Source organism: Williamsia sp. Y712 (genome assembly GCF_059445525.1).
The window spans coordinates 687,930-744,261 of record NZ_JCAIUN010000004.1 but is presented as its reverse complement, the minus strand read 5'-3'; the positions used below and the strand labels follow the sequence as shown (position 1 = coordinate 744,261).

Genomic DNA, 56,332 nt, shown 5'->3' with positions numbered 1-56,332 from the left:
AGTTGACGTCACGATCATCGAACCCGGCGGTTACTGGACCGAGCTCTACAACGCGATGAGCATGTCGACCCCGATGCCGGAGTACGCGGCATTGCGGACCGAGTTGGAGATGCAGAGTGCGGGCAGCAGTATCGACAGTGACCCGCGGCGCGCTGCCGACGCACTCATCGCGGTGGTTGATTCTCCCCGACCGCCGCGGCGCATCATCTTCGGCAGCGCAGTACTCGACGCGGCCGTGGCTGCAGCGCAGGAGAAGGTCGACACGTGGCGGCAGTGGGAAGCAGTGAGTCGCGCGGCGGAGGATGCGATACCGGTACCCCCCGGCTGAACAGTCTCGCCGAAGGCAGCAGACTCACTCGGCCCGACCGCAGGGTCATCGGGCAGTCAGGGGAAGGTGACTACCCTGTCACCGGTGAACACTTTGACCCGCACCGACGGACCCGGGGCGGTTCGGCTTGCTGTGCGAACCTCCGGTCCGCTGACCGGCAAACCGGTGTTGCTGGTCCACGGAATGGGCGGCGATCACCAGACGTGGCGAGCGCTGGCCCGGGAGCTTCGCGCGGATGGCCGCACGGTCATCACGTATGACCAGCGCGGGCACGGCCGCAGCTCGCGATCGACGTCGTATCTGCTCGATGACTTCCGTGATGATCTGAGCTTTGTGCTCGACGGACTCGGCGTCGACGAAATCGACGTGATCGGCCATTCCCTCGGTGGCCAGACCGCGATTCGGCTCGCGGCCCTCGACCCGGCGCGTATCGGCAAGCTGGTGCTCGAGGAGATCCCGCCGATGCCGCGTGATCAGGCCGACGTCGACGAGCACATCGTGCCCTTCAGCGGTATCGCCGACCGGCTGCGTGGGCTGTGGTCGACAGTTCGTTATCCGAGCCCGGTGCTGCGGTTCGATCACCGGATGTCGGACATCGTGGCCCGCCAGTTCGAGGCGGTCGACACCGATTGGTGGGAGTCGTTGTCGCAGCTCAAATTCCCGACGTTGGTGGTCTCAGGTGGTCAGCGCAGTTTCCTGCCGCCGCGGCACCTGGTGAGTCTGGCCGAGGCGTTGCCCGACGGGCGTTTCGGTCAGATCGATGCCGGTCACAGTGTGCACCGCGACCGGACCGCCGAGTTCAATCGGTTGGTGACGGACTTCTTGCGGGGCTAGACGTCCGTAGAACAGCGCCGCCTACGAATAACGCACGATTCGCGACAACTTCTTCGCGTCGGTGAGCATGCTCTCGATGATCGCGCCGGAGACCGCGTCGAACTCCTGCGCCGCCTGATCCAGGCGCTCTGATCCCAGCTCGTCTTCGGCTGCAACAAGATACTCGTCGGAATCGTCTTCGGTGCCGACGTTGATGACCCATTCCAGTTTGGCGAGTTGACGATCCACCTGTTCGATGCCGGCGCGGTAACGGGCGAACGCCCGCAACCGCTGGACCAGTAGGCCGAGCCGTTCGTCGTGGACCTGGGCCCGGCCGACGTGGATTGCGATGATGTCGGGGTCATCGCCGAGGTCGCCGTCAGGAAGGGGCCCGAGTTTGTCGACAGAATCGCGGAGCCGTGCGCAGCTGCGGCTGACCTCGGCGACTTCGGCGTCGAGGTCGACTCGGATCATCTTGTCGTCGAATATGTCGTGGCGCCACGAAGCACTCAGTTCGATCGCGGTTGCGGTCGAGCACGCAAAGTAGGCCAGTTTGCCGATCGGATGTGAGCGCATCTCATCGATCGTCGTCTGGTCGTCATGCGACAGATGCGGCTGGCGCAGTTGCCGCCGCAGCAGGCGCGGATAGTGCTCCTCATCGCTGCGGCCTGCCCAGTCGTCGGCCATACCCGCGTCTCGGTCCAGCAGGTTGGTGAGGTCGATGCGGCCGGGGTCACCGCGCCAGGTGTCAACCGCGATGAACGCGAAACGGATGCAGGTCGCGTTGCCTGGCCGCGGGCCGCCCAGGTGATTGATCCAGTAGGGCGTAGTGGTGCTCTTCGCCAGCCCGGTCAGCCCGGTCAGCCCTTCACCGGGTACCGGCCTGGGCTGCGGCGCGGGGTCGTCGGGCTTGGATGAGGGCGACGTCGAGGATCCGGTGTCGGCGCGGGGGAGCGCCGCCCTCCGGAACTTGTCGGACCAATCGATCGACCTGATCCACTCGGTGCCGACGAAGGCCAGCGCGGTCATGGCAAACAACACCACAAAACCGACGATCGCCGAGACGTACACCATCTGCACCATTATCCCCGATCCGGGAGACCGCGTGCCGGGAGTCGGGACGACATGGCCGACAGAGTCGGGACGATATGGCCGACAGAGTCGGGACGACCGGGGCGATGGGCCCCTCACACCGTTGTCTGGTCGACGCCCGTCTTGTTTCCGCGCGAACCGATGATCGTCGCGGCCAGCGGCAGTAGGAGGACCGTGAGCGCGCCCGCCGTCACCAGGACCGATGCGTTGCCGTCCGACATGTGCCCGGCGGACACCGCAACACCTGTGACCGCGACGATGATCGGCAATCCGGTCGCCGAGTAGAGCGCTATCTGCGCCCGCTCACCGGTGGACAGCGGCGGCTCGTTGCCCGAGTTGCCGCGGTCCCATCGGGTGGAGATGAACACCGGGAATCCGCGGACGATCAGGATCATCAGGATGAAAGCGACAAGGAGTCCGGGCTTGCTTGCCACGGCCGAGACGTCGATCGTCATGCCCGAGGTGATGAAGAAGATGGGGATCAGCAGTCCGAAAGCGATCCCGTCGAGCTTGTGTTCGAAGATCTCGTCGCCGTCGGGAAGGATGCGTCGCAGGATGAAACCGGCGGCGAATGCGCCGAGGATGGTGTCCAGGTCGAATGCGTAGGCCAGTGCCATCAACCCGACCAACAACAACATGGTGATCCGGACGGTGGTCTGCGCGGTGGTGTGCGAACCCGCTGAGATCAGGTTCGTCAGCCAGCGTTGGCGCTGTAGCAACTTCTCGGTCAGGAGCCATACCGTCACTGCGGCAATTGCGAAGACCGCGAGCACGATTGCCGATTTCAATGATCCGCGTGCGCCCAGCAGTACCGCCATCGCGATCACCGGACCGAGTTCACCGAACGCGCCGTGGTTCAGGACCGTCTGGCCCAGTCGTTTGTTCAACATCCCGGTGTCGCGCAGGATCGGCAGCAACGTGCCAAGGGCGGTGGAGCACATGGCAATCGCCACCGCACTCTCGGCGGTGACCAGGGTGGTCATGCCGATGCCGAACGTGATCGCGAAGGCGAATGCCAGGCAGCAGATCCACGTGTAGAGCGCTCGGCGTCCTTCCCGGCCTGCCACCTCGGAGGTCTTGATCTCATAGCCGGCGAGCAGGAACAGCAGTCCGAGACCGAGTTCGCGGAGCAAATCGATCGCTGACCCGTCGGTGGCGAAATCGAGGGCGTGAGGGCCGATCAGGATGCCGCCCACCAGCAGGATGACGACTTCGGGGATCCGTTTTCCGGGTATGAGACCGGCGATCAACGGGGCCAGGACCGCGATCAGCAGAATCCAGAACAGCGACGTGGCCACCGTTGCCGTCACGTCAGTTCCCGTCCCCGGTCGGTGGTCAGTGACTCGGCCGCGGCTCTGATCTCGGCGGGAATGGCAACCGGCACACGATCGTCGCGGTCGACGTAGACGTGCACGAAGCGGCCGGTGGCAGCGGGTGTGAGACTGCCGTCGGCCTGCTCGGCGAAGATGGCCAGCGCGTAGACCACGCTGCGGTTGCCGAGTCGCTCGATCGAGATCCCGACCCGGAGCAGATCCGGAAAGGTGAGCTCGCTCAGGAACTTGCACGATGTCTCGGCGACGATCCCGATGGCGGGCAGCAGCCGAATGTCGGTGCCCGTGGCCGACATCAGCCACGCGTTCACCGCGGTGTCGAAGTAGGAGTAGTACGTGACGTTGTTGACGTGGCCGTAGTGGTCGTTGTCGTCCCAGCGGGTCGGTATCGGCCAGAGCACGGGATAGTCCTCGGGAACGGGGGTTCCGGATGTGGTCACTGTCCAGCCTCTCTCGCGGCGAATGCCTCGTTGCAGACTACGAGGTGCATAGTGGTGGGGTGCATGGTGGTTCGGGCATCGCCGGGTGAGAAAGGGTTGACGTGAAGATCTGGGGCGCGGTCCTCGAGGAGATCGGTCGGCCTCGGCCGTATGCGGAATCGACTCCGATCGTCATCCGTGAGCTCGATCTGGAACCACCGGGCCCTACCGAACTGCTGGTGCAGATCGAGGCGGCAGGTATCTGCCATTCGGACCTGAGTGTGGTGGACGGTAATCGCGTCAGACCCGTTCCGATGCTCCTCGGGCACGAGGCGGCAGGGATCGTTCGTGAGGTCGGGCCTGCCGTCACCGGATTCGCGGTCGGGCAACGAGTCGTCATGTCTTTTTTGCCGCGCTGTGAGGACTGCGAGGGTTGCGCGGCCGGCGGCCGATTACCTTGCAGGCCCGGCAGTGCCGCGAACAATGCCGGTGAACTCCTCGCCGGTGGCCGGCGCGTGACCGATCAGGGTGCGCTGGTGCATCACCATCTCGGGGTCTCCGGGTTTGCCGACCACGCCGTCGTGGACGCAGCGTCGGCTGTTGTTGTGGGAAACGATGTTCCGCCGGATGTCGCGGCTGTCCTGGGCTGCGCGGTCCTGACGGGCGGCGGTGCGGTCCTGAATGCGGCGAACCCCACCATGCGCGACTCGATCATGATCGTCGGGCTCGGTGGGGTCGGGATGGCGGCACTCATCACCGCTGTGGCGCAGCGTGTTTCACGGATTGTCGCAGTGGACATGGTGGACGAGAAACTGGAACACGCACGCCGGCTCGGCGCGCACGAAACCTATACGCCACAGGCGATCGCCGAGCAGGAGATCAAGGCGACGTATGTCATCGAATGTGCGGGGAGCGCAAGGGCTTTCGAGACCGCGTTCGCGGCAACGGCAGCCGGTGGGACCACGGTGACCGTGGGTCTGCCCGCACCCGACGCCATGGCAAACATTTCGCCGCTGACGATCACCGCCGAAGCTCGGACGGTGGTCGGCAGCTATCTGGGCTCGGCCGTGCCTCGTCGGGACATCCCCAGGTACGCGCAGATGTGGCGCGATGGACTACTGCCGGTCGAAGAGCTGATCTCATCACGAATATCCTTGTCGGACATCAACTCGGCGATGGATCAGCTTGCCGACGGCAAGGCCATCCGTCAGGTCATCACCTTCGACTGACGGGGGATCTCACCGGCGCCGGAACAATTCGGCCGGTCGACCGGTATCTGCTGACGACCGCTGCCCGGTGCCCTCGAGTTGTCCGATGAACCGGCGGCGGAAGGTGTCCTTGGGGAAGGCCTCGGAGAAGATCGTCTCGTACAGTCGGCGTAGCTCCAGCAGGGTGAACTGATCGGGCAAGAGGTTGTCCGGGTCGGGTAGCGGCCAATAGCGTTGGCGCAGATCGGCAACCGCCTGGGCGACCATGTCGCCGTGATCGAAGGCCAACGTTTCGTCGGCCACGCCGTCGGTGACCGTGACCAGATCGACGGTCTCGGGCAATCGATCGTGGGCGATGGCAGCGCTGTGCGCCATGGACAGAACCCATCCGCGATCGTCGCGGTCCGGGTCGTCGTACATCCCGAGCTGGTGGAACTCGAGGTCAATGAGGCGGGCTTTGGTTCGCAGAGCCCGTCCGGCAGCATCTCGCAGCGTCTCGCCCGGGTGTAGGAATGTGCCCGGTAGCGACGGTCCACGGTCGGAGTCGACGGTCACCACACAGAGCTGATCATCCCGCACGGTCAGAACCGCCACATCAACCGCCACCGATGGCCGTGTGTAGTCGTCAAGGGTCTTGCCCTCAGAATCTCGCCACACCATGCCTTGCACATTAGCTCATTCGTGCGCTAATCTTTAGCTCAATATTGATCTAACTGAGGGCGAGGATCTGATGACGCTGATCGAACAACACTTGACCGAAGTGCAGAGGGATCGCTGCGCCGGAGTACTCGCCGGGACCGCGGCTGGTGACGCTCTGGGTGCCGGCTACGAATTCACCTATCCCACAGCGGATACGCCGATATTCATGAAGGGCGGTGGGACGTTCAACTGGGCCCCGGGGGAGTGGACGGACGACACGTCCATGGCGCTCTGTGTAGTGGAAGGGCTTTCGCTCGGGCGGGCCGACCTTGACGCCATCGCTGCCGGATTCATGCGATGGTATCGATCGAATCCGCCGGACATCGGCAATCAGACGCGCACAGTCCTGTCGGCTCGCGCCACCAATGCCGCCGAGATGGCCGCCGCGGCCGCGACGTTGTCCGGGCGTACCGGCGGTAACGGGTCGCTGATGCGGACCGCGCCGGTGGCACTGGCATTCCTCGACGACCTCGAGGCCTGTATCGAAGCCGCCGGCGCCATCAGTGACCTCACGCATTGCGATGTACGTGCCCGCGAGGCGTGTCAGATGTGGAGTGCAGGCATCCATCACGCGGTGCTGACCGGTTCGACCGGTGGCGTGCGCAAATTCTTGGACAATGCTCCGGCATCGACCAGCGACTACTGGGCGCCACTGCTCGACATTGCCGAAACCGGCTCGCCCGCAGACTTTCCCAACAACGGATGGGTCGTCCACGCCCTACAGACGGCCTGGTGGGCGATCAACAGGTCCGGCGGTGATCTGCCGCAGACACTCGAATTGTGTGTTCGGGCCGGCCATGACACCGACACGACCGCCGCGATAGCGGGCGGGTTGGTCGGCGCCTGCCGCGGAATCTCCTCGATCCCCGCCGATTGGCTCGAGGGCCTACATGGGTACCCGGGAGCAAGGGCCGCAGATCTGTGCGCACTCACCGACAAGATCCTCGACACGAACTCGCAGGAGGCAACATCATGACAGTCATCGACGTCACCCAGGGTGACATCACCAAGGTTCGCGCAGACGCCATCGTCAACGCCGCGAATTCCTCGCTGCTCGGCGGCGGGGGTGTGGACGGCGCCATCCACCGCGCGGGTGGGTCTGAAATTCTCGACGAATGTAGGTTTCTGCGCGCAACCACCCTTCCGAACGGTCTCGCTGTGGGAGCCGTGGTGGCAACCGGTGCCGGGAAGTTGCCTGCGCGGTGGGTGATTCACACCGTCGGGCCTCGGTATTCCAGACAAGAAGACCGATCTGCGCAGTTGCGGAGTTGCTACCAGCGCAGCCTCTTGCTGGCTCGGTCATTGGGGGCGTCGTCGATCGCGTTCCCGTTGATATCGGGTGGGGCCTACGGGTGGCCCGTCGACGATGCGGTGGCCCAGCAGGTCCGTGCGAGCAAGACGGCCGACGTCGGCGTCGACATCGTCACGCTCGTCGCGTACTCCCGCGAGATCGCCGAGATGACCCGGCGCCTTGTCGGCTGAAGGTAGGGGGTAAAGACCGATCGCCCGCTCGGTCCGGTACGGTCGGATGTGCGTTGCGTCACAGGCGTGGGGTTCGGTGTTCGAGGTGGTCGGAGTCAGACGGCCAGAGAAGGGGAGCCAATGAGGCGGTATGCACTACGCAAGAAGACCGGTGAACTCGATCCCGAGCGGGACTTCGAGCAGATCAACCGGCTCTTGGCCACGGTCGAGTTTCCCTGGGATATCAACCAGGCGTTGAGCTTTGCGCTGTTCCGCACCTATGCCGTGCCGTCGGTCGGTCAGTTGTTGTTCGACACCGGCGAGTTCACCGAGCGGGTCCAGAAGCGCTACGACGACACCACGCTGCTTCTCGATGCGGTTCTTGAACACGGATTCGACAGTGTCGAGGGACGCAACGGGATCCGCCGGGTGAACCAGATGCACGGCAACTACGACATCTCGAACGACGACATGCGATATGTCCTGGCGACATTTGTGGTCACACCGGTGCGGTGGATCGAGCAGTACGGATGGCGTCAGCTCACCCACAACGAGGTGGTCGGCGCAACCAACTACTATCGGCGCCTGGGAACACTGATGGGGATCAAGGACATCCCCGGCAACTACACCGAGTTCGCCCGGTTCCTCGATGAATACGAGGCCACGCACTTCGCCTACAACGCCGGTGCCCGCAAGGTCGCCGATTCGACCTTGGACCTGATGACCACCTTCCCGCCGAATGACAAGGCGCCGAAGTGGTTGATCAACATCTTCGCTCGATCACTGATGGACGATCCGCTACTCGACGCGTTCGGCTACCGGCACCCGCCGCGGCCGGTTCGGGCACTGTCACGGGCGGCACTGAAGGCGCGCGGTGCTCTGGTGCGCTTCTTCCCGGTTCGCAAGCAGCCGATCCAGGCCCGCGATCTGCCCAACATCCGGACGTATCCGGATGGCTACCAGCTCCAGGACCTCGGTACCTTCCCGCGCGGATGTCCGGTGGCACACGGTGATCCGGCCGAGGTGGTCGCGACGTCCGGCCGTTGACCCTGGAAACTGTCGAATACCGGGCGGCGGAGGGCTATTTGCCCTCGGCGCCCCAATATTCGCCAGGTTTCAGGGACGTCAGACGAAGCCGGCGACCCGATGGGGCTGGTATGGCTCCTCGAGGTAGCTGACCTCGGCCTCGTCGAGAGTCAGATCCAGTGCGCTCACCGCGTCGCTGAGGTGTGTGGGCCTGGTGACTCCGACGATCGGTGACGTGGTGCGGTCGGCCACCCAGGACAGCGCGACGGCTGCGGGGGCGACACCGCGGGTGGCGGCGATCTCCAGTACGCGTTCCACGATCACCTTGTCGTCCTCGGAATACAGGGATGCACCGAATTCGTCGGTGGCGGTGCGTGCGGTTTGTTCGTCCCATGGTCGGGTCAGACGACCTCTGGCCAGTGGGCTCCACGGAATCACGCCGATGCCCTCATCAGCGCAGAGGGGCAACATCTCACGCTCTTCCTCGCGGTAGATGAGGTTGTAGTGGTCCTGCATGGAGATGAACCGAGTCCATCCGCCGAGTTCGGCGGTGTGCAGTGCTTTCGCGAATTGCCAGGCGTACATCGAAGACGCGCCGATGTAGCGGACCTTGCCGGACTTCACCAGATCGTGCAGCGCTTCCATGGTCTCTTCGATCGGGGTCTGGTAGTCCCAACGGTGAATCTGGTAGAGGTCGATGTAGTCGGTTCCGAGGCGGCGCAGGCTGTTGTCGACCTCGGCGAGAATTGCCTTGCGTGACAAGCCGGCTCCGTAGGGCCCGGGGCGCATCCGGTTGAAGACCTTGGTCGCGACCACCACGTCTTCCCGTGATGCGAAGTCGGCCAGGGCCCTGCCAAGAATTTCTTCGCTGCTGCCGAGGGAGTACATGTTTGCGGTGTCGAACGTGGTGATCCCGGCCTCGAGGGCTGCCTTGATGATGCCGCGGCTCGCTTCCTCGTCGAGCGTCCAGGCGTGCGTGCCCTGGCCGGAAGCTCCAAAACTCATGCAGCCCAATGTCAGAGCCGAAATCTTGAGGCCGGAATTGCCGAGATTCATATACTCCATCAGGCCATTGTCCTAGATCGTGTCAGGGAACGCTGAGGAGTCCGTGCAGCACCACTCGTGCAAACTCTTCGGCCTGCGCTGCGTCGAAGGGTGCCGAACCGGTGATCAGCCGCAGTGCCATGGGTCCGAACAGAACCTCGCCCACCACGGAGATGTCGTTGACAGGGTGCACTTCTCCCCGCTCGACCGCGCGTTGCCACAGCGTGGCGGTGAGCTCTCGGCGGCCGTCGAGGTAGTACCGCTTGAAGTAGTCCGCACCGGCCTCGTCGTCGACGCAGGCGGCCAGGAGTTGGGTGAATACTTTGCCCCTGGGGGTGGCGTAGAACATGCTGACGTTGCGGACGTGCTCGGTCAGGTCGTCGACGATGTTGCCCGTGTCGGGTATGGGCAGGGCGTCGCGGACGGCGAGGCTGAACGCTTCGGCGGCAACCGCGATCCGGCTCGGCCAGTGCTTGTAGATCGTCGCCTTGCTGACTGTTGAACGTTCGGCGATCGCGTCGATCGTGGCGGCACGGAGCCCGCCCTCGGCCAGTAGTTCCTGGGTCGCCGTGAGCACGTCGTTGTGGCATTTGATGCTACGAGCGCTGGACAGGGCAGGCGACCCTGCAGCGGCGCCCGCTTCAGTACTGCTTGACATCCGTCCTTGCTCCTTAAGTATCCAAAACTGAAGTGAACTCATAGTTCACCACGGCCATGCTGTTTTGTATACCAGAAATGGGGCGTTGTGGTGCAGTTCTCAGTTGTGCCGGGTCCGCTTCGGACGGTCCACGGGCCTACGGCGTCATCTTGGAATCTTTGGCGGCGAGAAGTGCGGATCCGGTGAGTGGAATCAGTGCCAAGGCCAGCACCGCCATCGACAGCGTCCAAGAACCGGTGATGTCGTGCAGCGCGCCGATGGCCAGCGGGCCGATGGCGGCCAGGCAATAACCGACCGATTGGGCCATCCCGGAGACCTGGCTGGTCTGTACGGTGCTCGAGCTCCGTAGAACCATGAACAGCAGCACCAGACTGATGGCGGCACCCGGTCCGCTCGCGATGAGCATGACCCATAGGACGGTGAGCACGTCGGTGGTCACCAGGCCGATGAACCCGATGGCGCAGATACCGCAGAAAGCGAGCGTCAACACCCGCTGGTCGCGGAATCGAACCGCGATGATCGGAGCCACCAATGCCATCAGGAGGGCAGCGGTCTGGGCCAGGGCCAGCATTCCACCGGCGGCGGCTTTCGAGGTCCCCCGGTCCATCAGATACTCGGGCAGCCATGCGGTGAAGGTGTAGAAGATCAGCGACTGGGATGCCATGAAAACCGTGATCGCCCAGGCGATCTTGTTGCGCCACAGAGATGCCGGCAGCGGCGTGGTGCTGATTCGGTGGATGCGGGACAGCTGCGGTATCCACAAAACCAGGCCCAGGGCCGCAAGAAGAGCCCAGCTACCCAGCGCAACCCGCCAGTTCTCGTCGACGGTGGTGTAGATCGGCACTGTCAGGCCGGCTGCCAGCGCCGCACCGCCGGACAGTGTCATCGAGTAGAGGCCGGTCATCAGCCCGGAGCGATGCGAGAAGTCACGTTTGATGAGCGCAGGCAGGACGACGTTGCACATACCGATGGCAATGCCTGCCAGCGCGGAACCGGCGAACAGGGCAAACATGTTGGGGACCATGCGCGCCACGATGGCGCCACCGAGCAGGGCCATGGCCACGAATATCGTGCGTTCGATGCCGAACCGGGCAGCGATACGCGGTGCTATCGGCGCGACCAGGCCGAAGCAGAGCACCGGCAACGTGGTGAGCAGGCCTGCCGCTGCGCTACCGAAGCCCTCGGACACCTTGATGTCGTCGATGAGTGGTCCGACGGCGACCACCGCAGGCCTCAGGTTTGCCGCGACCACCATGATCCCCAGTGCCGTGAAGATCGTCGCTGCTCGTCCCGTCGACCCGGTTTTCGGCGATTGGGTTGACGTGGATGCGGTTGTGGGCGTGGATGTCATGACAGCACTTCGATCGACCGGTCGAGGTAGTGGTCGACGGCGGCGAGGGCGGCGTTCGAATCGCCCTTGCTGATCGCCTCGACCACCTCGGCATGTCCGGTGGGGTGGGGGTGGGCGTCGACGTCGGCGGCGATCAGCGTCGCGTGTGTACGATCCATGACCTCGACCAGCCCGTTATACATCTCTGACAGCAGCGAATTGCCGGCTGCGGCAACCAAAGTGGTGTGGAACGCGATGTCTGCGTCGATGTAGCGTTGTAAGTTGTTGTCCTCGAAGGCCGCCCGCATCTCGATGAGCAGGTCGCGAAGCGTCTGCACCTGATCGTCGGTGCGATTGTGTGCCGCTGATTGGGCGGCCTCACGTTCGAGTGCGCGGCGCACCTGCAACAGCTCGAGGACCTCGCTGCTCGACACGCATCGAGCGATCGCCGCGGCCAACAGGTTTCGGCTACGGACGTACGTTCCGTCGCCGCGCCGGGGCTCGAGGAATCCGGCGTGCTCCAGAGCGCGCACGGCCTCCCGGATGGTGTTGCGTCCGACGCCCAGCTGCTCCACCAATTCGGGTTCTGCCGGGATGCGCGAACCCACCGGCCAGTCGCCGGTTCTGATGAGCTCTTGCATGCGCTCGACCACAACCTCACTGGTGCGGCGGGGACGCTCGATCTGCGTGGACATGGAAAGAACCTAACATCCCATGTTTGGCCACACCATCGGGGCGCGGCAGGGGGTCAGTCGCCTTCGACGTTGCTGTCCAGGGAGAACATCGACAGGGCGGTGAAGATGGTGAGCCGGCGGTCGGGTTCGTTCATGAACGGCCCGGTGACCGCTTCGATCCGGGCGATCCGGCTGCGCAACGTGTTCGGGTGGACGAATAGCTCACGGGCGGATTCGGCGATGTTGCAGTCGGTGGCACGCAGAACCCGCAGGATCCGGCGCTGGTCGAGGCCGTCCGGTGTCTCGTCGGCGACCGAGCCCAGGGTCTCGCCGACAAATTGTCGCCGGGCGTGCTCGGGGAGTTGGTAGAGCACGCCGAGGACGCCGAGATCCCGGTAGGCCGTGACGCGGTTGATCGCGCCGATGCGACGGCCGACGGCCACCGCCCGGACCGCCTGCCGAAACGCTTCGGGGTAACTCCGCGCGTTGTCGACGGGATCGCCGGCTCCGATCGCCAGCGGAACCTGGACCCCGCGATACAGGGCCCGGGAGAGCGCATCGAAATCCGTTGTCGCCTTGATCATCACAACCAGCACGCCTTCGTTGACGATGGTGATCGCGTCGGCGTCGAACCGGGTTGCCACCGGTGCCAGCGTGGCCTTCAGGTCGTGCAGGCCACTCATGTCCACCGCGACGCCGAAGGGCTCGATGGCCAGACAGACCACCGGATGCCGGGGGAACAGGGCGAGGCGGCGGCCTTTGCGAAGTCCGGCTTCGCGCTGGACCAGGTCGTCGCCGAGGATGTTCTTCAGATTCCGGGCGATTTCGACGGCCGCGTCATCGGACTCGGTGTCCCGCAGTTTCACGTGCAACCCGACGACCGGCACGAGACCTTCCAGCATCGCGGTCTCGGCCGCGGTGAGGCCGGTATCCCTGATGATCTCCAGGGCCGGGCCGCTGCCGGGGATGGGGGACAACGGAAATACCGCGACGGGGGTGACGGCCGGGCGGGCGAGCGCAGCGGGCGACTCACTGAGGCGGACCGTGGCGCGCAACCGCGCCCCGATGGCGTCCAGAAAGCCCTCGAGGTTGTCGGCCCGGTGCAAGATCCGCAACAGTTCCGCTCCGGTCACCACGTCGTCGGCGGCAGGCGTGATCGACTGGGCTTGCAGTAGTCGTTGCAGGTGCAATGTCACATCGGCGCCGGTGTCGGGCACTGCGTTCCAGAGCAGACACACCTGCGCCCGGTCGGCCATCGTGACCGCCTGCTTGGGGGGATTGACCTGCCGGGCCGGATTTACCAGGATCGCGGACGGTTTCTTCACCACCAGGGGTCCCAGGACGGCCTGCAGGTCGGGGAGCGGATCACTCGGCCGCGCCGGACTCCATTCGACAACCACCAGAACCCCGGTGAGTGAGACCAACTCGCGTGCAGCCTCGGCGTCGATGACCGACGTCACGACGGCCTCCCACTGCGACGGTGGTGTCGCGATCTGGACACCGGTCGCAACCGCCAATTCGGCGACGGTGGCCATCGGGCTCGACACGACTTTCCTCCTCCGTGGGCCAGAAACCTGGCTGTGAGGCAGAGTAGTCGGGTGCTCTCCATTCCGTCTGTCGACCTTTCCGAGGCTGCCCGCGGCTCCCGGTCGCGGGCCCGGCAGATCGAACTGCTCGACACCGCGTGCTCGCGCAGCGGCCACGCCTACCTGGTCGGTCACCAGATCCCGACTGCACTGCTCTCCGACATGTACTCGATGACCCGTCAGTTCTTTCTGCAGCCCGAACGCCTGAAAGAGGCCGTGGCGCAACCGGCCCCTGACCAGGTGCGTGGCTGGTCGGGTTCGGGATCGGAGGGCATGACCTACTCGATCGGGGAAGAGTCACACGGCGACCTCAAGGAGAAGCTGGACATCGGGGCCGTCGACGCTCCGGTGCTCGGAGAAACGGGGGCGGGGCCGATGGCGTACCCCAACCTGTGGCCGAAAGTCCCGGAAGGATTCCGGCCGGTCTGGGAGCAGTACTACCGACACATGCAGCGGGTCAGCGGTGAACTGATATCCATGGCCGCGGAGGCGTTCGGTCTGTCGCCGGACCACTTCGTCCCACAGTTCGACACCGAACTGAGCATGCTGCGGGCGCTCTACTATCCGGCTCAGGCGCAGGCCCCGCTGCCGCATCAATCGCGGGCCGGGATCCACACCGACTACGGCGCGTTCACGGTCTTGTCGGCCGAATCGACACCGGGTGGACTCGAGGTGCTCGGACCTCACGGTGAGTGGCTCGAGGTCTCGACCACGCCGGCCACGCTCGTGGTCCTCGTCGGCGACCTGCTGGCCGAGTGGACCGACGATCATTGGCCCGCCACACTCAACCGGACCGCCAACCCGCCGAGGTCGGTGGCGCTGGACAGCGCCCGCCTGGAGTTCGCGTTCTATCAACATCCCAACGCCGATGTCGCGGTCTCGCCGCTTCGGGGCGGTGACCAGCAGTTCACCGACGCGCTGATCGCCGGCCGGCATCTCACCGACAAGTACACCCGGCAGACGACGTTCGGTCGACGCACCCGTCGGTGAGGGGCGCCGTGGTTTGTTACCGGCAGGATGACGCGTGAGTCGTTTGCGTAATCGAGTGTTACGCAGATGTTTCCCTTGGCCGCAGGTGACATCGACCTCGTGGATCTGTCAGCATCCCGAGCTCTTGTTGGTCGAACCTGTGGCGAAACAGACTTGAGAGGAGACGACGACAGGGAGCGAAAACATGTCTGTGGTGCCGGTGATCGACATTTCTGCGCTGTACGGCGATGACGACGAGGCGAAGGCGAAGGTGGCCTCCGAACTCGACCACGCCTGCCGCGAGATCGGCTTCTTCCAGATCAAGAACCACGGGATCGCGCAAGAGATCATCGACGGGATGTACCAGACCTCGGACGCGTTCTTCGGCCTGCCGGAGCAGGACAAGCGGCGGGTTGCCCAACCCAGCCCGGATACGGTCCGCGGGTATTCGTCGATCGGTGAGCAGGCGTTCTCCTACAGCGAGGACGTACATCAGCCGCGGGATCTGCACGAGAAGTTCGATGTGGGTCCTGTCGACTTCGACAGCTCCGATCCGTACTTCTCGAAAGAGCATGCCGGACCCCACTTTCTTCCCAACCAGTGGCCGCAGCAGCCCGCTGCCATGGAGCAGGCCTGGACCACCTACTTCCGTGCGATGAACGAACTCTCGCGAAAGCTCATGAGCGCCTTCGCGCTTGGGCTCGGCCTTGACCCGGACTACTTCGTCGACACCATCGACAAGGACATCTCCATGCTCCGTGCCATCAACTACCCGCACATGACCACTGCGCCGCAGCCGGGACAGATGCGGGCAGGCGCGCACACCGACTACGGCAGCCTGACCATCGTGCGGCAGGAGGAGGCGCCCGGCGGGCTGGAGGTCTTCACCAAGGACGGTGACTGGATCCCGGTGCCGGTGGTGCCCGACGCGCTGGTGGTCAACATCGGAGACCTGATGGCGCAGTGGACCAATGATCTGTGGACCTCGACGCGCCACCGGGTCCGGACCCCGCATCCCGACGCCGACGGGAACACCCGCCGGATGTCGTTGGTGTTCTTCCACCAACCCAACTACGACGCCATGATCGAATGCCTGCCCACCTGTGTTGCCGAGGGCGGCGAGCCCCGGTATGCGCCGATCAGTTCGGGTGACCACCTCACCTCGAAGTTCGCCAAAACGATTGTGCTGAGCCCGTCCTGATGTCAGCGGGTGCGGTGGGGTCATTCGAGATCGAGCTCGCCCGGACCGGTGCGGTGGTGACCGTGCCCGCGCATCGCACCGCGCTGGCCGTGGTACGCGAGGCGGTACCCGCCGCCGAGTTCAACTGCCTGCAAGGGGAGTGCGGGGCCTGCGTGGCGACCGTCCTCGACGGCGTTCCCGATCACCGGGACACGGTGCTCTCCGAGCGGGCCAAAACCGCCGGAAATCGAATCATCCTGTGTGTCAGCAGGTCGCAGACACCACGCCTGGTGCTCGACCTCTAGAGAAGTGAGTAACCACATGAGCGTTGGTCTGTCTTTTGCCAGTGTGCTGGCCAAGGATTTCGCCGGCCTGGCGGAGTTCTACAAGGAGCTACTCGGTCTCGATGAGGTGATGGAGTTGCGCTCAGAACACTTCCGGGGCTTGATGATCGGCGACACCATCCTCGGATTCAGCGCCCACACCGCCTACGACATGCTCAATCTGGTTGCACCCGAGGAAGGTCGCGCAGGCGTCAGCAACTTCCTGACCTTCGAGATGGACGACGACGCTCAGGTCGATCGACTCACCACAGCGGCCGTTGCGGCAGGTGCGACCTGCGTCAAGGAACCGGGACGAACCTACTACGGCGCCTGGCAGTCGGTGCTCCTCGATCCCGAGGGCAACGCGTTCCGGCTCAACCATCTCGAACTCGAATCCCACAACTGAACAACCGACCCAGCGGCCTTCTCCGGCCGCGATTCCTCGACAGCGGAGTCGAACCCCCTCCCATCGCATCTCCTCACGCACGCCCCGCGTGCGCTGAAAGGAACCACCAAATGTCCTTATTCGAGTGGCAGGTCAAGACCGGTGACTCCGTTGTCGCACCGCATGAGCGGCTGAGTTGGCCGCGGACCGTGGGTATCGGCCTGCAGCACGTGGTCGCCATGTTCGGTGCCACGTTCCTGGTCCCGGTCCTCACCGGATTCCCGCCGGCCACAACGCTGCTGTTCTCCGGCATCGGCACGATCCTGTTCCTGCTCATCACCCGCAACCGGCTGCCCAGCTACCTGGGGTCGAGCTTCGCGGTGATCGCACCCACCATCGCCGCCTCGACGTCGCACGGCCAGTCCGGTGCCCTCGGTGGCATCGTGGTGGTCGGTGCATTGCTGACGATCATCGGCGTCGTCGTGCATTTCGTCGGGATCGGCTGGATCGAAAAGCTGATGCCGCCGGTGGTCACCGGCTCGATCGTCGCACTCGTGGGCTTCAACCTGGCGCCCGTGGCCAAGAGCAACTTCGAGACCGAGCCCGTCACCGCGTTCATCGTGCTGGCAATGTTGCTGTTGTCGCTGGTGCTCTTCCGTGGACTGCTCGGCCGGTTGGCGATCTTCCTCAGCGTGGTGATCGGCTATTTCATCGCCCTGGTGCGGGGTGAGGTCGACACCGACCCCATCGGCGCCGCCGACTGGGCCGGCCTGCCCGACTTCACCGCCCCGACGTTCCACCTGTCGGTGCTGCCCATGTTCATCCCGGTGGTGCTGGTCCTGGTTGTCGAGAACATCGGTCACGTCAAATCCATCAACACCATGACCGGAATCAACAACGATCACCGGATCGGAAAAGCCCTGGCCGCAGACGGTTTGGCCACAGTGCTCGCCGGCAGCGGCGGCGGCTCGGCCACCACCACCTACGCCGAGAACATCGGTGTGATGGCAGCGACCAAGGTCTACTCGACCGCGGCCTACTGGGTTGCCGGCGCGGCCGCCATCCTGCTCGGCCTCTCGCCCAAGGTGGGTGCGGTCATCGCCTCGATCCCGCCCGGTGTCCTCGGCGGCGTCACCGTTGCCCTCTACGGTCTGGTCGGCATCCTCGGTGTGCACATCTGGGTGACCAACAAGGTCGACTTCTCCAAGCCGATCAACCAGTTCACCGCAGCCATCGCGCTGGTCATCGGCATCGCCGACTTCTCATGGACCATCGGGGATCTAAGCTTCGGCGGCATCGCGCTCGGTGCCATCTCCGCGGTCGTGGTCTATCACGTGATGCGCCTGATCGGCACCTGGCGCGGCACCGTGGATGTCGATTCCGTACCGGAGAGCACCGAGCCGATCGATCCGAATGCTGTTGATTCGAACGATGCGGCCGGCGAGCCAGGCAAGGACCCGGACGAACAACTCGCAGGAAAGCAGGGAATCTGATGGAAACAACCCTCATCCGTGGCGGCACGGTGGTCTCGTCCACCGGCAGGCAACTCATCGACGTGCTGATCGACGGTGAGACCATCGTGGCACTGATCGAGCCGGGCGCTGCGACGTTCGGTACCGACCTCGCCGCCAACGTCGACACCGTTATCGACGCCACCGGCAAGTACGTGATCCCCGGTGGGGTCGATGCCCACACCCACATGCAGATGCCGTTCGGTGGGACCGAGGCCTCTGATACGTTCGAAACCGGTACGCGTGCTGCGGCATTCGGCGGGACGACCACGATTGTCGATTTCGCCATCCAGACGCCGGGGGAGCAACTGCAGGACACCCTGGCCCAGTGGCACCAGAAGGCGGGTGGGCGCAGCGCCATCGACTACGGTTTCCACCAGATCATCGGTGACGTGAACGATCAATCCATCTCTGCGATGGGTGAATTGATCAACGAAGGTGTCACCAGCTTCAAGCTGTTCATGGCCTATCCCGGGGTCTACTACTCCAACGACGGTCAGATCCTGCGGGCCATGCAACGCGCCGCCGACACCGGTGCGCTGATGATGATGCATGCCGAGAACGGCATCGCCATCGACGAATTGGTGTCGCAGCACCTCAAGCGCGGCGAGACGTCGCCGTACTACCACGGGGTCTCGCGGCCGTGGCAGCTCGAAGAGGAGGCCACACACCGGGCGATCATGCTGGCCGATGTCACCGGGGCACCGTTGTACGTGGTGCACGTGTCGGCTCGGCAGGCACTCGAACAGATTGCCACCGCCCGTGGTCGGGGCGCCAACGTGTTCGCCGAGACCTGCCCGCAGTATCTGTACCTCTCGCTCGAAGAACAGCTCGGCGCACCGGGATTCGAGGGTGCGAAGTGGGTGTGTTCGACGCCGCTGCGATCGCGGGCAGAGGGCCATCAGGACGAGCTGTGGAAGTTCATCCGGACCGGCGACGTCGCCGGGGTCGCGACCGACCACTGCCCGTTCTGCATGGTTGACCAGAAAGAGCTGGGCATCGCCGATTTCTCCAAGATCCCCAACGGGATCGGTGGGGTCGAGCACCGGATGGACCTGATGTATCAGGGTGTGGTGGACGGGCGGATCAGCCTCGAGAAGTGGGTCGAGGTCTGCTGCACCACACCGGCCCGGATGTTCGGCATGTACCCACGCAAGGGTGTCATCTCGCCGGGCGCCGATGCCGACGTCGTCATCTACGATCCGGCCGGCCACACCAGCATCGGGCTCGGCAAGACCCACCACATGAACATGGACTACTCGGCGTGGGAGGGATACGAGATCGACGGTGCGGTGCAAACAGTGCTCTCGCGCGGATCCGTGATCGTCGATGCGGGTGAGTATCTCGGAAAGAAGACCGACGGACGGTTTGTGCGACGCGAACTCTCGCAAAACCTCATCTAGAGCCGTCATCGCCAGCGATCGCCACGCAGTACGAGTAAATAGAATCGATAGGAGCACGACATGGACTTTGGTGTTGTCATGCAATGCAATCCGCCGGCATCGCGGGTGGTCGAACTCGCCGTTGCGGCCGAGAACCGGGGCTTCACGTACGTGTGGACATTTGACTCGCATGTGCTCTGGCAGGAGCCGAACGTGATCTACAGCCAGATCCTGGCCGCGACGCGCAACGTGATCGTCGGGCCGATGGTGACCAATCCGCTGACCCGGGACGCCACGGTCACGGCCTCGACGTTTGCGACGCTGAACTCGATGTACGGAAACCGGACCATCTGCGGCATCGGCCGTGGTGATTCTGCTGTCCGGGTGCTCTCGGGCAAACCGTCAACGCTGGCGATCCTGCGCGACAGCATCTCTGTCATCAAGGAATTGGGCAACGGACGCTCTGCCACCATCAACGACACCGAGATCCGGTTCCCGTGGGCCGCTCGTTCGCGGCTGGACGTCTACGGCGCCGGATACGGGCCCAAGGCGCTCGACTTGATCGGCGAGGTCGCCGACGGTTTCATTCTGCAACTGGCTGATCCGGCGATCGTGGAGTGGACGGTGAAGCGGGTGAAGGCCGCCGCGGAGGCTGCCGGACGTGACCCGGACGAGGTGAAGATCGTGGTGGCGGCCCCGGCGTATGTCGGTGATGACATTGCGCACCAACGTGATCAGTGTCGCTGGTTCGGCGGGATGGTGGGCAACCACGTCGCGGATCTGGTGGACAAATACGGCGGTGACGGGTCCGAGGTCCCGGCCATTCTCACCGACTACATCAAGAACCGGCAGGGCTACGACTACAACGAGCACGGTCGGGTCGGCAACAGCCACGCGGACTTCGTGCCGGACGACATCGTCGACCGCTTCTGCCTGCTGGGAACGCCGGAGCAGCACATCGCCCGGCTCGAGGAGCTGCGCGACCTCGGCGTCGATCAGTTCTCGATCTACTTGCAGCACGACGGCAAGGATCAGACCCTGGAAGCGTACGGAGAGAAGATCATTCCGGCGATGGCGCCGACTCTCGCCGCCCGCTCATAACCTTCCCAGACGAAAAGGATCCTTCGATGAGTTCTTCAGAATCGGCACCCGGCAATGCAGTTCGGGTCGCCGCCAATACGGCCACGGACAGCGCCTTCATCGACGACTTCACCACCATGTCGACCTTCGGTGAGACGGCGGCCAATGGGGTCGAGCGCCAGGCCGCCACCGAAGCCGACGGCGCGAATCGCCGATGGTTGGCCGGCTGGCTGACCGAGCGTGGTTTCACCGTGGCGTACGACCGGATCGGCAACATGTTCGGGTTGTACGAACTGGTGCCCGGCGCACCGTACGTGCTGTCCGGATCGCATCTGGACAGCCAACCCCGTGGCGGTCGTTTCGACGGCGCCTACGGTGTCCTGGCCGCGGCGCATGCGATGGATCGGCTCCGGCAGTACTACCTCGCCAATCCTGATGAGGCCGTCCACAACCTGGCCGTGGTGAACTGGTTCAACGAAGAGGGATCACGCTTCAAACCGTCGATGCAGGGTAGCGGTGTGTTCACCGGCAAGCTCGACCTGCAAGAAGCACTCGAGACCACCGATGTCGCCGGCATCTCGGTGGCCGAAGCCCTCGGTGAGCTGGACATGTTGGGGGACAAGGATGTCTTCACCACCGGCGAACACCACACGGCAGACGGTCTGAAGGTTGCCTCGTATGCCGAAATCCACATCGAGCAAGGCCGTGAACTCGACAAGGCCGGCGTGCTGATGGGTGTGGTGCCGTCGACCTGGGGTGCCAACAAGTACGAGATCTCGGTCATCGGGTCTCAGTCGCATACCGGTGCGACCGCCATCGCGGACCGGCAGGACGCACTGTATGGCGCTGCGAAAGCCGTTGTGGCCCTGCGTGAACTGGCCGACGAATACGGCGAGGATCTGCACACCTCATGCGGCCAGCTGACGGTCTACCCGAACTCTCCGGTGGTGGTGGCCCGCGAGGTCCACATGCACCTGGATCTGCGGTCGCCGTCCGATGAATTGCTGGCCGAGGCCGATGTGAAGCTCAATCGTGCGTTCGCCGAGATCGAGGTCGCGGCCGACGTCGAGATCGAGCGACGGTTCGCCCACACCTGGAAGGGACATACGTACCAGCCCGAGGGCGTGGCGCTGGCAGAGAACGTGATCGAGGCGCTCGGGCACAGTCACATGCAGGTGCGGACCCGGGCCGGACATGACTCGACGAACATGAAAGACCTGGTCCCGACGGTGATGTTGTTCATACCCAGTGTCGACGGTGTCTCTCACGCGGAGAATGAATACACTCACGACACCGACCTCACGGCCGGTGTGGACGTTCTGACCGAGACCATCGGTCGCATGGTGGAAGGTGCCCTCTGATGGCAGATGACAACACGAGCTTCGGCGGCAATTCGCCGTTTGCCGACGCAGGCGAGCTGGACGCGGCCAAGACGGCGGGCCGCAAAGCCTACGAGCTGGACCGGGCGCACGTATTCCACTCGTGGTCGGCGCAGGCACAGCTGAATCCGATGACCATTCTGGGGGCGTCGGGATCGTATGTCTGGGACGGCGAGGGCAATCGGCTGATCGATTTCTCGTCGCAGATGGTCAACACCAACATCGGCCACCAGCACCCCAAAGTTGTTGCGGCGATAGCTGAGCAGGCGAACAAGCTCTGCACCATCGCACCGTCGCACGTCAACGATGCGCGTTCGGAGGCTGCGCGCCTGATCGCCGAGCGGACCCCCGGTGATCTCGACAAGGTGTTCTTCACCAACGGCGGCGCCGATGCGGTGGAGCATGCCGTGCGGATGGCACGCCTGCACACCGGTCGACGCAAGGTGCTCACCCGCTACCGTTCGTATCACGGGGGTACCGATACCGCGATCAACATGACCGGTGATCCGCGGCGCTGGCCCAACGATTACGCGTCGGCCGGAGTGGTCCATTTCTTCGGACCCTTCCTGTACCGCAGCCAGTTCCATGCCGAAACCGAGCAGCAGGAATGTGAGCGTGCTCTCGAGCATCTCGAATCGGTGATCTCGATGGAGGGTCCGCAGACGATTGCCGCCATTGTGCTGGAACCGGTTCCGGGGACCGCAGGCATCATGGTGCCGCCTGCCGGCTACCTGGCCGGAGTTCGTGAACTGTGTGATCGCTTCGGCATCGTGATGGTGGCCGACGAGGTGATGGCCGGATTCGGCCGCACCGGAAAGTGGTTCTCCATCAACCACTCCGAGGTCATTCCAGATTTGATCACCTTTGCCAAGGGCGTGAACTCGGGATACGTGCCGCTCGGTGGCGTGGCCATCAACAACGAAATCGCCCAGACATTTGCCGATCGGCCGTACCCCGGTGGTCTGACCTACTCCGGGCATCCGCTGGCCACCGCGGCCGCCGTCGCGACCATCAACGCGATGACCGACGAAGGCATCGTCGAGAATGCCGCGACCATCGGATCAGACGTCCTGGGGCCCGGACTGGAGAAGCTCGCGGCGCAGCATCCCAGCGTCGGTGACGTGCGTGGTGTGGGTGTGTTCTGGGCGGTGGAACTGGTGAAGAACCCCGACACCCGCGAACCACTCGCGCCGTATGGTGGCTCGAGCCCGGCGATGGCGGCGGTACTCGCGGCATGCAAAACGGGCGGCCTACTACCTTTTGCCAACTTCAACCGGATACACATGGTGCCGCCGTGCACGGTCACCCCTGATGAGGTTGCCGAAGGCCTGCAGATCCTGGACGCGGCGCTGACAGTGGCCGATTCGTTCGTCGAGTAGACGGTTCGGCTCGCCGGTGACGCTGTCCGCCGGGACTAGTGTGTAGTCCTGGCGGATCAAGCGGTCCACAGAGCGGGAAGGCCGGTGGCGACGATGCCAAAGCGAAGTGCAGGGATCATGCTGTTCCGTCGTTCCGAGGCGGAGGCAGGCATCGAGGTCGAGGTCCTGATCGCACATCCGGGAGGGCCGCTGTGGGCGCGTAAGGATTCCGGCGCCTGGTCGATACCCAAAGGGTTGTACGACGAAGACGAAGAACCGCTGGCCGCGGCCCGTCGGGAATTCGTCGAGGAGGTCGGCCTCGCGGTTCCCGACGGGGACGTCATTGAGCTCGGGGAGATCAAGCAGCCGAGCGGAAAGCTGGTGACCGCCTTTGCGATCGAGTCCGACCTCGACGTCACCGGCACGGTCAGCAACACCTTCGAGATGGAATGGCCACGCGGATCAGGAAAGATGCAGTCGTATCCCGAGATCGACAGGGTGGGGTGGTTCGACCTGGACGCGGCCCGGGACAAACTCCTGAAGGGTCAACGCCCGTTCCTGGACCGACTCCTCGAACACTTGTAGTCGCTTCAGGCGAAGCGCAGCACCTCGGCCTCGTCGAGGCGGGGGAGTCGGTCGAACCAGGCATCTTTGCCCGGATGGCCGATGTTCACCAGGAGCGTCGACTTCCAGCGGCCGTCGCCGAAGAACTCCGAATCGACACCGGCAGAGTCGAATCCGGCCATCGGGCCGGCGGTCAGACCCACTGAGCGCACGGCGAGGATGAAGTATCCGGCCTGCAAGGTGCTGCCGAATGTACCCATCGAGTTGCGGGCGTCCTCGTTGGCGTCGAGCATGTCCTTCATCTCGGGCCGGAAGGGCAGCACAGTCGGGATGTGTTCGTGGTACGCCGAATCCATCGCCAGCACAGCGGTCACCGGTGCGCTGCGGACCTTGTCGACATTGCCTTCGGCGACGTGGGGGAGCAGGCGTTCCTTGGCTTCGTCGCTGCGGACGTAGAGGACTCGCAGCGGTTGGGTGTTGGCGGCGGTGGGAGGCCACTTTGCGAGTTCCCACACCTCTTTGAGTGCCTCGTCACTCACCGGCTCCGAACTGAAGGTGTTGGCGGTGCGGGCGTCGCGAAAGAGTAGTGCGCGCGCGTCTGCGTCGAGGGTGTGGATGGTGTCGGGCATATTGAACACTCCTGCATTTAGAGGGACTTCTAAAATAGAAGCAGATAGGAACGAATGTGGCAAACGGTATGCTGGGCCGATGCCCAGGGAAGTCGACATCACGCACGAGCCACGCGCCTGTGACGGCGCGCTGCGGTCGGCGTTCGCCCTGCTCGGCAAGCGGTGGAACGGGGTCCTGCTGGGCACCCTGATGCACGGTCCCGCAGGCTTCGCTGAACTACGCGCCGCGATCGGCGGAATCAGTGACTCGATGTTGTCGTCGCGGTTGGTCGAATTGGCAGACGCGGGTGTGATCGATCGGCAGGTCGAGGCAGGTCCGCCGGTGTCGGTGTCCTATCGGCTGACGCCGTCGGGCGAAGCGCTGTTGCCGATCCTCGACGAACTCGGGGCGTGGGCGTCGGAGAACCTGGAATCGTAGAATCCGGTCTCGTGCCGCACTAGCGGTTGTCGATGGTCCGGGAGACCTTGCGTAACAACGTGATCAGGGACGACCGCTCATCGGGGGTCAGTGTCGCCAGCATCGCCGTGTCGCGAGCGAGCCGTCGAGGAAACTGGGTGTCGACGAGTTCGTGTCCGGCATCGGTCAATTCGAGGAGGACTACTCGTCCGTCCCGCTCGGACTTCTTGCGCTGCAACAGGCCGAGGTCGCTGAGGCGTTCGCTGAGTTTGGTGATCGAGGCGCCGCTGAGCATGGTTGTCGACACGACTTCGCTGGCGCGCAGGGGGCGCTCCGACCGGGCGAGCGCCCCGAGAACGTCGAACTCGGAGCGGGTGATCGAGTGCGATTCCAGGTCCAGGTCGAGTTGATGGGCGAGCACGGCGGCGATGCGATTGACGCGGGCGACCACCTCGATGGGCTCGGTATCGAGGTCGGGATATGTACGTGCCCATTCCTGGCTCACGCGCTCGACGACGTCGCTCGGGTTGGTCTCTGCGGTCACCGGATCATGGTAGGTCATGACCGCTATTTACTTTAGTGGTAAAATAGTTATAAAATACTTAGGTGTTGACAAGCGATTCCCTTTCCGAGCACATGACCCGTCGTCGTCATGCGCTGGCCCACTCTGCTTCTCCTCGGACCTGGCGTGATGCCGCGCTGACACTGAACCGCAGCAACGCGGCGATCTGGGTGCCCGTCCGAGTGGGTATCGCACTCGCGGTTGTGCTTGTGATCGGCGGTCTGGCCGGGCGGGTCGATATCGCCGGATTCGCCGCGTTGGGCGCTTTGACCTCGGCATTCTGCCGCGCCGATCCCTATCGCATCCGGCTGCCGCGGCTCGCGGTGACCGGCGGAACACTTGTCGTGTTCGTGGTGTTCGGAGGCATTCTCGGTGCCGCGGGGGCCTCGATGACGGTGCAGATCGTGGGCATGTCGGTGGCTGCAGCCGTTGCCGTGTTGGTCATGGGTGCCTGCCGATTGGTCGGTCCCGGACCAGTGGTGATGATCTTCGCCGCGGCCGCTGCGGTGGGCTATGCGACGTCGACGGGTGATGTGGTTGCCGCGACCGCGTCTGCGGCGATCGGAGTGACGATCGGAATCTGCGCGTCCTTGGCTCCGTGGCCGTTTTATGCGGTGCGGGGCGTCCGAAACTCCGGTGGCTCGTCGTGGGGGTCGGTGGGTGCGGATCTTCGCCGGATGGCCGAGCGAGAGCTGATTGCCTCGGCGGTCCGGGTGGCCCTGGCCTCTGCGGTGGCCGCCGGTGTTGCCTATGCCATCGGTCTGGCGCATCCGATGTGGGCGGCGATGGGCGCGATCGCCACGCTGCAGGGCATCAACTTTCACCTGACCGTGCATCGCGGTGTGCAGCGGTTGATCGGGAACGTGGTCGGCGGAGTGCTGGCCGCCGGACTGCTCGCGGTGCCGTTGGGTTATTGGGGCGCGGTGGTTCTCGTTGTGATCTTCCAGATCGCGGCGGAACTCCTGGTTGCCGTCAACTATGGACTCTGCTCGATGGCCGTTACCCCGATGGCATTGCTGCTCACCGCACTGGGTGCGGGTCTGACCCCGGATGCGGCGCTCGACCGGATGGCGGACACCGCGCTGGGGGTCGTCTTCGGGATCGTGATCGCGGCCCTGACCATCGCGCGCCATGACACCGCGCACCATGGCACCGCGCACCACGTGGCCGAGGTGACTACGGCGCGCTGATCCCGGTGGTCAGCAGCTGGGCGAGTTCGAGGTAGGCCTGTGAATCATCCAGCCCGACAGAACTTTTGACCTTGCGCTGCTGGATCCGGACCATGACGGCCGACGCCACATCGGCGACAAAAGCCGCGTGGACGTCGCGGACATCGCCGGCGGCAACACCTTCGCTGATCAGTTCGTGGACGCGATCTGCTGCCGCCCGGGTATTGCGCTCGTAGATGTCGCGGGCGGGTGGGAAGCCGGCAAGGTCTTCCATGAACTGTTCGTCGGCGGGCGCCAGTGCGGCACCGACCGCAGTCAGATAGGCGGTCAGACGTTCGGTTGTCCCGGTGGCGCGCTGCACCGCCGCCTCGACCTCGGTGGTCGCGGCCCGGAAGAAGTGCACCGTCACCTCGCGGACGAGTTCATCCTTGCTTCCTGCGAGCGTGTACAGCGTCGACTTGGAGCAGTGCAGGCGCGCTGCGATCTGGTCGAGCGTCAGGTGGGCAAAGCCTTCGTGGAGGAACAGGGCCACCAGTTCGTCGAACAGCTGCGCACGGCGGGCGGTCGCGTGTGCAGGGGAAACGGTCGCAGCCATGTGCTGATAGTACTGCGTGAGGTTCTGGAGTACTGTCAACGGTACTGAAAGGTCCGGCTCAGTACTGCTAAACGAGTCCGGCCAATGCCTGTCCCGACGATCGAAAAGGTGCCCGATGCCCGTCAACCGGCTGCTCCCCACTGAAGAAGCCCGCGACCTGGTCCAGCTGGCGAGCGACGTCGCGGACAAGGCACTCAAACCCATCGTCGACGAGTACGAGAAGGCCGAGAAATATCCGGCCGAGGCCTTCAAGGTGCTCGGCCAGACGGGTCTGTTGAGCCTGCCGTACCCCGAGAAATGGGGAGGCGGCGGCCAGCCGTACGAGGTCTACCTCCAGGTACTCGAAGAGTTGGCGGCGCGCTGGGCCGCGGTGGCAGTCGCGGTGAGTGTGCACAGCCTGTCGTGCCATCCCCTCATGGCGTTCGGCAACGACGAGCAGAAGCAGCGCTGGCTCCCGGAGATGCTCGGTGGTGAGAAGATCGGTGCCTACAGTCTTTCGGAGCCGCAGGCCGGTTCCGATGCCGCAGCCCTGGCCTGCAAGGCCACCGCCTCCGAGGGCGGTTACACGATCAACGGATCGAAGGCGTGGATCACCCACGGTGGTGTCGCCGACTTCTACAACCTGTTCGCCCGAACCGGCGAAGGGTCCAAAGGCATTTCGTGTTTCCTCGTCCCTGATGACACCGAAGGTCTGAGCTTTGGGAAGCCGGAAGAGAAGATGGGCCTGACGGCGGTTCCGACCACATCGGCCAGTTACGACAATGCGTTTGTGCCCGAAGACCGCCGCATCGGCGCCGAAGGGCAGGGCCTTCAGATCGCTTTCAGCGCACTGGATTCGGGTCGCCTCGGCATCGCGGCGGTCGCCGTCGGCATCGCGCAGGCCGCATTGGACGAGGCCGTCGCCTACGCGCAGGAGCGGCAGACGTTCGGCAAGAAGATCATCTACCACCAGGGGCTCGGTTTCCTGCTCGCCGACATGGCGGCCGCGGTGGATTCGGCCCGCGCCACCTACATCGATGCCGCTCGTCGTCGCGATGCCGGTGTGCCGTATTCACGGAACGCGTCGGTGGCCAAGTTGATTGCCACCGATGCGGCGATGAAGGTGACCACCGACGCGGTCCAGGTGTTCGGCGGCTACGGCTACACCAAGGATTTCCGCGTCGAACGGCTGATGCGCGAGGCCAAGATCACCCAGATCTTCGAGGGCACCAACCAGATTCAGCGACTGGTCATCAGTCGCTCGCTGGCGACCTAACCGTCCCTCCCGCAAACGCTCCGCTTATGCGAAGACGCTCCGCGTACATCTGGAGCATCTCCGTACAGGCGGAGCGTTTGTGTCAGGTCGGGAGGCCGACGTGAGCGCGGCGGTACACCAGGGCGGCGGCACCGACGAGTGGGGCGGTGTCGGACAGTCCGGCATCGGCAACCCGAACGCGTGAGATGTAGTCGAGTGGATGTTGCGCGACGACCTGTTCGATGAGCGGGATCAGGTCGGGTGTCACCCTCGCGAAGCCGCCGCTGATCGCCACCACGTCCAGTTGGATCAGTGCTGCAGCGCTGCAGATCGCCTGTCCCACAGCCTGCGCCACGCGGCGAATCGCGCGATGGGCGATCTCGTCATCGTTCCGATAAGACGCGGCGAGGTCTTCGCCGGTGGACCCCGTCCAACCCTCTGCGTTGGCCCAGGCGACAGTATGCGGCCCGGAGGCCACGGACTCGAGTGTGGTGCGGCTGCCGATACTGAGCTCGCCGGTGAAGCCGGACAACTGGATCTGCCCGATGTGGCCGCTGTTCCCGGCCAGTACCCGGCCATCGACGATGAAGCCGCCTCCGATACCGGTGGAGATCACCATGCCCAACAGGTTTTTCTCACCGGCTGCGTTGCCGATCCATTGCGCGGCCAGCACGATCGCCACGCCATCTCGATGGAAGTGGACGGGTATGTGGCCCAGCGTTTCTCGTATCCGGCCGGCAACCAGATCGCGTAGCGGGTAGTCGCGCCACTGCGGAATGTTGATCGGGGACAGGGTTCCGGCCCGCTCGTCCACGGGTCCGGCCGCTGCGATCCCGACGCCGATTACCTGTGCGTCCTCGGGCACGTGCGCGAGTGCATGATCGACAACCCGGATGACGTTGCTGCCGAGATGGTCGGGTGCGGATTGTGGACCGGTGCGGGCCCGACTTCGACCGGCCGCCAGCACGTTGCCGTCCGGGTCGACCAGTGCGGCTTCCACTTTCGTGCCACCGAGGTCGATCGCGAGGACCAGATCATCTGCCACCGATTCAGCCTAGTGGCCCACCCCTCCCCAGACGCTCCACCTGTGCGAAGACGCTCCAGAAATATGTGGAGCATCTTCGTATTACCGGAGCGTTTGGGGTTGTGCACAGGAGACGAAGTTGTCCACAGTGCGGACATCGAAGGGAAAGCCGGCACCATCGGACGCGCCAGAATCGGATTCATGGGGGAATACGAGTTGAGCGCAGCGGGTCTGGTCTTGCGCCGCACGGCAACGTCGGCCGGTCACAACGACCACACGCTCCAGGCTGCAGTCCGGGCCGGGAGCCTGGAGCGGGTCTACCGGGGCATGTACGTGCCGAGTGGTCCATGCAACGGCGTCCCGAGCCGCGAGGAGCGCGAAAGCCGATACCGATTCAAGGTTCTCGGGGCGGTCGACGCGGGGGAGGGCGCCAAGGCGGTGAGTCACTGGTCCGCGGCAGCACTACTCGGGGTGCCGACGTTCGACGCCGACCTGGATCGAGTGCATTTCACCGTGAACCGTGTCGGTGGCGGGCGAAATCGTGACCGGGCCTGCCGATTGCATGCCGCGTCGTGGCTGCCCGACGAGGTCATCGAACTCCCGGGACTCCTGGTGACCAGCCTCGCCAGGACGGCCGTCGACATCAGCCGTCTGGGCAGTTTCGAGCAGGCGCTCTGTGCCTGCGATGCGGCTCTTCGGATGGGTGTGTCCCGCGCCGGACTGGAGATGGTGCTCGCGCGGGCCGGTCGACGCAAGGGTGTGGGCAACGCCAGACGGGCGGTATCGCTCGCCGACAGTGCTTCGGAAAGCGTCGGCGAGTCGCTGTCGCGCGCCCGGATGTATGGCATGCCCGATATCCCGGTACCGCAGTTGCAGCCGGAGATCTACGCTCCCGACGGTGAACATGTGGCGCGCACTGATTTTCGGATCAAAGACCATCTTCTCGGCGAGTTCGACGGTCAGGGTAAGTACATCCGATATCTTCGCCCGGGTGAGACGCCTGCGGATGCGGTGTACCGCGAGAAGCGCCGCGAGGAACGCCTCAACGAACTCGGGTTCGTGGTCGCACGGTGGGGTTGGGACGACCTGATGCACCCCGAACGGTTGCGCGAGATTTTGCGAAATGGGTTGCGGCGAGCGGGTTTGCAGTGATCCACTCCCGCAAACGCTCCGGTTGTACAAGGGTGCTCCACAAATATGTGGAGCACCCTCGTAGAGGTGGAGCGTTTGCGGTGGGGTGGGGTTAGAGGCGTTCGATGATGGTGGCGTTGGCCATCCCGCCTGCCTCACACATCGTTTGCAGGGCGTAGCGGCCACCGGACTGCTGCAGTGCATTGACCATGGTTGTCATGATGCGGGCACCGCTGGCGCCGAGTGGGTGACCGAGGGCGATCGCGCCGCCGTTGACATTGGTCTTGGCCAGGTCGGCGCCGGTGTCCTTGGCCCACGCGAGGACGACGGGGGAGAAGGCCTCATTGACCTCGAACAGGTCGATGTCGGAGATGGTCAGGCCGGCCGCGGCGAGCACCTTCTCGGTTGCCGGGATGACGCCGGTGAGCATGTAGAGCGGATCGGAGCCGACCACCGAGAAGCTGTGCAGACGGGCGAGCGGCGTGAGTCCGAGTTCTGCGGCCTTGGCGCTGCTCATGATCAACACCGCGGCGCTGCCGTCGGAGAGCGGACTCGAATTGGCTGCCGTGATCTGCCATTCGATCTGCGGGAACCGCTCGAGCATCGCCGGGTGGTAGAACGCGGGCTTGAGTGTGGCCAATTGCTCGATGGTGCCGCCCGGGCGGATCATCTCATCGGTGCGCAGGCCGGCCAGGGGCACGATCTCCCGGTCGAACCGGCCTGCCTTTGTCGCCGCGACGGCCTTGTCGTGGCTCGACAACGCGAACTCGTCGAGTTCGGTCCGGGAAAAGCCCCAATCTGCCGCGATCAATTCGGCGGCCAGGCCCTGAGAGATCAGTCCGTCCGAGTACCGCTGCGAGAATCCGACGCCGGACGCGTCGACGCCGGGCCGGACATCGGACGCCATCGGCACTCGGCTCATCGACTCCACACCGGCTGCGACCACCACGTCCTGCACACCCGACATCACGGCCTGGGCGGCAAACGAGATCGCCTGCTGACTCGAACCGCACTGTCGGTTGATGGTGGTACCCGGAACCGATTCGGGGAAGCCGGCAGCCAGTGCGGCCTTGCGGCTGATGTTCTGGCCCTGCTCGTCGGCCTGTGTGACGGCACCGGCGATGACGTCGTCGATCAGCGCCGGGTCGATGCCGGTCTGCTCGACGAGCGCGCGCAGGCTGTGGGCGAGCATGTCGACCGGATGAACGTCGTGAAGTCCACCTGCACCGACCGTCACACCGTCGACAACGCGGCCCGGCTTGCCCTTTCCGATCGGAGTTCGTACCGCACCGACGATTACCGCATCAACGATTTGGGTCATGACCTACTCCTTCAGCTGGCTATGGTTTCTATAAGTCAGGTATACCCCGAGATATTCCGTCCTGTCGACCCTTGATCGACCGCCGGGCCGACGGATCCGAGAAATGGGACACGTGGCCGGTAGTGTGTCCCAGGTGGTGCGCCTACCGAATCCCATGACCGGTCCCAGGCTCTTGGCCGGTGCCGCAACCGCTGGTGCGGCCTTCGCGGCCGCCGGAGTCACAGTCGGGACCGAGGTGTATCGGGCCATGGGGGCGCCGAAAGATCTTGTGCTCCCGCATATCAGTGGCTCACCGCATCAAACCGGTGGCACTTTCGGCAATCTCGAGCCGCCGCGGCCCGTCGACGGCGACAAAGCGGCCGCACTCGCGATGCTCCGCCGCGGTGACATCGGCAAACCGCGCGCCCGCCTGGAGTTCGACGCCTCGCCGTTGCCTGTGGAGGTCGCCGACCTCGCCGCCACCTGGTTCGGTCATGCGTCGGTCCTGGTCGAACTCGACGGACACCGCATCCTCACCGATCCGGTGTGGAGCAAGCGCTGCTCACCGTCCAGTGTGGTCGGACCTGCACGGTTGCACCCCGTGCCGCACACACTCGATGAATTGCCCGCCATCGACGTCGTCCTGATCAGCCACGACCACTACGACCATCTCGACACCGCCACGGTCCGCAAGCTCGCCCGAACCCATCCGGAAGCCGTGTTCGTGGTGCCGATCGGGGTCGGGGCACATCTGCAGTACTGGGGCATCGACGCCTTCCGAATCCGCGAGGCCGACTGGGGTGAGTCGGTCACCATCGGAGATCTGCGCTTCAACTGCTGTTCCGCCCGACACTTTTCCGGGCGAGGACTGCAACGCAACACCACTCAGTGGGCCAGTTGGGCCGTGACCGGGCCGCGCAACAACTTCTTCTTCTCCGGCGACACCGGCATCACCGAATCGTTCGAGCAGGTCGGCGCCGACCACGGTCCGTTCGGGCTGTCGCTGGTCGCCATCGGCGCCTACGACCGGCTCTGGCCCGACATCCATCTCAACCCAGAGGAAGCGGTGGACGTGCATCGAATGCTCAATCGCGCCAACCTGTCCGAGTCTCTGTTGCTTCCCATCCATTGGGCGACATTCAATCTCGCGCTGCACGAGTGGGCCGACCCGGTGCAGCGACTGCTCCCGGCGGCCGAGGAATTGCACATTCCGGTGATCACCCCGATGCCCGGCGCCCGTTTCGATGTCCACTCACGCAGTGGACACGGTTTCGCGACCCAGGATTGGTGGGAGATCGCGGCATGACCGCAATCAACGAGACGCATCTGGCGTCAGGCCTGAGTGCGGCGCAGGTCGCCGACCGGGTGGCGGCGGGACAGGTCAATGTTCAGCCCGACCGGTCGGGCCGAAGTGTGGCAGATATCGTCCGCTCGAATATCTTCACCCGAATCAATGCGATCCTCGGTGTGCTGTTCATCATCGTGATGAGCACCGGCTCGATCATCAACGGCGCCTTCGGTTTGCTGATCATCGCCAACAGTGGCATCGGCATCATCCAGGAGATCCGCGCGAAGAAGACCCTCGACGCACTGGCGATCGTCGGCCAGACCAGGCCGATGGTCCGCCGCGATGGTGTCGCCACCGAAATCGATCCGGGCGAGGTCGTGCTCGACGACATCATCGAGCTCGGCCCCGGCGATCAGATCGTGGTGGACGGTGAAACCGTCGAGTCGGCCTCCCTCGACATCGACGAGTCGTTGCTGACCGGTGAAGCCGACGCGGTCGACAAAGCTGTCGGGGATCCGATCATGTCGGGCAGCTTTGTGGTCGCCGGGTTCGGCGCATACCGCGCGACGAAGGTCGGCCGCGATGCCTATGCCGCGCAGCTTGCCGAAGAGGCCAGCAAGTTCACGCTGGTCAACTCCGAACTGCGCAACGGGATCGACAAGATCCTGAAGATCATCACTTACCTGCTCATCCCGGCGGGTGTGCTGACCATCGTCAACCAGCTGTTCATCAGCGACAACGGCATCAAGGCGAGCCTGCTCGGAATGGTTGCGGCGCTGGTCCCGATGGTGCCCGAAGGTCTGGTGCTGATGACCTCGATCGCGTTTGCGGTCGGTGTGGTCCGGCTCGGCAAGCGGCAGTGCCTGGTCAACGAACTGCCCGCCATCGAGGGCCTGGCCCGGGTCAATGTGGTCTGTGCGGACAAGACCGGAACGCTCACCGAGAACGGGATGAGGCTCTCGGAACTGGTTCCGGTGCAGGGGGACCGGGCCGAGTTGGAGCTGGCGCTGGCCGCGCTGGCAGCCCACGATCCGCGTCCGAACGCGAGTGTCCAGGCCATGGCCGAGGCGTTCCCGGACGCCCCGGCCTGGACGTCGAGCGCCGTCGCCCCGTTCACGTCGGCGAAGAAGTGGAGTGGTATCTCTTTCGCCGACAGCGCTTCCGGTGAGCCCCGAGGCAACTGGCTGCTCGGTGCACCGGACATGTTGCTGCCGTCGGAGGCCCAGACCGCGGCCCAGGCAAGCGAACTGGGGTCCGGTGGCCTGCGCGTGCTGTTGCTGGCCTCGACCGATGTGTCGGTCGACACCGAGTCGACGGACGATTTGTCCGCGCCCGGTGTCGTCACGCCGCGCGCACTGATCGCGCTCGAACAGCGGGTGCGCGCAGATGCGCGCGAGACGCTGGACTACTTTGCGTCGCAGAATGTCTCGGTCAAGGTGATCTCGGGGGACAACGCCGTCTCCGTGGGTGCGGTGGCCGGGTCGCTGGGTCTGGGGACGCTGGACGACGCGGTGGACGCCCGTGAGCTGCCGACCGGCACCGATGAACTCGCCGACGTCGTCGATTCGCACACCACTTTCGGTCGGGTCCGTCCGGATCAGAAGCGGGCGATGGTCGGTGCACTGCAGTCACGCGGCAACACGGTGGCGATGACCGGAGACGGTGTCAACGACGTGTTGGCACTCAAGGATGCCGATATCGGTGTGGCCATGGGTTCGGGTAGCTCGGCAAGCCGTTCGGTGGCTCAGATCGTCCTGCTCGACAACCGCTTTGCCACGCTGCCGTATGTGGTCGCCGAAGGCCGTCGCGTCATCGGCAACATCGAACGCGTCTCCACGCTGTTCCTGACAAAAACCGTGTATGCGGTGTTGCTGGCCATGACCATCGGAGTTGCCGGGATCCTGGGCAAGATCTTCGGGTTCGCGCCGATGTCCTACCCGTTCCAGCCGATCCACGTCACGATCGCCGCGTGGTTCACCATCGGTGTTCCGGCCTTTGTACTGTCGCTGGCCCCCAACAACGAACGGGCCCGAACCGGCTTCGTCGGCCGCGTACTCCGTCTGGCGGTCCCGTCGGGAATCGTGGTCGCGGTCTGCACATTCGTGGCCTACGCGCTGGTCTACCCGGGCGGTTCCGGTGTCGAACTCGGTTCCAAGAATTCGGTGGATCTGCCGCCGGAGCAGATGCAGGCCGCCACCACCGCACTGATCACCATGATCGCCGTCTCGATGTGGGTACTCGCGGTGATCGCGCGGCCCTACAACTGGTGGAAGATCGTGCTGCTGACCGTCTCGGTGCTCATGTACGTGCTGATCTTCTCGCTGCCGTTCACGCAGGAGATGTTCAAGCTGGATCCGACTGATTGGGGCAAGACCGGAATCGGGTTGGCGACCGCCGCGGTCGGCATCGTCGCGGTCGAGATCCTGTGGCGACTGAACCCCGTCTTCGCAATGTGGTCCCGTAAGCTGAAATCCAAAGACCCACAGACCGCCGAGAACGTTACCGGCGCCGCAGAAAGGTAAGGCCACACATGGACATCAAGGGTCTGATCAACAAGGGCAAGCAGACGCTCAGCAAGAACACCAAGGTCATCGACCAGGGTGCTGACGCCGTCAACAAGGCAACCAAGGGTAAGTACTCCGCCCAGGTCAGGAAGGGTGCGGACGCTGCCAAGAAGTTTGCGCAGGACGGTGGTTCGAACCCGGACCAGCCGAAACCTCAGTAATCGAGACCTGGCACTGAGCGGACTGCGCTGTAGGTAGAACAACTTGAAGGAAGCCTGGAGGCCGGCAGTCCTGCTGGCCGGAAGTGTGCTGATGTCCGGGGTTTTGACCCTGACGGCATGCTCAGGCGGCGGCGGAGACGATGGTGTGAGCCCATCGTCTCCGCCGTCTTTGTCTGAATCGTCGACGACGCCGCCGCCCCCACCTCCCGCACTCGCCGATCGCGGTGCGGTCCTGACACAGCGGCCGTTTCAAGGCAGCAGCACTCTGGGCGATGCCGGCCGGTTGATACGAGTGGTCTATCGCTCGACGGCCGGTTACGCCGGTGGCTTCGGCACGGATGTGTCCGGGGTGATCGCCGTCCCGGCCGGTGATCCGCCACCGGGTGGATGGCCGGTGGTCGCGCTCGGCCACGGCACCACCGGAACCGATGTGACGTGCGGTCCGTCGGACTACCCGGACCTGCTCGGCGAAGACGGCAACGTCGCGCGACTGCTGGCCCGCGGATACGTGGTCGCCGCGAGCGACTACCAGGGACTGGGTACCAGCGTCGAGAGCCCGCGAACGCATCCCTATCTGGAACCGAAAACCGTTGCGTACAACATGATCGACGCGGTGCGCGCGGCCCGCAATGTGGTACCCGAAGCGTCTGCCGACTGGGCCGCGATGGGTGCTTCGCAGGGTGGCCAAGCCGCCTGGGCCGCAGCGGAGCACGCCGACGACTACGGTCAGGGACTCGAATTCGTCGGGGCTGCGGCCCTGGCGCCTGCCGCCGATCTGTCGCCGATCACCGATGCGGGACTCGATCTGACCTACACCGACGCCCAGAAGATCTTCATCCCCAATCTGGTGGCGGGACTGCGCGAAGTGCATCCCGATCTCGACCCCGACGACTACATGCGCGGGGGGCTGGCTGCCGGGGCGGACGCCTTCACCTCATGCGGGCCCACCTCGATCGCGGACAAGTTCTCCGCTGCGATGGACGTTGTGCCCGGTGACGCGACGGTCGCCGACCAGGAGGCACTCGAGCGGCTCCGGGGGATCCTGATCACCGATGCGCTGCCCGCCGAGCCCGCGGGTGGGCCGTTGTTCGTGGCCTACGGGGACAAGGACACGATCATCCTGTCCGCCTGGACAACTGCCGCGGTGCAGCGCGCCTGCGCGCAGGGCGACGTGATCGAGGTCGTTCGCAAGCCTGAGGGTGGACACACCAATCTGGGTGTGACCGGTGAGGCCGTCGACTGGATCGCCGACCGATTTGCCGGGGAGCCGGCGCCCGACACGTGTCCCGTGTGACGGGTCAAGATGTGGCCGGACCGATAACGTCAGCGCCATGGCAAAGGTGAAGGACGCGATAGAGGTCGGTGTGACGCCGGAGAAGACGTGGGATCGGGTGCTGGATCTCTCGAGTTACGACGAGTGGCTGACGATCCACGAAGGTTGGCGCAGCCCGCTTCCCGGGCCGGAAGAGATCGGCAAGGGCCTCAAGGTGTCCTCAGTCATCGCGTCCAGGGGCACTCGCGTCCGGTTCGACTGGACGGTCAACGCCTTCGATCCACCGCACCGCGTCAGCCTGAAGGGTTCCGGCAAGGGAGGGGTCAAGGTGACGCTGATCCTCGCGGTGGATCCGGCACCGGAAGGCTCAAAACTGACCTTTGAGATCGAACTCGGCGGATTGGCCATGATCGGTCCGGTCGGGAAGATCACGGCGAAGGTTGTCAAAAGTGAAATCGAGACTTCACTAAAGAATTTTCACGATCTGTACTCCTGAGTGAATACCCCTGGTACATTCCCGATTTCGGTTACCAAATGGGGGTTAGCGCCTGACAAGGCTATGTATAGAATCCGGCGAACCTCGAAACAAGGGCGGTAACGGATGGGGCGGCATGGTGGGGACAGCAATGCTGGAGGCGAGTTCGGATTCAGCGGACACCGAGATGGGGACCGGGGGCACGGGACCGCGTGGATAGTGGGTGCGCTGGTTCTCGTAGCGTTGCTGGTGGCCGGGGTAGTCCTGTGGCGGACGATCGGCAACGGGTCCGGTCCGGATTGTGACTCGAGGGAAGCAGTGTCGGTCATCGCGGATCCTTCGATGGCGGCCACGATCAAGCCGCTCGCGGGTACCGCGTCGGGCGACTCTTGCTTCGACTTCACGGTGTCCGCGGTCAGCGGCGCCAACGTTGCAGGGCAGCTCACCAAGGGAGAGAGTGCGCCGGACCTGTGGATTGCGGATTCGTCGACCCGCGCCCGTACGGTCACCGAGCAGGTCCGCGTCGGCAACGATGTGGTCGCCGAATCGGTCGCGGCAAGCCCCGTGGTGGTGGTCGGCAAAAACGTTCCGGCGCTGGAGAACTGGGTCGATGTGATGAAGTTGCCGGGACTGCGACTCGGCAACCCGATCGACTCGAGTACCGGCGACGCCCCGATCATCGGCGCGCTGGCTGCCGAGCAGTCGGGCGCCATCGACACCAAGTCCTTCACCGACGGGATGACCCTGCTGGCGTTGCAGCAGGGCAACGCGCGGGTCGGTGGCGATGCCGATGGAGACCGGCTCGCACTCGCCGGGGTGAGTGACTCGCCGACGGTGGTCAGTGAACAGCACTTCATCGAATACCAGCGCGCCGATCCCAGCAGTGGGCTGTCGGCCTCCGTCCCTTCCGACGGCACCGTCGTCCTCGATTTTCCGATGCTCAACACGGCGCCTGCGGCCCGCAAGGACACGGTGGGCAAGGCCGGTCAGGAGCTGTTCGAGGCGATCACTTCTGACAGCGGCGCGCAGACGCTGACCGCCGCGGGATTCCGCACCGGCATCGATGGACCGGCGCCTGAAGGCGGAGTTGGCGATGTGACTGTTCTCACAGCGGGTGATCCGGAGCGTGAGTCAAAAGCGCTGCGGCAGTGGGCGGTGCTCGGAGTACCGATCCGCACTCTGGTCGTCGAGGATGCGTCAGGGTCGATGTCAGCGCCTGCGGGGAACTCGACCCGGGCCGAGATGTTGGTGGAAGCCAGTCAGAACGGCCTGAAGCTGTTCCCCAACACCACCGCGTTGGGCTCCTGGCTGTTCTCCATCAATATGGGTGGGAGGGGACAGGACTGGTTACCGCTGGTGCCGATCGAACGCCTCGACACCGTTGGGGCCGATGGCCAGACCCACCGCGAGCGTCTGGAGTCCGAGCTTCTGACGTTGCCTGACCGAGTGGGTGGCGCGACGGGCCTCTATGACACGACTCTGGCCGCGTACAAGGAAGTTCAGGACACATACGATCCCAACTTCTCGAACAGCGTCATCCTGCTCACCGACGGACAGAATGAGGACGAGAACTCGATCACGCTCGATGAACTCCTCGCCGAGCTTAAGCGACTCGAGGATCCGGCTCGACCGGTGCTGATCCTGACAATCGGCATCACGGAAGATGCTGATGCCGCATCGCTGAAGAAGATCGCAGAGGCGACAGGTGGCACCAGTTACGTCGCCAAGACCCCGGCCGATATCTCGACGGTGTTCGTCGACGCCGTGGCAGCGCGCATCGAGGCCGCCGGTCGGTGAAAACGGTGGTCGAGCGCCAATGATGTAGGTGAGACTAACCTAACAATTTTCGACAAAACGGACCATGGACCGGATAGATGCGGCACTATCCGGGTATGAGTTTTCTGACGACGTCTGCCCGAGCTCGAATTGTCAACGCCGGCAAGGCCGCATCGGTCGTTGCGGCCGCAACGATGGCTGTTGCGGCGTGTGGAGGCGACGGCGACGACACCGCCGCGCCGGCCGCGGCGGCTTCATCTGCCACCGCGGTCGAGTCCGGTTCCGCATCGGGTGGCGAGTCGCCGTATACCGACGGTGAGTACTCCGCGATCGGTGGCTACCAGTCTCCTGGCGGAAAGCAGGAGATCGGTGTCACGGTCACCCTGTCGAACTCGGTGATCACCGCACTGACACTCGACACCAGCGCGACCACCGGACCCTCGGCTGATTTTCAGGGCAAGTTCAAGACCGGCGTAACCGAGCAGGGACTCGTCGTCGGCAAGAGCATTGATGAATTGAGCGTGAGCAAGGTGTCGGGGTCTTCCTTGACGTCCACCGGTTTCAATGATGCGATTGACCAGATCAAAACTGAGGCTGCAGCGTAAACGGTTTATTCGGCGCGTGTCCGAGAACTGAGAGTCTCCTGAAAAACGCGTTTCAAACGGACCACGGTCAACTTTCAGGGAGCACAATGGATGCCATGACCTCGACATCAACGTCATCGGTGAAGAATCGGATTGTCAACGCGGGCAAGGTCGCTGCGGTCATCGCGGCCACCGGCGCAGTCATCGCGGCCTGTGGCGACGATGGCGACAGTAATTCATCGGCCACAACAACCACCGCCGCAACCGGTGATTCCGCGGTCGCCGAATCGGCACCCGCCGAGTCAGCAGCGGCGGAATCCGGTACTGAGTCATCGGCATACACCGACGGTGAATACAGTGCCTTCGGTAGTTACCAGTCACCGGGTGGTCGGCAAGAGGTCGGCGTGACGGTCACCTTGGCCAACTCGGTCATCACCGCACTGACGCTCGATACCAGTCAGACCAAGGGCACGTCCTCGGAGTTCCAGGGCAAGTTCGCCAGTGGGATCGACGCACTGGTTGTCGGCAAGAACATCGATGAGCTCGACGTGAGCAAGGTTTCTGGATCATCCTTGACCTCAGGCGGTTTCAACGACGCCATCGAGCAGATCAAATCCCTGGCTCAGGGCTGAATCTCGACGCGGTGACGAAGCCGACGGTCTGGGAGTTCGAGGCACTCGGTACGGCGTGGGACGTGACTTTGCCCGGCCCGATCCCGGATGACCTGCGAGCGGAGATCACGCACGAGCTCGACCGAATTGATCGGGTGTGGTCGAGGTTTCGCCCGGATTCGATGGTTGCCGCAATGGCAGAGCGCGCCGGTCGGTACCCGATCGCATCGACCGACCAGCCGATGATCGATCTGCACCGCGAACTCTACGAGCTCACCGGCGCCAAGGTCACCCCGCTTGTCGGCCAGACACTCGATGACGCGGGCTATGACAGTGGCTACTCGTTGACGCCGGCGGAACATGTTGCTGCAGTGCCACTGTGGGACGACGTGTTGACCAAGTGGTCGGGCGAGCTGGAACTGACCGCGCCTGCGCTCATCGATGTGGGCGCCACCGGCAAGGGATTTGCCGTCGACCGGGTCGCGGGTGTGATCGCATCGCACGGGTTCGAACGCTATCTGGTCAACGGCAGCGGGGACATCGCGGCCGGATCGCAATCCCACCGAATCGCGTTGGAACATCCGGTTGATCCGACCAAAGCCATCGGCACCGTGGTGATCGAGGGCAACGCGATCTGCGGGTCGGCAAGCAATCGTCGGGCGTGGGCGGATTGGCATCACATCATCGATCCGACCACCTCCGCGCCCACCCGGGAAGTACTGGCCACGTGGGCCATCGCCGACGACGCGATGACCGCAGACGGGCTGTCGACCGCCCTGTTCTTCTGTCCTCCTCAGAAACTGTTAAGCCGCTATCGGTTTGACTATGTGGTGGTACGGGCGAACGGCACCGTGGAACATTCGCATGCGCGAGAACTGGAGTTGTTTCTGTGAGGTACCTACGGCTTGTCGACCGGCTCTCGATGTACCGGTTCGTGTTGCTGGCACTGGTGGTGCTGGCGGTCTACTCATTTGTCGTGGCCGCATCGGATGCCGACTTCCAGTACACCGCAACAGAGTTGGCCGGCTCGCTGGCGATTCTTGTGGTTGTCTGTGCCGCCGTGACATATATCTGTGCGGCGATCGTGCGGGTTCCACCCGGTAGTGAATCCTGGCTGATCACCGCATTGATCTTGTTCTTCATCTTCCCGGGCGTGACCGACTCGGATACCGCGTGGGGTCTGGTGCTGGCCGCGGCGATCGCGAGCGCATCGAAGTATGTGCTGGCGATCAGACGTCGGCACATCGTGAACCCAGCCGTGGTCGGTGCAGTGGTCAGCTACCTGTTCGCCTACTTCTCTGTCGGCTACTTCGCGTATCCGATCTGGTGGGTGGCAGCAGACGCCTTGCTGATCCCGATGATCGTGATCGGTCTGCTGGTCGTCTGGAAGCTTCGCGACTGGTGGATGTCCGGCATCTTCCTGCTGGCCTCGGTGATCACGATCGTCGCGGTCGCGCTCGACGACGGAACCCCGGTCGGCGACGCCCTCGACCTGGGATTCCAGTCGACACCACTGCTGTTCGTGGCAGCGATCATGCTCACCGAACCGCTGACATCACCGACCACCCGCCTCGCGCAGGGGATCTACGCGGCGGGAGTCGGGGTGCTCATGTACTGGGGGCAGACGTTCGAGATCACCTCCGACTACACGCTCGCCTTCGTTCCCGAGATGGCCCTGCTGGCGGGCAGCGTGTTCACGTTCGTTGTCGCCCGCAGGTGGCGACGTCCGGTGCTGACGATCAAGTCGGTGCAACCCATCGGTGTCGACACCTACGAGGTGCTCGCATCCCCCGGGGTGCGTTTCCGGTCCGGGCAGTGGGCGCAGGTCTCTGCTCCCACCTGGAATCCGACGCCCGACAAGCAGGGCACACGACGAGTGTTCTCGCTCGCCGGTGCGCCGGGGGAGCCGACCACTCGGTTCGGCTTCACCGCAGCAGGCAACGTCTCGGCATTCAAGAAGCGGCTGATCGACGGCGGTGGAACGGGCACGAAGCTGTACATCGACGAGGTGGGCGGGGACTTCACCCTTCCACGCAAACTTTCGGCGCCGGTTGTGTTCATCGCGGGCGGTATCGGAATCACGCCGTTCCGGTCGATGCTCGCCGACCTGTTGGACCGCGGCGGGGACCTCAAGCAGGTCTCGCTGATCTATGCGGCGAACGGTGACGATCGATTGGTGTACACCGATGTTCTCGACGCCGCCCGCGCGGCCGGTGCCACGGTGGTGACCGTGACCGGCGGACTGGTGGGTGCCAGCGACATTGCTGCCGTGGCACATCCCGGATCGCACTACTACCTGTCGGGTCCGCCGGCCATGCTCGACGCCATCAAGCCGATGCTGTTGCATGCTGAACCCGGACTGCGGTGGCAACCCTGGCGCGTGCACACCGACCGATTCATCGGCTACTGACGAGCACTTTTCGCAAGGGCGGGAACAAACCGCCGCCCCGGGTGCTCCTATCTTCGACCGCCGCACAGCGTGGCACCTTCCGAAGATTCGGTACCCGACACGAAAAGGACTCACCCTCATGGCAATCGAACAGTACGACACCAACGCCGACGGCTACTTCGACACCATCCTGACCGACACCAACGGCGACAACGTTGCCGACATCGTCGAATACGACACCAATGCCGACGGCTGGATCGACGAGGTCCAGACCGACTACGACTACGACGGTTACGTCGACGAGATTGCCATGGACACCGACTACGACGGCTACTACGACACCGTGATCGCCGCCTGAGTGCCATCGGACCTTCTTGACCGCGACCATAGCCGCACCTCCCGAAACCGCGTCACCTGAACGCAGGTGGCCCGGTTTCGGGTTGTCGGTCCGGTGCCGGACCGTGACCGGCCACCCTGGATTCCCGAAACGTGCCCGCCCTGGGTGTTATTCGATGTGTTCGAGGTTGTCGGATCCGGTTTGGGCTTCGCCACCACGATCTCGGGGCAGCTCTGCCGACTTTTCGGCCAACACCGCCTGGCGGTCGGCGAGGACTTTCTGCCACGCCGCTGCGAATGTGTCGTTGACGTGCTGGGCCCGGTTGACCCGCGGTGTGCGTTCCGGATCAACCGACGCCGGGGGTATCCACCCGACGCGGCCTTTGTCTGGGCCTTCGGTGATCATGATTGTCTGCCACTGACCGGGACCATCGCCGATGAGTTTGTGGTGCGACGGGCACGCTGATCCCATCATGTTGATGTCGGTCAGACCACCGTTGATCCATGCAAGCAGGTGATGGGCCTCGACCCAGGTCGCTGGATTGGTGCAGCCTGGATGCGAACAACCCCGATCCCGGACGAACAACGCGAGCCGCTGGCCTTTCTGCGCGGTCCGTTTGGTCCGGGCCAGATACAACACCTCCGCGGAGTGGTCGGCGAACACGGCCAAATATTTGTCGGACCGCGCTGCCAGGTGCAGGGCCTCTTTGACCGGAATATCCACTCCCGACGCCGTTCTCGCGATCCCCGCACAGTCGTCGAGCTGCGCTTTGGTCATCGTGATGATCAACTGCGCCGGCAAACCCCGATGCGACTTGCCGAGCAGGTTGCACTCCAAAATCGTTGTCAGGATCGCCTTCAGCGCATCGTGATGTTGTTGGCCCGTCGAACGGATATCCCGTTCGGCAGCAGCCTTGATCAGCTCTGCATCCTGTTTCGGATCATCGGAGGCCCCGGTCGGCGAGTTCGGGTCAGCCGGGTTGTTCATCCCCGGGGCAGCCCAGACATCCATCACGGTCTTGAACATCGCCAACGTTTCCGGATCCAGGGTGCCGGAGATCTTGGCCATCAGGTCTACCCCTTGATCACCCAGACTCACACTGCGTTTACGCGCCCGATCCGAATCGTCGGTCAGCTGGCCGTCGGGATCGACTCGGGCCAACACCGCACGGCCCGATGCGGCCAACTGGGTGGGGTCTTGGCCGACAGCTTCTTCGGTCATCCAATGATCGACCACGTCATACACGGCCGGATCAGCCGCTGACGGAATGTGTTTGCGCACATCCAGCATCACATCCATATGCGCGGCCCCGATCAACCCGTGAGCCCAGGCCTGTTCAGCGGCAGGGCACTTCGGCGTCAACTCCTCACCCTGCATCGTATGGAATCGCCCCACCGCCTCCAGACCCCGGATCCGGGAAGAGGTTTGCCCTTTCGTCAACCGCAACTCGCTACGCGTGAAACCGAACAACGACGAATACCCGGCTTCGGTAAACGATGACCGATCCGAAACCCGCAACAGGTGACGCACCCCGGTGAACTCGAGCTTACGAACTATCCGTTCATGCACCCGCACAAGCTCATTGAGCTCAACATCGGACATATCGGAATCGACGCACTCCGCGATATCGGCAACGAGCAACTCCAACTCGAGGTACTTACGCACCAACACCGGAACCGAAGAAGAACCAACCCCGACTTCATCAGATGGATCGTCAGTCATCATGCCCCCCAGCACATCTGATTGAATTCTTTCAACCAGAATACTCCGGAAAACACATCGTGTCGAATGTTTGTTCGAGTAAGGTGTTTGGCGTCGGCCGACGTGAACTCCTTGTGAGGCAACGTGTTGTGCGCGTCAGTCGCGTAACTCAACCCCCGTCAAGGCAACTGGTGTCACTGAGGTGTCACTGCGAAGGCTCAACTGCGGGAGACCAGCGCTCGTAGGAAGAACGTCAGGTTCTCGGGGCGCTCGGCCAAGCGGCGCATGAAGTAGCCGTACCACTGGGAGCCGAACGGAACGTAGACGCGGATCTGACGGCCCGCCTGGGCAAGTCGTTGCTGTTCGGAATCGCGGATGCCATAGAGCATCTGGTGTTCCCATTGCTCGGTGTCCCGACCGGCGGTGGTGGCCATTGCCTCAGCGGCCGCCACCATCGCGGGATCATGGCTGGCGACCATCGGATATCCGTCGCCGTCCATCAAGACCTGCAGGCAACGTAGGTAGGCCGCGTCGACGTCGTGCTTGTCCTGGAACGCCACCGCTGCTGGTTCGGCATATGCGCCCTTGCACAGCCGGATCCGCGACCCCGGTCCGGAAAATGCATGACAGTCGTCCTCACTGCGATGCAGATAGGCCTGCAGCACGGTACCGAGATCGGGGAAGTCGGACCGCAATTCGCGGACGATCCGCAGGGTCGAGTCGGTGGTGGTGTGATCTTCGGCGTCGATGGTCACCCACACGCCGGCCCGAGTGGCAGCCGATGCGATGCGGTGCGCATTCTCCAGCGCGATCTTCTCTCCGTGGCGGGGGAGTGCGCCGCCCAGCGCCGACAATTTCAACGACACCTCCATCGGATGACCAGATTGCGTGAGGTCAAGGCCTGCAAGCATGTCGATCAGTTGTAGATAGGCCCCGACGGTCGCTTCGGCCAACGTTTCGTCGGTGGTGTCCTCGCCGAGATAGTCGATGGAGATCATCCGGCCGGATGCCAGCAGTGATCGGCAGGCATCCATGGCATCATCGTGGGTTTCGCCCGGCACGAAGCGCTGCACAACATCTCGTGTCACGGGTAGGCGCCTGCTCAGGCGCTTGATCCGACCACTATGGCCGGCGGCAGTGATGATGCTGCGGGCTGCGGCAGCGGTGGCCGGCCTCACGGTCGATTGCCCGCGTCCTCGCGGGCGGTGTGCCCGGCAGCGTCGACTTCCATATGCGGATAGCCAGAAGTTGTTGCCGGAGTGAAGGTCTCCTTGATGGTCCGAGTCGAGGTCCAGCGCATCAGGTTTTGCTTGGATCCCGCCTTGTCGTTGGTTCCCGACGCGCGTCCGCCGCCGAAGGGCTGTTGTCCGACCACTGCGCCGGTGGGTTTGTCGTTGATGTAGAAATTGCCTGCGGCGTTGCGGAGCCCGGACAACGCGGCACCGACCGCGGCGCGATCATCGGCGATGACCGCGCCGGTGAGCGCGTAGCGAGCGGTCGAATCAACCTGCTGCAGAATCGAATCGAAGTTGTCGTCCGGATAGACATGGACCGACAGAATTGGCCCGAAGTACTCCGTACTGAAGGCTTCATCGGTCGGATCGTCACCGAGTAGTACCGTGGGCCGCACGAAGTAACCCTCGGAGTCGTCGTGGTCGCCACCGGCCGCGATCGTCAGCGTGGGTACCGATTTGGCCCGTTCGATGGCGGCGGATGATTTGTCGAAGGCGCGCTGGTCGATGACCGCACCGCCGAAGTTGGTCAGGTCTCGGACGTCGCCGTAGCTCAGGTTGTTTGCTTCGGCGAGGAAGTCGTCCCCCATGGTGTCCCACACCGACCGCGGGATATAGGCCCGTGATGCCGCCGAACACTTTTGACCCTGATATTCGAAGGTTCCCCTGATCAGGGCGGTCCGCAGGACATCGGGATCAGCTGAACTGTGTGCCAGTACAAAGTCTTTACCGCCGGTCTCTCCGACCAGTCGTGGGTAGCTGCGGTAGCGGTCGATGTTTGCCCCGACCTCACGCCACAGATGCTGAAAAGTGTTCGTCGAACCGGTGAAATGGATTCCGGCCAGGTTCGGGTCACGGAGTGCCACATCGCTCACCGCGATCCCGTCACCGGCAACAAGGTTGATGACACCGGGAGGCAGTCCCGCCGCCTCGAGTAGTTTCATCGTGAGGTAGGCCGAATAGGTCTGTGTCGGTGACGGTTTCCAAACCACCGTATTGCCCATCAGCATGGGGGCGGTGGGAAGGTTTGCGGCGATGGCCGTGAAATTGAACGGTGTGATCGCGTAAACGAATCCCTCGAGTGGGCGGTGATCGAGTCGATTCCACACGCCGGCGCTCGACACCGGTTGTTCGGCGAGGATCTCGCGAGCAAATCCGACGTTGAACCGCCAGAAGTCGACAAGTTCGCAGGGAGCGTCGATCTCGGCCTGCTGCACCGATTTCGACTGTCCGAGCATGGTGGCCGCGGCGATCTTCTCGCGCCAGGGCCCGGACATCAGATCTGCCGCCCGCAACAGGACCGCGGCACGCGCATCGAAGTCGGTTGCCGCCCACCCCGGCGCGGCTGCCAGGGCTGCATCCACCGCTGCCCGGGCGTCGTCGTGGGTGGCGTTGGTGAAGGTGCCGAGAACCTCGTGGTGAGCGTGGGGTTGCACAACCGGGGTCGGCGTTCCGGTGCCGGTGACATGGGCACCGTTGATCACATGGGGCAGTTCGATCGGGGCGGCGGCGGTGAGACTGCGCAGCTCATCGACGATTCGTCGGCGTTCAGGTGAGCCCGGGGCATAAGTGTGGACGGGTTCGTTGTGCGCACGCGGGGGTGTGGTGATGGCATCCATCTCCCCATCACAGCCCGGCGGCGTTGCAAAAACGATAGCCAACAGGCCAAAGGGACTGCATATGCTTGGTCCAGCTGAACAAAGGGGGCTGCGGATGTCCGAACCTGGTAAATCGGCGTCGATCACGCTCGGGCGCCTACTCCTGGCCTTGGACGGCACGCTGGTGACGCTGGTCGAAGCGCCCGAAGGTCTGGATCGGTCCGTGTCGTCGATGGCTCTACTCGACGACGACGATCTGCGCCTGGGCGTGGGCCGGGCGGCCCGCGGCGCCGATCTCGCGCTGCTGGTCGGTGTGGGCTGCGATCAGGTGATCGCCTGGCTGGCGACACTCGGGACCCGGACCCCCACCGCGATGCTGGTGAAGTCGCCGACGGCGACGTTGGTGCGTCGGGCGGCGGGTGCAGGCGTTGCGGTCGTGGCCGTTGACCCACACGCCCGCTGGGAGCGCATCTACAACCTGATCGGGCGAGTGCTGGAGCAGGCGCGTGCCGGAACGGCGGAGTCGATGGCCAGCGGAACCGCCGGTGATCTGTTCGCGCTGGCCCAAGCCGTCGCGGACCGGACCGGCGGACTCGTGAGCATCGAGGACGCGGACTCGCACGTTCTGGCCTACAGCACCTCCGATGAGCACGCCGACCAATTGCGTCGACTGTCGATCCTCGGTCGCGAAGGTCCGCCGGAGATGCTCGACTGGCTGCGGCAGTGGGGGGTTTTCGGCGCTCTACGGGCCGGGCCGGAGGTGGTCTCGGTGGCCCGGCGCGACGATCTGGGGCTTCGCCCACGCCTGGCCGTCGGCATCCGCGGACCACGCGGGACAACGTATCTGGGAACGCTCTGGTTGCAGCAGGCCGAGGTCGACCTCGCGCCGGACTCTGCGGAGATCATCAAAGGTGCGTCCGCCGTTGCCGCCCGCATCATCGCGCAGTCGGCGGCGATGCCATCTGTTCACGGCGAACAGGTTCAGCGCTTGCTCGGCTTTCGGGGCGAAGGCGTCGACGTCGCCTATCTTGCTCAGGCGCTGAACATTCCGTCAGACGGTCCGGTGGTTGTTGTCGGCCTGGCGGCGCGGGAACGTGACGATGACGCGGACGGGGGAGGTGATCGAGGGGAGCAGAACCTGCCGGCGCTCACGCTGCACGCCAGTGCTTTTCGGCCGGACTCCGTGACCGCTGCGGTCGGTGGACGGGTGTACGTGCTGTTCCCGCGGACGAGCAGTGGGCCTGCGACGGTGCGGTGGGCGCGGGAGACCGTCGATGCGGCCAAACGCGGATTCGGGGTGCGGATCCGGGCCGTGGTCGCCGAAGGCGCCGGTGTGATCGATGCGGCCAGATTGCGGGTCGAGGTCGACCGGGTGATCGACGCAGCGCGCCGCGAGGGCTCGCTCATCGACACCGTGACCACGATCGAGCAGTCACGGACCCCGGTGCTCCTCGGCGAAATCGTCGGATTGTTGGCCGCCAACCCAGAACTGGTGGATCCTCGGGTGGCCGAACTCCGTAGCTATGATGCCGCGCACGGGACCGATTTGATACCGAGCGTCCGGGCCTACCTGGACGCGTTCGGAGATGTCCGGGCGGCGGCAGGCGAGTTGCACATCCATCCGAACACCCTGCGGTACCGGTTACGGCGAACCCGGGAATTGACGGGGTTGGACCTGGCCGATCCCGCTTCCCGCCTGGTGGTGGCGCTTGCACTTCGTATTTGATCGCTGAGCACAGTCCGAGACCGAATATGACAAGAGCCCCCGAGCTTTCGCTCGAGGGCTCTTGTGGCGTTCTTGAGAGAGGCGGACCGCCGGTGGGGTCAGCTCCTCGGGAACTGCTCGGTGTTGGCAGTGGCGGAGACCGTCGCCGGGGTGGGACGCCGGAACAGCAGGACCACACCTGCGATGAAGAGCAGACCGCCGACGGTGCCGAGGATCGCCGGAAGGATCACGCCACCGAGGCGGAGCTGATCGACATAGCCCGAAGCCTTGTCGGACTGCCGTTCGACGGTGGTGTCCTGCCACGCCATGGTCGCGGCGAACGCGTCCATCTGGAAGTCGCGGATCGGCTGGGCCAGATCAGGATCTTCCCAGCCCGGGGACTTGAAGTACTGATGCTGCTCTTCCAGGCCCTTGAGGATGGTGCCGGTCTGCGGCTCCACCCAGACGTGGCGCGTGGACTTTGCGAAGCGGTCCATCACGACCTTTTCGGTGGGCGGGACTCCTTCGATGCCCCACCAACTCGCCGGCATCTCCAGCGAGGTGCCGAGCGCGGGCTCCCCGTTGGGCGTCGGAAGTGTCACCTGATCGACCTCGGGCACGTCGCTGACGAAATGGTATGCGGTGAGGCCGTTGATCTCTTCTTCTTCGACGAACGTGGCGGTGACGTCCTGTCGGGAGTTCGAGTCGTAGTAGACCTGATCGGTCTTCTCGACGTCGAAGCCGAACTTGTACTGATATCCCTCGCGAGGCGCTTCGACGAAGTTGTCGGTGTCCTCGATGGTCACCGTGCCTTCGGGTGCCTGGACGGTGTGGATGCGGGCGATGTTGCCGTTCGGCTTGCTGGTGTCGCGATCGACGGACACGACGTCGACGTTCGAGGTGAGGACGGCGTCCTCACATGTGCGCTGGGCATTGGCCGGCTCTGCGGTGGGCTCGTAGGTCTCGTCGCCGTCGCGAATCAGATCGATCACCACGGTCTGTCCGGACTGCAGTGTTGCCTGATCGGAATCGGACGGGTCGATGATGATGCTGCGACGCTGCTGGGTCAGATGCGCATCCAAGACCTGTGCCTTCGGTTCGCTGATCGAACAGCGGTTGAAGACGCGTGCCGGGGTGTTGTTGTCATCGGTCAGTCCTGCGGGAACCGACGTCGCCACAGAGGTGATGTCGAGGTCCAACGGAACCACTTTGAGCTTGGGAACCAGCCACAACGGTACTGCGATTGCGGCGGTCACCATGGCGATCCCGATGAAGATCAACGCCGGTGCCAAAATCTTCTTGATGTCATACCCCTCTCAAACGGCGACAAGCGAGTTCAGTATTACAGCAGCCGTCCGATCGGTTGCGCCTGGTCACCGATTCCGGCATACCTGGCGTGTTGGGAGGGGCGCATTCGGGGCTTACTTCGTGCCCGGCCCCGGGTATTGTCAGCGCGCAGGTAAAGTCGTCACGCGAAGCGCCTTAGTAGCTCAGGGGATAGAGCAACCCTCTCCTAAAGGGTAGGTCGCAGGTTCGAATCCTGCCTAGGGCACCACGTCCGCCGAATGGGTGGACAATTGCACGCAGCGGTGGCTCACGGTGACTGCTCACTTGTCGGTGGTGACAAGTGAGAGCAATGACCGCAACGACGCCTCGATGCCGGGACCGATGGGGTCGCCGCCCAGGTGCTGGTAGGCGACCACACCGACGATGGCATCGATCAAGTGGTCGGCAGGGATCGAGAGATCGACCTGGCCGGCACCGACCCCGCGATCGATCGCCTCCTGGAGACGGTGCCGACGGTGGCTGGTGTGCCGGGCGTGGTTGAGATCCCGGATCTTGGGATCGCTCAGACCCAGCTGAATGCGAATGTGTGCGGCCTCCGCCTGTTCCGGGGTCAGCTGGTTGCCGGTTATCCCCATGATCTGCAGGATGTCCGCGACAAAGTTGCCGGTGGGCTCGAACTGTTCTGACGGGCGGATGCTGTTGAGTGCGGCGACGATGAGCTCTTCCCTCGTGGACCACCGGCGGTAGATGGTTCCCAGTCCGGCTCCGGCGCGTCGCGCGATCGCGCGAGTGGTGACGTCGCGATGCGAAGGCGATTCACGGAGCAATGCCAGCACTGCGGCGAACACCCGCGATTCGACGTCGACATCGAACGGCCGCCCGGGCCGCGCGGCGGTTGGCGCGGCCCCGCCTGCCGGGTTCACGCGGGTGCCGACGTCACACGCCGGTGCAGGGTGTCGATCAACCCGTCGGTGAGTCCGGCCGCGCGCAAGGGGCCGAGCGGGTCTCCGTGACGTTCGCGCAGTGTCCGCAACATCGTGGACATGGCCTCTTCCGAGAAGTCCTCGCCGGTGGCGGCAGCGGAGTATTGGCTCAGATCGATTCCGGTCGCGGCGATCAACTGGCGCATCGACGGTTCGGTTCTGGCTTTGATCGCCTGGACATTCGGTCCGGTGGCGGCATAGTCGGCGATGATCGCCTCGTCATCTGCGCCGAGCGCGAGGAGTATCGCCGCGGCGAGCACTCCTGTGCGGTCTTTGCCTGCCGCGCAGTGAAATGCAATGGTGCCCTGACTGAAGGCGGTCAGCGCCAGAGCGTTCACCAGTGCGCCTGCCGATGATTCGTACAGGTCGGCGTAGCCCTCACCCATCCCGACCGCATCCCTCGGACCCGCCAACGCATGTGTATCCGTTGGGAATTGGGTGAGCAGTGGCAGGTGATGGTAGGCGACACCGAGATCGGCCAGCGGGCCACGGCCGGTGGTCCCGGTTTCCTGTGCACTCTTGAGATCGATGACCGCACTCAGACCGTCCGCCACCAGCTCTGCGGCGAAATCGATTGTGACCAGCGACAAGTCGTCGGCTCGCAGAATTTTTCCGGGGCGGATCACGCCGGTGGCGGTCGGGATACCGCCGAGGTCTCGTAGGTTGACCGGGATGGACAGTGGCAGTGGTGTGGACGCGAATTGAAGTGTCATGGGTCAGGTGAGCTTTCTTCTGATGATCGCGCTGATCCGGTCGATGACCGTGACCAGGACGACGATGCTGATGATGATGGCGCTGAGGTGGCCGTAGTTGTACATGCGCATGGCCGTGGTCAATTCGAGTCCGATTCCGCCGGCACCGACCATGCCGAGGATGGTGGCTCCGCGGACATTGCCTTCGAAGAGCAGCAGCGTGTACGAGACGAGCATGGGCGCGGCCTGCGGCACGATGGCATAGCCGACAACCTGGCGGCGACCGGCGCCCACCGACTCGAGAGCTGTGATCGGGCCGGTGTCAACGGCTTCCATCGCTTCGGCATATACCTTGCCGATCGTTCCGATGGAGCCGAGCGTCATTGCGAGAATGCCGGCGAAAGGTCCGAGTCCGACCGCCGAGACGAACATCAACGCAAAGACCAACTCGGGTACCGAACGGATGATGTTCATGATCCAGCGGGTCGGGTAGTAGACCCAGGGCGGACTGATGTTGCTCGCTGCGGCGAAGGCCATCACGAGTGAGCACAGTGCGCCCAACACGGTCCCGACCACGGCCATCTGTACGGTTTCGATCAGCAATTCGACGATGACGTCGAACTTGTCCCACGTCGGCGGAAACAGGCGGGACAGGAACTCCCACATGTTGACCGAACCGTCGGCGAGCTTGGTGAAGTTGAACTCGCCGCCGGCAAACGACCAGATCAGAACAATGGCGGCAACGGGCAGCGCGGCGAGCACCCCACGTCGGGGGAGATGGAACGCACTGGTGAGCCGTTGCCGATCTTCCGGACTCAACTCGGGTTGGCGGTTGTTTCGCTTGGGCACGGTGTCGGTTGAGGTGACCCGTTCAGTCGTCGTCGGCACCGGGGGCCTCCTGGTCGTAGAGCGGGGTCAGGTCGTCTGCCGAGAGGTTGCTCGTGTGGTCGGTGATCATGGTGTGTCCGTGCTGCAATCCGATGATCCGATCGCTGTACTGCAGCGCGAGATCGACCACGTGCAGACTGATCAGAACGGGGATGCCTTCGGAGTGCGCGATGTCGCGCAGAAGCGAGAGCACCGAGGCGGCCAGGCGTGGATCGAGTGAGGCCACCGGTTCGTCGGCCAAGATCAATCGGGGTTGCTGCATCAGTGCACGTGCAATCGCCACCCGCTGCTGTTGGCCGCCGCTCAGTGACCGGGCCGGTGAGGTGGCCTTGTTCTCGATTCCGACCCGGTCGAGCAGTTCCAGAGCCCGCGTGCGCTGGGCGGACGAGAATCCGCCCAGCCAGTTGACCGGACCGGCCCGATGTAGTCCACCGGTGAGGACATTGGTCATCACCGACAGTCGCGGGATCAGGTTGAACTGCTGGAAGACATGACCCACTTCCGAACGCAGATGCCTCATGTCGCGTTTGGAGGTGCGCGTGACGTCGCGGTCGGCGACGACGAGCGAGCCGCCGGCCAGCGGTGTGAATCCGGTGATGGTCCGCATCAGTGTCGACTTCCCGGAGCCCGATGATCCGAGCAGTGCCACCACCTCACCGGGGTGCAGGTCGATGTCGACACCGTCGAGCGCAACGGAGTCGCCGTAGGTGACGCGGATACCGCGCCCGGTCACGATTGTCGGCTCGGGGGTCCGGACGGAGTCGCCGTGGATGGGTGCGGCGAGCGCTGTTTCTGCCATTTAACCCAAGTCCTTGAGCTGGACACCGGCGACCGCGGCGATCTCGTTCAGCGGATCGAAGATCGAGGAATCCGGGTTCAGGATCGGCTCACCGGTGGTTCCCTGCGCGAGAACACCGAGTTCATCGGCGTGGTCGGCGAAGACTCCGGGAAGCACTTCGAGGAGCTTGTCGCGGGTTGCCTGATTCATCTCGCTGCGCACCAGGATGACCATCGACACGGGCATCGACGCACTCTGTCCGATGTTGCGGGTTTCGCCCTCGGTGAAGATGCCGTACTCGACCGCCATCGAGGTCAGTACGTTGGCCGTGCACGAGGCGTCGACGCTGCCCTGTTTCAGTGCGGCCCATCCGGCATCGTGTCCGCCGGCAAAGATGGCTTCGTAATCCTTGCCCTGGGTCAGGCCGGCTTGAGCGAGCATGTGAACGGGCATGAAGTATCCGCTACTCGACGCCTGATCGGCGAAGGCGATCTTCTTTCCGCGTAGGTCTTCGAGTGCATTGATATCGGAGTCCGCCATCACCATGCAGGTCGATACCGGTTTGCCGTCCGATGCAAACGCCAACAGCGGGTCGACCTCACCGGTGTTCACGGCCAGTGCCGACGGGAAGGCGCTCATCAGACCGAGGTCGACGTGCTGGCTTCGCAAGGCTTCGACAACGCTGAGGTAGTCGGGCACGTCGGTGACGTCGACACTCATCCCGGTGGCCTCGCCGACCAGGTCGGTGAACACATCGACGGGGTTCGATGCGGTGACGTCGTCGCCGATGGGTGTCATGGCGACCGTGACGGTGGTCTGCGGTTCAGACGAGGTGTCGTCGGCGGAATCGGAGCTGCAGGCGCTGAGCGCAAGAGCGGCGACCGCAAGGAGGGCGGCGGTCAGGGAGAGACGCTTGTTCACGGGGGACCTTTCGGAAGCGGTGTTACCGAAAGGGAATGCAACCCTGCGCAAATAGACGGGAATTACGGAAACGGCGACATCGAAATTGCGTCCAGATGAACATCTACGACTGGGGCGTTCGACGTATCGTCATCAGCCATGAGCCGAACGATCTTGCCGAAGGAACCACTCGTCGACGCAATGTCGGCTGCGTGGTCATCTGTCGAAACCTTGGCGACGCCACTGAGCGACGACCAGTGGCACGCTCCCTCGATCCTGCCCGGATGGTCGGTGGGTGACGTGGTGGCCCATGTCATGACCACCGAACGCATGCTGCTCGGTGATGCGTTACCGGAGGTGGCCGCCGAGGTCGATGCCTTCGACCACGTCCACAACAGCATCGGCGTGATGAATGAACGCTGGCTCGAGTTCTATCGAGCGCAGGATCGGGAGACCGTACTGGCCGACTATCGGGATGTCATCGCTCGGCGGAAGAGTGCGTTGGCGATGATGGGTCAGGCCGACTTCGACGCTGATTCGTTCACGCCTGCAGGCCCGGACACGTATGGCCGATTCATCCGGATACGGGTGTTCGACTGCTGGATGCACGAGTTGGACCTCTGCGACTCGCTTGGTCTGTCCTTGCCCGTCGATCGGATCGCCGCCGAGGTGGCGTTGGACGAGGTCGCGGCCAGCATGCCGTTTGTCGTCGGGAAGAAGGCCGGCGCCCCGGACGGTAGCCGGATCCGCATCGTCATCGAGGGATCGGTGTCGCGGACGTTGAACATCGCGGTCGACGGCCGGGCGGGAATTGTCGATGAACTCGATCGAATTCCAGATCTGACCTTAGTGATCAATTATGCTGAATTTGCCCGGCTGGTCGGGGGCCGATCGACCGGTGATCTTCGGTCCGCTGTCATCGACGGTGACCGGGTGCTCGGCGAAAAGATACTGGCCAACTTGGCCTATGTGATGTGAGTGGGCAGCGAATCCTGGGTAGGGAAGATGCGACGACTGTTGGCGGTGATTCTCCCGCTGATATGTGTGATCGCGATTCCGGCCGCACCCGCCGCCGCCCAGGACAACGGACTCGGGTCCGGATTTCTCTGGGGTGTCGGGTCAGCCGGATTTCAGGCCGAGGGTTCCTCTCCCGACAGCAACTGGTTGCGGTACTCGAACAGTGATGGCGTCGATGACCCGGTGGGCACGTCGGTCGACTTCCGGAATCGCTTTGAAGAGGACATCAACAACGCCAAGGCCATGGGCGTG

57 protein-coding genes and 1 tRNA gene (2 of these 58 only partly in view) are annotated in these 56,332 nt (G+C 64.1%); 35 read left to right on the top strand and 23 right to left on the bottom strand.

Annotated features, from left to right (window positions below; all coding sequences use genetic code 11):
- Positions 1-328 carry the final stretch of an SDR family NAD(P)-dependent oxidoreductase gene (locus AC1D75_RS26635; RefSeq protein ID WP_495518313.1) on the top strand. Its footprint begins 551 nt before the window's first position, so the window shows 328 of its 879 coding nt (coding positions 552-879); its start codon lies off the left edge, out of view; its stop codon occupies positions 326-328.
- Positions 329-412: 84 nt separating this feature from the next.
- Positions 413-1,162, top strand: coding sequence for an alpha/beta fold hydrolase (locus AC1D75_RS26630; RefSeq protein WP_495518312.1), 750 nt, complete (start codon positions 413-415; stop codon positions 1,160-1,162).
- Positions 1,163-1,183: 21 nt separating this feature from the next.
- Here the strand turns inward: AC1D75_RS26630 and AC1D75_RS26625 are convergent, their stop codons facing one another.
- From AC1D75_RS26625 to AC1D75_RS26615, 3 genes are all read right to left on the bottom strand, one after another.
- The gene (locus tag AC1D75_RS26625; protein WP_495518311.1) at positions 1,184-2,215 is read right to left on the bottom strand and encodes a hypothetical protein; all 1,032 of its coding nucleotides are present in this window, start codon (positions 2,213-2,215) and stop codon (positions 1,184-1,186) included.
- Positions 2,216-2,328: 113 nt separating this feature from the next.
- Entirely contained in the window at positions 2,329-3,543 is a 1,215-nt protein-coding gene (locus AC1D75_RS26620; protein ID WP_495518310.1) for a cation:proton antiporter, read from the bottom strand.
- Positions 3,540-4,004: an acyl-CoA thioesterase gene (locus AC1D75_RS26615; protein WP_495518309.1), complete on the bottom strand. Its 465-nt coding sequence runs from the start codon at positions 4,002-4,004 to the stop codon at positions 3,540-3,542. The genes AC1D75_RS26620 and AC1D75_RS26615 overlap by 4 nt, the downstream gene beginning before the upstream one ends.
- Before the next feature lie 101 nt (positions 4,005-4,105).
- Here AC1D75_RS26615 and AC1D75_RS26610 point away from each other — a divergent pair, with 101 nt between their 5' ends.
- Entirely contained in the window at positions 4,106-5,212 is a 1,107-nt protein-coding gene (locus AC1D75_RS26610) for an alcohol dehydrogenase catalytic domain-containing protein (RefSeq protein ID WP_495518308.1), read from the top strand.
- A 9-nt stretch (positions 5,213-5,221) separates the two neighbouring features.
- On the opposite strand, the gene AC1D75_RS26605 is transcribed toward AC1D75_RS26610, so the two are convergent.
- Complete coding sequence (locus tag AC1D75_RS26605; RefSeq protein ID WP_495518307.1) at positions 5,222-5,851, bottom strand: NUDIX hydrolase; 630 nt, start codon at positions 5,849-5,851, stop codon at positions 5,222-5,224.
- A 70-nt stretch (positions 5,852-5,921) separates the two neighbouring features.
- Between AC1D75_RS26605 and AC1D75_RS26600 the strand changes: the two genes are divergently transcribed.
- The 3 genes from AC1D75_RS26600 (at position 5,922) to AC1D75_RS26590 (ending at position 8,398) form a co-directional block, all read left to right on the top strand.
- Complete coding sequence (locus AC1D75_RS26600; protein ID WP_495518306.1) at positions 5,922-6,866, top strand: ADP-ribosylglycohydrolase family protein; 945 nt, start codon at positions 5,922-5,924, stop codon at positions 6,864-6,866.
- A complete protein-coding gene (locus AC1D75_RS26595; RefSeq protein WP_495518305.1) occupies positions 6,863-7,372 on the top strand; it encodes an O-acetyl-ADP-ribose deacetylase in 510 nt (169 codons plus the stop codon). The genes AC1D75_RS26600 and AC1D75_RS26595 overlap by 4 nt, the downstream gene beginning before the upstream one ends.
- 120 nt (positions 7,373-7,492) lie before the next feature.
- Positions 7,493-8,398, top strand: coding sequence for an oxygenase MpaB family protein (locus tag AC1D75_RS26590; protein ID WP_495518304.1), 906 nt, complete (start codon positions 7,493-7,495; stop codon positions 8,396-8,398).
- A 78-nt stretch (positions 8,399-8,476) separates the two neighbouring features.
- On the opposite strand, the gene AC1D75_RS26585 is transcribed toward AC1D75_RS26590, so the two are convergent.
- From AC1D75_RS26585 to AC1D75_RS26565, 5 genes are all read right to left on the bottom strand, one after another.
- Entirely contained in the window at positions 8,477-9,382 is a 906-nt protein-coding gene (locus tag AC1D75_RS26585) for an aldo/keto reductase (RefSeq protein WP_495518303.1), read from the bottom strand.
- An 82-nt stretch (positions 9,383-9,464) separates the two neighbouring features.
- A complete protein-coding gene (locus AC1D75_RS26580) occupies positions 9,465-10,079 on the bottom strand; it encodes a TetR/AcrR family transcriptional regulator (protein ID WP_495518302.1) in 615 nt (204 codons plus the stop codon).
- Positions 10,080-10,215: 136 nt separating this feature from the next.
- Positions 10,216-11,430, bottom strand: coding sequence for a CynX/NimT family MFS transporter (locus AC1D75_RS26575; RefSeq protein WP_495518301.1), 1,215 nt, complete (start codon positions 11,428-11,430; stop codon positions 10,216-10,218).
- A complete protein-coding gene (locus AC1D75_RS26570) occupies positions 11,427-12,104 on the bottom strand; it encodes a FadR/GntR family transcriptional regulator (protein WP_495518300.1) in 678 nt (225 codons plus the stop codon). Before AC1D75_RS26570 ends, AC1D75_RS26575 begins: the two co-directional genes overlap by 4 nt.
- 53 nt (positions 12,105-12,157) lie before the next feature.
- Positions 12,158-13,630, bottom strand: a complete 1,473-nt coding sequence (locus tag AC1D75_RS26565; protein ID WP_495518299.1) for a PucR family transcriptional regulator — start codon at positions 13,628-13,630, stop codon at positions 12,158-12,160.
- Between the two features lie 51 nt (positions 13,631-13,681).
- On the opposite strand from AC1D75_RS26565, the gene AC1D75_RS26560 reads away from it, so the two are divergent.
- The 10 genes from AC1D75_RS26560 to AC1D75_RS26515 all read left to right on the top strand — a co-directional run bounded on the left by AC1D75_RS26560 (position 13,682) and on the right by AC1D75_RS26515 (position 23,821).
- Positions 13,682-14,659, top strand: coding sequence for an isopenicillin N synthase family dioxygenase (locus AC1D75_RS26560; protein WP_495518298.1), 978 nt, complete (start codon positions 13,682-13,684; stop codon positions 14,657-14,659).
- 184 nt (positions 14,660-14,843) lie between these two features.
- Positions 14,844-15,839 carry an isopenicillin N synthase family dioxygenase gene (locus AC1D75_RS26555; RefSeq protein WP_495518297.1) on the top strand — a complete coding sequence of 332 codons (996 nt, stop codon included), beginning with the start codon at positions 14,844-14,846 and terminating at the stop codon, positions 15,837-15,839.
- A complete protein-coding gene (locus AC1D75_RS26550; protein ID WP_495518296.1) occupies positions 15,839-16,123 on the top strand; it encodes a 2Fe-2S iron-sulfur cluster-binding protein in 285 nt (94 codons plus the stop codon). Before AC1D75_RS26555 ends, AC1D75_RS26550 begins: the two co-directional genes overlap by 1 nt.
- A 16-nt stretch (positions 16,124-16,139) precedes the next feature.
- Positions 16,140-16,547, top strand: coding sequence for a VOC family protein (locus tag AC1D75_RS26545; protein ID WP_495518295.1), 408 nt, complete (start codon positions 16,140-16,142; stop codon positions 16,545-16,547).
- A 110-nt stretch (positions 16,548-16,657) separates the two neighbouring features.
- On the top strand, positions 16,658-18,019 hold the full coding sequence (locus tag AC1D75_RS26540) for a uracil-xanthine permease family protein (protein WP_495518294.1): 1,362 nt from the start codon (positions 16,658-16,660) through the stop codon (positions 18,017-18,019).
- Positions 18,019-19,440 carry a dihydropyrimidinase gene (gene hydA, locus AC1D75_RS26535; RefSeq protein ID WP_495518293.1) on the top strand — a complete coding sequence of 474 codons (1,422 nt, stop codon included), beginning with the start codon at positions 18,019-18,021 and terminating at the stop codon, positions 19,438-19,440. The genes AC1D75_RS26540 and hydA overlap by 1 nt, the downstream gene beginning before the upstream one ends.
- Before the next feature lie 60 nt (positions 19,441-19,500).
- Positions 19,501-20,520, top strand: a complete 1,020-nt coding sequence (locus tag AC1D75_RS26530; RefSeq protein WP_495518292.1) for a TIGR03842 family LLM class F420-dependent oxidoreductase — start codon at positions 19,501-19,503, stop codon at positions 20,518-20,520.
- A 26-nt stretch (positions 20,521-20,546) separates the two neighbouring features.
- Positions 20,547-21,860, top strand: coding sequence for a M20 family metallo-hydrolase (locus tag AC1D75_RS26525; protein WP_495518291.1), 1,314 nt, complete (start codon positions 20,547-20,549; stop codon positions 21,858-21,860).
- Complete coding sequence (locus AC1D75_RS26520) at positions 21,860-23,257, top strand: aspartate aminotransferase family protein (protein ID WP_495518290.1); 1,398 nt, start codon at positions 21,860-21,862, stop codon at positions 23,255-23,257. Before AC1D75_RS26525 ends, AC1D75_RS26520 begins: the two co-directional genes overlap by 1 nt.
- 93 nt (positions 23,258-23,350) lie before the next feature.
- On the top strand, positions 23,351-23,821 hold the full coding sequence (locus tag AC1D75_RS26515; protein ID WP_495518289.1) for an NUDIX hydrolase: 471 nt from the start codon (positions 23,351-23,353) through the stop codon (positions 23,819-23,821).
- A 5-nt stretch (positions 23,822-23,826) separates the two neighbouring features.
- Here the strand turns inward: AC1D75_RS26515 and AC1D75_RS26510 are convergent, their stop codons facing one another.
- Complete coding sequence (locus AC1D75_RS26510) at positions 23,827-24,429, bottom strand: malonic semialdehyde reductase (RefSeq protein WP_495518288.1); 603 nt, start codon at positions 24,427-24,429, stop codon at positions 23,827-23,829.
- Positions 24,430-24,508: 79 nt separating this feature from the next.
- Between AC1D75_RS26510 and AC1D75_RS26505 the strand changes: the two genes are divergently transcribed.
- Positions 24,509-24,847 (top strand): winged helix-turn-helix transcriptional regulator, encoded by a 339-nt coding sequence (locus AC1D75_RS26505; protein WP_495518287.1) that lies wholly within the window; start codon positions 24,509-24,511, stop codon positions 24,845-24,847.
- Positions 24,848-24,866: 19 nt separating this feature from the next.
- On the opposite strand, the gene AC1D75_RS26500 is transcribed toward AC1D75_RS26505, so the two are convergent.
- Complete coding sequence (locus tag AC1D75_RS26500; protein WP_495518286.1) at positions 24,867-25,388, bottom strand: MarR family winged helix-turn-helix transcriptional regulator; 522 nt, start codon at positions 25,386-25,388, stop codon at positions 24,867-24,869.
- A gap of 44 nt (positions 25,389-25,432) precedes the next feature.
- Between AC1D75_RS26500 and AC1D75_RS26495 the strand changes: the two genes are divergently transcribed.
- On the top strand, positions 25,433-26,578 hold the full coding sequence (locus tag AC1D75_RS26495) for an FUSC family protein (RefSeq protein ID WP_495518285.1): 1,146 nt from the start codon (positions 25,433-25,435) through the stop codon (positions 26,576-26,578).
- On the opposite strand, the gene AC1D75_RS26490 is transcribed toward AC1D75_RS26495, so the two are convergent.
- The gene (locus AC1D75_RS26490) at positions 26,565-27,152 is read right to left on the bottom strand and encodes a TetR/AcrR family transcriptional regulator (protein ID WP_495518284.1); all 588 of its coding nucleotides are present in this window, start codon (positions 27,150-27,152) and stop codon (positions 26,565-26,567) included. The genes AC1D75_RS26495 and AC1D75_RS26490 overlap by 14 nt on opposite strands.
- A gap of 115 nt (positions 27,153-27,267) precedes the next feature.
- On the opposite strand from AC1D75_RS26490, the gene AC1D75_RS26485 reads away from it, so the two are divergent.
- Positions 27,268-28,407, top strand: a complete 1,140-nt coding sequence (locus AC1D75_RS26485; protein ID WP_495518283.1) for an acyl-CoA dehydrogenase family protein — start codon at positions 27,268-27,270, stop codon at positions 28,405-28,407.
- A gap of 82 nt (positions 28,408-28,489) precedes the next feature.
- Here the strand turns inward: AC1D75_RS26485 and AC1D75_RS26480 are convergent, their stop codons facing one another.
- The gene (locus AC1D75_RS26480) at positions 28,490-29,431 is read right to left on the bottom strand and encodes an ROK family protein (protein WP_495518282.1); all 942 of its coding nucleotides are present in this window, start codon (positions 29,429-29,431) and stop codon (positions 28,490-28,492) included.
- 180 nt (positions 29,432-29,611) lie between these two features.
- Here AC1D75_RS26480 and AC1D75_RS26475 point away from each other — a divergent pair, with 180 nt between their 5' ends.
- The gene (locus AC1D75_RS26475; protein WP_495518281.1) at positions 29,612-30,562 is read left to right on the top strand and encodes a hypothetical protein; all 951 of its coding nucleotides are present in this window, start codon (positions 29,612-29,614) and stop codon (positions 30,560-30,562) included.
- 91 nt (positions 30,563-30,653) lie between these two features.
- Here AC1D75_RS26475 and AC1D75_RS26470 read toward each other — a convergent pair whose 3' ends face one another.
- The gene (locus AC1D75_RS26470; protein ID WP_495518280.1) at positions 30,654-31,862 is read right to left on the bottom strand and encodes a thiolase family protein; all 1,209 of its coding nucleotides are present in this window, start codon (positions 31,860-31,862) and stop codon (positions 30,654-30,656) included.
- 154 nt (positions 31,863-32,016) lie between these two features.
- Here AC1D75_RS26470 and AC1D75_RS26465 point away from each other — a divergent pair, with 154 nt between their 5' ends.
- The 11 genes from AC1D75_RS26465 to AC1D75_RS26415 all read left to right on the top strand — a co-directional run bounded on the left by AC1D75_RS26465 (position 32,017) and on the right by AC1D75_RS26415 (position 43,320).
- The gene (locus AC1D75_RS26465; RefSeq protein WP_495518429.1) at positions 32,017-33,147 is read left to right on the top strand and encodes an MBL fold metallo-hydrolase; all 1,131 of its coding nucleotides are present in this window, start codon (positions 32,017-32,019) and stop codon (positions 33,145-33,147) included.
- The gene (locus tag AC1D75_RS26460) at positions 33,144-35,651 is read left to right on the top strand and encodes an HAD-IC family P-type ATPase (protein ID WP_495518279.1); all 2,508 of its coding nucleotides are present in this window, start codon (positions 33,144-33,146) and stop codon (positions 35,649-35,651) included. Before AC1D75_RS26465 ends, AC1D75_RS26460 begins: the two co-directional genes overlap by 4 nt.
- A gap of 8 nt (positions 35,652-35,659) precedes the next feature.
- The gene (locus AC1D75_RS26455) at positions 35,660-35,854 is read left to right on the top strand and encodes an antitoxin (protein ID WP_495518278.1); all 195 of its coding nucleotides are present in this window, start codon (positions 35,660-35,662) and stop codon (positions 35,852-35,854) included.
- A gap of 145 nt (positions 35,855-35,999) precedes the next feature.
- Positions 36,000-37,148 carry a lipase family protein gene (locus AC1D75_RS26450; protein WP_495518277.1) on the top strand — a complete coding sequence of 383 codons (1,149 nt, stop codon included), beginning with the start codon at positions 36,000-36,002 and terminating at the stop codon, positions 37,146-37,148.
- 37 nt (positions 37,149-37,185) lie between these two features.
- Positions 37,186-37,623 carry a type II toxin-antitoxin system Rv0910 family toxin gene (locus tag AC1D75_RS26445; protein WP_495518276.1) on the top strand — a complete coding sequence of 146 codons (438 nt, stop codon included), beginning with the start codon at positions 37,186-37,188 and terminating at the stop codon, positions 37,621-37,623.
- A gap of 105 nt (positions 37,624-37,728) precedes the next feature.
- On the top strand, positions 37,729-39,399 hold the full coding sequence (locus AC1D75_RS26440; protein WP_495518275.1) for a substrate-binding domain-containing protein: 1,671 nt from the start codon (positions 37,729-37,731) through the stop codon (positions 39,397-39,399).
- A 95-nt stretch (positions 39,400-39,494) separates the two neighbouring features.
- Complete coding sequence (locus AC1D75_RS26435; protein ID WP_495518274.1) at positions 39,495-39,983, top strand: FMN-binding protein; 489 nt, start codon at positions 39,495-39,497, stop codon at positions 39,981-39,983.
- An 86-nt stretch (positions 39,984-40,069) separates the two neighbouring features.
- A complete protein-coding gene (locus AC1D75_RS26430) occupies positions 40,070-40,594 on the top strand; it encodes an FMN-binding protein (RefSeq protein ID WP_495518273.1) in 525 nt (174 codons plus the stop codon).
- An 11-nt stretch (positions 40,595-40,605) separates the two neighbouring features.
- Positions 40,606-41,466 (top strand): FAD:protein FMN transferase, encoded by an 861-nt coding sequence (locus AC1D75_RS26425; protein WP_495518272.1) that lies wholly within the window; start codon positions 40,606-40,608, stop codon positions 41,464-41,466.
- Positions 41,463-42,983, top strand: coding sequence for an oxidoreductase (locus AC1D75_RS26420; protein ID WP_495518271.1), 1,521 nt, complete (start codon positions 41,463-41,465; stop codon positions 42,981-42,983). The genes AC1D75_RS26425 and AC1D75_RS26420 overlap by 4 nt, the downstream gene beginning before the upstream one ends.
- A 118-nt stretch (positions 42,984-43,101) precedes the next feature.
- Positions 43,102-43,320: a hypothetical protein gene (locus AC1D75_RS26415; protein WP_495518270.1), complete on the top strand. Its 219-nt coding sequence runs from the start codon at positions 43,102-43,104 to the stop codon at positions 43,318-43,320.
- A 147-nt stretch (positions 43,321-43,467) separates the two neighbouring features.
- Here the strand turns inward: AC1D75_RS26415 and AC1D75_RS26410 are convergent, their stop codons facing one another.
- From AC1D75_RS26410 to pruA, 3 genes are all read right to left on the bottom strand, one after another.
- The gene (locus AC1D75_RS26410; RefSeq protein ID WP_495518269.1) at positions 43,468-45,024 is read right to left on the bottom strand and encodes an HNH endonuclease signature motif containing protein; all 1,557 of its coding nucleotides are present in this window, start codon (positions 45,022-45,024) and stop codon (positions 43,468-43,470) included.
- A gap of 194 nt (positions 45,025-45,218) precedes the next feature.
- Positions 45,219-46,178, bottom strand: a complete 960-nt coding sequence (locus tag AC1D75_RS26405; RefSeq protein WP_495518268.1) for a proline dehydrogenase family protein — start codon at positions 46,176-46,178, stop codon at positions 45,219-45,221.
- A complete protein-coding gene (gene pruA / locus AC1D75_RS26400; RefSeq protein WP_495518267.1) occupies positions 46,175-47,851 on the bottom strand; it encodes an L-glutamate gamma-semialdehyde dehydrogenase in 1,677 nt (558 codons plus the stop codon). Before pruA ends, AC1D75_RS26405 begins: the two co-directional genes overlap by 4 nt.
- A gap of 94 nt (positions 47,852-47,945) precedes the next feature.
- Here pruA and AC1D75_RS26395 point away from each other — a divergent pair, with 94 nt between their 5' ends.
- Complete coding sequence (locus tag AC1D75_RS26395) at positions 47,946-49,556, top strand: PucR family transcriptional regulator (protein ID WP_495518266.1); 1,611 nt, start codon at positions 47,946-47,948, stop codon at positions 49,554-49,556.
- A 98-nt stretch (positions 49,557-49,654) separates the two neighbouring features.
- On the opposite strand, the gene pgfA is transcribed toward AC1D75_RS26395, so the two are convergent.
- Positions 49,655-50,827 (bottom strand): cell envelope lipid trafficking protein PgfA, encoded by a 1,173-nt coding sequence (gene pgfA / locus AC1D75_RS26390; RefSeq protein WP_495518265.1) that lies wholly within the window; start codon positions 50,825-50,827, stop codon positions 49,655-49,657.
- A gap of 187 nt (positions 50,828-51,014) precedes the next feature.
- Here pgfA and AC1D75_RS26385 point away from each other — a divergent pair.
- Positions 51,015-51,090 (top strand) — tRNA-Arg (locus AC1D75_RS26385).
- Between the two features lie 52 nt (positions 51,091-51,142).
- Here the strand turns inward: AC1D75_RS26385 and AC1D75_RS26380 are convergent.
- The 5 genes from AC1D75_RS26380 to phnD are packed head-to-tail and all read right to left on the bottom strand — an operon-like array spanning position 51,143 to position 55,084.
- A complete protein-coding gene (locus tag AC1D75_RS26380) occupies positions 51,143-51,745 on the bottom strand; it encodes a TetR/AcrR family transcriptional regulator (protein ID WP_495518264.1) in 603 nt (200 codons plus the stop codon).
- Positions 51,742-52,518: a tyrosine-protein phosphatase gene (locus AC1D75_RS26375; RefSeq protein WP_495518263.1), complete on the bottom strand. Its 777-nt coding sequence runs from the start codon at positions 52,516-52,518 to the stop codon at positions 51,742-51,744. Before AC1D75_RS26375 ends, AC1D75_RS26380 begins: the two co-directional genes overlap by 4 nt.
- Before the next feature lie 3 nt (positions 52,519-52,521).
- Positions 52,522-53,385 (bottom strand): phosphonate ABC transporter, permease protein PhnE, encoded by an 864-nt coding sequence (phnE, locus tag AC1D75_RS26370; protein WP_495518262.1) that lies wholly within the window; start codon positions 53,383-53,385, stop codon positions 52,522-52,524.
- On the bottom strand, positions 53,369-54,184 hold the full coding sequence (gene phnC, locus AC1D75_RS26365) for a phosphonate ABC transporter ATP-binding protein (protein WP_495518261.1): 816 nt from the start codon (positions 54,182-54,184) through the stop codon (positions 53,369-53,371). Before phnC ends, phnE begins: the two co-directional genes overlap by 17 nt.
- On the bottom strand, positions 54,185-55,084 hold the full coding sequence (gene phnD, locus AC1D75_RS26360) for a phosphate/phosphite/phosphonate ABC transporter substrate-binding protein (protein ID WP_495518260.1): 900 nt from the start codon (positions 55,082-55,084) through the stop codon (positions 54,185-54,187).
- 138 nt (positions 55,085-55,222) lie between these two features.
- Here phnD and AC1D75_RS26355 point away from each other — a divergent pair, with 138 nt between their 5' ends.
- Complete coding sequence (locus tag AC1D75_RS26355) at positions 55,223-56,041, top strand: maleylpyruvate isomerase family mycothiol-dependent enzyme (RefSeq protein ID WP_495518259.1); 819 nt, start codon at positions 55,223-55,225, stop codon at positions 56,039-56,041.
- A gap of 27 nt (positions 56,042-56,068) precedes the next feature.
- Positions 56,069-56,332 carry the beginning of a family 1 glycosylhydrolase gene (locus tag AC1D75_RS26350; protein ID WP_495518258.1) on the top strand. 1,023 nt of this gene lie beyond the right edge of the window, so the window shows 264 of its 1,287 coding nt (coding positions 1-264); its start codon is at positions 56,069-56,071; its stop codon lies beyond the right edge, outside the window.

Excerpts from the sequence above, each read along its gene's own strand:
- AC1D75_RS26625 (WP_495518311.1), bottom strand. The coding sequence starts at position 2,215 with ATGGTGTACGTCTCGGCGATCGTCGGTTTTGTGGTGTTGTTTGCCATG.
- AC1D75_RS26605 (WP_495518307.1), bottom strand. The coding sequence starts at position 5,851 with ATGGTGTGGCGAGATTCTGAGGGCAAGACCCTTGACGACTACACACGG.
- AC1D75_RS26600 (WP_495518306.1), top strand. The coding sequence starts at position 5,922 with ATGACGCTGATCGAACAACACTTGACCGAAGTGCAGAGGGATCGCTGC.
- AC1D75_RS26595 (WP_495518305.1), top strand. The coding sequence starts at position 6,863 with ATGACAGTCATCGACGTCACCCAGGGTGACATCACCAAGGTTCGCGCA.
- AC1D75_RS26590 (WP_495518304.1), top strand. The coding sequence starts at position 7,493 with ATGAGGCGGTATGCACTACGCAAGAAGACCGGTGAACTCGATCCCGAG.
- AC1D75_RS26585 (WP_495518303.1), bottom strand. The coding sequence starts at position 9,382 with ATGAGTTTTGGAGCTTCCGGCCAGGGCACGCACGCCTGGACGCTCGAC.
- AC1D75_RS26580 (WP_495518302.1), bottom strand. The coding sequence starts at position 10,079 with ATGTCAAGCAGTACTGAAGCGGGCGCCGCTGCAGGGTCGCCTGCCCTG.
- AC1D75_RS26575 (WP_495518301.1), bottom strand. The coding sequence starts at position 11,430 with ATGACATCCACGCCCACAACCGCATCCACGTCAACCCAATCGCCGAAA.
- AC1D75_RS26570 (WP_495518300.1), bottom strand. The coding sequence starts at position 12,104 with ATGTCCACGCAGATCGAGCGTCCCCGCCGCACCAGTGAGGTTGTGGTC.
- AC1D75_RS26555 (WP_495518297.1), top strand. The coding sequence starts at position 14,844 with ATGTCTGTGGTGCCGGTGATCGACATTTCTGCGCTGTACGGCGATGAC.
- AC1D75_RS26550 (WP_495518296.1), top strand. The coding sequence starts at position 15,839 with ATGTCAGCGGGTGCGGTGGGGTCATTCGAGATCGAGCTCGCCCGGACC.
- AC1D75_RS26545 (WP_495518295.1), top strand. The coding sequence starts at position 16,140 with ATGAGCGTTGGTCTGTCTTTTGCCAGTGTGCTGGCCAAGGATTTCGCC.
- AC1D75_RS26540 (WP_495518294.1), top strand. The coding sequence starts at position 16,658 with ATGTCCTTATTCGAGTGGCAGGTCAAGACCGGTGACTCCGTTGTCGCA.
- hydA (WP_495518293.1), top strand. The coding sequence starts at position 18,019 with ATGGAAACAACCCTCATCCGTGGCGGCACGGTGGTCTCGTCCACCGGC.
- AC1D75_RS26530 (WP_495518292.1), top strand. The coding sequence starts at position 19,501 with ATGGACTTTGGTGTTGTCATGCAATGCAATCCGCCGGCATCGCGGGTG.
- AC1D75_RS26525 (WP_495518291.1), top strand. The coding sequence starts at position 20,547 with ATGAGTTCTTCAGAATCGGCACCCGGCAATGCAGTTCGGGTCGCCGCC.
- AC1D75_RS26520 (WP_495518290.1), top strand. The coding sequence starts at position 21,860 with ATGGCAGATGACAACACGAGCTTCGGCGGCAATTCGCCGTTTGCCGAC.
- AC1D75_RS26515 (WP_495518289.1), top strand. The coding sequence starts at position 23,351 with ATGCCAAAGCGAAGTGCAGGGATCATGCTGTTCCGTCGTTCCGAGGCG.
- AC1D75_RS26510 (WP_495518288.1), bottom strand. The coding sequence starts at position 24,429 with ATGCCCGACACCATCCACACCCTCGACGCAGACGCGCGCGCACTACTC.
- AC1D75_RS26505 (WP_495518287.1), top strand. The coding sequence starts at position 24,509 with ATGCCCAGGGAAGTCGACATCACGCACGAGCCACGCGCCTGTGACGGC.
- AC1D75_RS26500 (WP_495518286.1), bottom strand. The coding sequence starts at position 25,388 with ATGACCTACCATGATCCGGTGACCGCAGAGACCAACCCGAGCGACGTC.
- AC1D75_RS26490 (WP_495518284.1), bottom strand. The coding sequence starts at position 27,152 with ATGGCTGCGACCGTTTCCCCTGCACACGCGACCGCCCGCCGTGCGCAG.
- AC1D75_RS26485 (WP_495518283.1), top strand. The coding sequence starts at position 27,268 with ATGCCCGTCAACCGGCTGCTCCCCACTGAAGAAGCCCGCGACCTGGTC.
- AC1D75_RS26475 (WP_495518281.1), top strand. The coding sequence starts at position 29,612 with ATGGGGGAATACGAGTTGAGCGCAGCGGGTCTGGTCTTGCGCCGCACG.
- AC1D75_RS26470 (WP_495518280.1), bottom strand. The coding sequence starts at position 31,862 with ATGACCCAAATCGTTGATGCGGTAATCGTCGGTGCGGTACGAACTCCG.
- AC1D75_RS26465 (WP_495518429.1), top strand. The coding sequence starts at position 32,017 with ATGACCGGTCCCAGGCTCTTGGCCGGTGCCGCAACCGCTGGTGCGGCC.
- AC1D75_RS26460 (WP_495518279.1), top strand. The coding sequence starts at position 33,144 with ATGACCGCAATCAACGAGACGCATCTGGCGTCAGGCCTGAGTGCGGCG.
- AC1D75_RS26455 (WP_495518278.1), top strand. The coding sequence starts at position 35,660 with ATGGACATCAAGGGTCTGATCAACAAGGGCAAGCAGACGCTCAGCAAG.
- AC1D75_RS26445 (WP_495518276.1), top strand. The coding sequence starts at position 37,186 with ATGGCAAAGGTGAAGGACGCGATAGAGGTCGGTGTGACGCCGGAGAAG.
- AC1D75_RS26440 (WP_495518275.1), top strand. The coding sequence starts at position 37,729 with ATGGGGCGGCATGGTGGGGACAGCAATGCTGGAGGCGAGTTCGGATTC.
- AC1D75_RS26435 (WP_495518274.1), top strand. The coding sequence starts at position 39,495 with ATGAGTTTTCTGACGACGTCTGCCCGAGCTCGAATTGTCAACGCCGGC.
- AC1D75_RS26430 (WP_495518273.1), top strand. The coding sequence starts at position 40,070 with ATGGATGCCATGACCTCGACATCAACGTCATCGGTGAAGAATCGGATT.
- AC1D75_RS26415 (WP_495518270.1), top strand. The coding sequence starts at position 43,102 with ATGGCAATCGAACAGTACGACACCAACGCCGACGGCTACTTCGACACC.
- AC1D75_RS26410 (WP_495518269.1), bottom strand. The coding sequence starts at position 45,024 with ATGATGACTGACGATCCATCTGATGAAGTCGGGGTTGGTTCTTCTTCG.
- pruA (WP_495518267.1), bottom strand. The coding sequence starts at position 47,851 with ATGGATGCCATCACCACACCCCCGCGTGCGCACAACGAACCCGTCCAC.
- AC1D75_RS26395 (WP_495518266.1), top strand. The coding sequence starts at position 47,946 with ATGTCCGAACCTGGTAAATCGGCGTCGATCACGCTCGGGCGCCTACTC.
- AC1D75_RS26375 (WP_495518263.1), bottom strand. The coding sequence starts at position 52,518 with ATGACACTTCAATTCGCGTCCACACCACTGCCACTGTCCATCCCGGTC.
- phnC (WP_495518261.1), bottom strand. The coding sequence starts at position 54,184 with ATGGCAGAAACAGCGCTCGCCGCACCCATCCACGGCGACTCCGTCCGG.
- AC1D75_RS26355 (WP_495518259.1), top strand. The coding sequence starts at position 55,223 with ATGAGCCGAACGATCTTGCCGAAGGAACCACTCGTCGACGCAATGTCG.